Annotated in this window: 50 protein-coding genes and 1 pseudogene (2 of these 51 cut by a window edge); 29 read left to right on the top strand and 22 right to left on the bottom strand. The window is 71.4% G+C overall.

All coding sequences use genetic code 11. From position 1 onward, the window contains the following. From OG917_RS09755 to OG917_RS09730, 6 genes and pseudogenes are all read left to right on the top strand, one after another. A protein-coding gene (locus OG917_RS09755) for an acyl-CoA dehydrogenase family protein (protein WP_328317169.1) crosses the window boundary here: on the top strand, window positions 1-844 show its 3' end. Its footprint begins 1,037 nt before the window's first position; only the last 844 of its 1,881 coding nucleotides appear in the window; its start codon lies off the left edge, out of view; the stop codon is at window positions 842-844. 264 nt (window positions 845-1,108) lie between these two features. Next, window positions 1,109-1,390, top strand: coding sequence for an acyl carrier protein (locus OG917_RS09750; RefSeq protein WP_328317168.1), 282 nt, complete (start codon window positions 1,109-1,111; stop codon window positions 1,388-1,390). Then, entirely contained in the window at window positions 1,387-2,613 is a 1,227-nt protein-coding gene (locus tag OG917_RS09745) for a beta-ketoacyl-[acyl-carrier-protein] synthase family protein (RefSeq protein WP_328317167.1), read from the top strand. The genes OG917_RS09750 and OG917_RS09745 overlap by 4 nt, the downstream gene beginning before the upstream one ends. A gap of 70 nt (window positions 2,614-2,683) precedes the next feature. Next, window positions 2,684-2,884, top strand: a pseudogene (locus tag OG917_RS09740) (alpha/beta hydrolase); the annotation flags it as partial. A 92-nt stretch (window positions 2,885-2,976) separates the two neighbouring features. Next, window positions 2,977-4,023 (top strand): small ribosomal subunit Rsm22 family protein, encoded by a 1,047-nt coding sequence (locus OG917_RS09735; RefSeq protein WP_328317166.1) that lies wholly within the window; start codon window positions 2,977-2,979, stop codon window positions 4,021-4,023. Between the two features lie 303 nt (window positions 4,024-4,326). Further along, window positions 4,327-6,138 (top strand): CASTOR/POLLUX-related putative ion channel, encoded by a 1,812-nt coding sequence (locus OG917_RS09730; RefSeq protein ID WP_328317165.1) that lies wholly within the window; start codon window positions 4,327-4,329, stop codon window positions 6,136-6,138. A 158-nt stretch (window positions 6,139-6,296) separates the two neighbouring features. On the opposite strand, the gene ddaH is transcribed toward OG917_RS09730, so the two are convergent. Continuing rightward, window positions 6,297-7,193: a dimethylargininase gene (gene ddaH, locus OG917_RS09725; RefSeq protein ID WP_443059067.1), complete on the bottom strand. Its 897-nt coding sequence runs from the start codon at window positions 7,191-7,193 to the stop codon at window positions 6,297-6,299. 135 nt (window positions 7,194-7,328) lie between these two features. On the opposite strand from ddaH, the gene OG917_RS09720 reads away from it, so the two are divergent. Beyond that, window positions 7,329-8,027 (top strand): TetR/AcrR family transcriptional regulator, encoded by a 699-nt coding sequence (locus tag OG917_RS09720; protein WP_328317163.1) that lies wholly within the window; start codon window positions 7,329-7,331, stop codon window positions 8,025-8,027. 98 nt (window positions 8,028-8,125) lie between these two features. Next, window positions 8,126-8,854, top strand: a complete 729-nt coding sequence (locus tag OG917_RS09715) for a bifunctional DNA primase/polymerase (RefSeq protein ID WP_328317162.1) — start codon at window positions 8,126-8,128, stop codon at window positions 8,852-8,854. An 82-nt stretch (window positions 8,855-8,936) separates the two neighbouring features. Here the strand turns inward: OG917_RS09715 and OG917_RS09710 are convergent, their stop codons facing one another. The 4 genes from OG917_RS09710 to efeO all read right to left on the bottom strand — a co-directional run bounded on the left by OG917_RS09710 (window position 8,937) and on the right by efeO (window position 13,284). After that, window positions 8,937-9,905, bottom strand: coding sequence for a hypothetical protein (locus OG917_RS09710; RefSeq protein ID WP_328321763.1), 969 nt, complete (start codon window positions 9,903-9,905; stop codon window positions 8,937-8,939). Beyond that, window positions 9,793-10,761 (bottom strand): iron uptake transporter permease EfeU, encoded by a 969-nt coding sequence (efeU, locus tag OG917_RS09705; protein WP_328317161.1) that lies wholly within the window; start codon window positions 10,759-10,761, stop codon window positions 9,793-9,795. Before efeU ends, OG917_RS09710 begins: the two co-directional genes overlap by 113 nt. A 72-nt stretch (window positions 10,762-10,833) precedes the next feature. After that, complete coding sequence (gene efeB, locus OG917_RS09700; protein ID WP_443058932.1) at window positions 10,834-12,141, bottom strand: iron uptake transporter deferrochelatase/peroxidase subunit; 1,308 nt, start codon at window positions 12,139-12,141, stop codon at window positions 10,834-10,836. Beyond that, window positions 12,142-13,284: an iron uptake system protein EfeO gene (gene efeO, locus OG917_RS09695; protein ID WP_328317159.1), complete on the bottom strand. Its 1,143-nt coding sequence runs from the start codon at window positions 13,282-13,284 to the stop codon at window positions 12,142-12,144. A 305-nt stretch (window positions 13,285-13,589) separates the two neighbouring features. Here efeO and OG917_RS09690 point away from each other — a divergent pair, with 305 nt between their 5' ends. The 3 genes from OG917_RS09690 (at window position 13,590) to OG917_RS09680 (ending at window position 16,253) form a co-directional block, all read left to right on the top strand. After that, complete coding sequence (locus tag OG917_RS09690; RefSeq protein WP_328317158.1) at window positions 13,590-14,255, top strand: PhzF family phenazine biosynthesis protein; 666 nt, start codon at window positions 13,590-13,592, stop codon at window positions 14,253-14,255. A gap of 147 nt (window positions 14,256-14,402) precedes the next feature. Then, complete coding sequence (locus OG917_RS09685; RefSeq protein ID WP_328317157.1) at window positions 14,403-15,143, top strand: urease accessory protein UreF; 741 nt, start codon at window positions 14,403-14,405, stop codon at window positions 15,141-15,143. Between the two features lie 141 nt (window positions 15,144-15,284). Continuing rightward, window positions 15,285-16,253, top strand: a complete 969-nt coding sequence (locus tag OG917_RS09680) for an urease accessory protein UreD (protein WP_328317156.1) — start codon at window positions 15,285-15,287, stop codon at window positions 16,251-16,253. 54 nt (window positions 16,254-16,307) lie between these two features. Here OG917_RS09680 and OG917_RS09675 read toward each other — a convergent pair whose 3' ends face one another. Continuing rightward, a complete protein-coding gene (locus OG917_RS09675; protein WP_328317155.1) occupies window positions 16,308-16,958 on the bottom strand; it encodes a biliverdin-producing heme oxygenase in 651 nt (216 codons plus the stop codon). A 127-nt stretch (window positions 16,959-17,085) separates the two neighbouring features. Next, complete coding sequence (gene map, locus OG917_RS09670) at window positions 17,086-17,943, bottom strand: type I methionyl aminopeptidase (RefSeq protein WP_328317154.1); 858 nt, start codon at window positions 17,941-17,943, stop codon at window positions 17,086-17,088. Between the two features lie 30 nt (window positions 17,944-17,973). Between map and OG917_RS09665 the strand changes: the two genes are divergently transcribed. Next, on the top strand, window positions 17,974-18,204 hold the full coding sequence (locus OG917_RS09665; RefSeq protein WP_328317153.1) for a hypothetical protein: 231 nt from the start codon (window positions 17,974-17,976) through the stop codon (window positions 18,202-18,204). 28 nt (window positions 18,205-18,232) lie between these two features. Here OG917_RS09665 and OG917_RS09660 read toward each other — a convergent pair whose 3' ends face one another. Both OG917_RS09660 and OG917_RS09655 read right to left on the bottom strand, forming a co-directional pair. Continuing rightward, window positions 18,233-19,528, bottom strand: a complete 1,296-nt coding sequence (locus tag OG917_RS09660) for an MFS transporter (protein ID WP_328317152.1) — start codon at window positions 19,526-19,528, stop codon at window positions 18,233-18,235. Window positions 19,529-19,571: 43 nt separating this feature from the next. Next, window positions 19,572-20,174, bottom strand: a complete 603-nt coding sequence (locus OG917_RS09655; RefSeq protein WP_328317151.1) for a hypothetical protein — start codon at window positions 20,172-20,174, stop codon at window positions 19,572-19,574. 93 nt (window positions 20,175-20,267) lie between these two features. Here OG917_RS09655 and npdG point away from each other — a divergent pair, with 93 nt between their 5' ends. Beyond that, a complete protein-coding gene (gene npdG / locus OG917_RS09650) occupies window positions 20,268-20,972 on the top strand; it encodes an NADPH-dependent F420 reductase (RefSeq protein WP_328317150.1) in 705 nt (234 codons plus the stop codon). 13 nt (window positions 20,973-20,985) lie between these two features. After that, a complete protein-coding gene (locus tag OG917_RS09645) occupies window positions 20,986-21,228 on the top strand; it encodes a hypothetical protein (protein WP_443059066.1) in 243 nt (80 codons plus the stop codon). A 44-nt stretch (window positions 21,229-21,272) separates the two neighbouring features. Here the strand turns inward: OG917_RS09645 and OG917_RS09640 are convergent, their stop codons facing one another. Next, window positions 21,273-22,076, bottom strand: coding sequence for a site-2 protease family protein (locus tag OG917_RS09640; RefSeq protein WP_328317148.1), 804 nt, complete (start codon window positions 22,074-22,076; stop codon window positions 21,273-21,275). A gap of 185 nt (window positions 22,077-22,261) precedes the next feature. Here OG917_RS09640 and OG917_RS09635 point away from each other — a divergent pair, with 185 nt between their 5' ends. Beyond that, window positions 22,262-25,591: an AfsR/SARP family transcriptional regulator gene (locus tag OG917_RS09635; RefSeq protein WP_328317147.1), complete on the top strand. Its 3,330-nt coding sequence runs from the start codon at window positions 22,262-22,264 to the stop codon at window positions 25,589-25,591. A 36-nt stretch (window positions 25,592-25,627) separates the two neighbouring features. Here OG917_RS09635 and OG917_RS09630 read toward each other — a convergent pair whose 3' ends face one another. The 3 genes from OG917_RS09630 to panB form a co-directional block, all read right to left on the bottom strand. Further along, on the bottom strand, window positions 25,628-26,467 hold the full coding sequence (locus OG917_RS09630; protein ID WP_328317146.1) for an ABC transporter permease: 840 nt from the start codon (window positions 26,465-26,467) through the stop codon (window positions 25,628-25,630). Then, window positions 26,464-27,492 (bottom strand): ATP-binding cassette domain-containing protein, encoded by a 1,029-nt coding sequence (locus tag OG917_RS09625; RefSeq protein ID WP_328317145.1) that lies wholly within the window; start codon window positions 27,490-27,492, stop codon window positions 26,464-26,466. The genes OG917_RS09630 and OG917_RS09625 overlap by 4 nt, the downstream gene beginning before the upstream one ends. Window positions 27,493-27,618: 126 nt before the next feature. Next, a complete protein-coding gene (panB, locus tag OG917_RS09620) occupies window positions 27,619-28,533 on the bottom strand; it encodes a 3-methyl-2-oxobutanoate hydroxymethyltransferase (RefSeq protein WP_328317144.1) in 915 nt (304 codons plus the stop codon). 173 nt (window positions 28,534-28,706) lie between these two features. Between panB and OG917_RS09615 the strand changes: the two genes are divergently transcribed. The 4 genes from OG917_RS09615 (at window position 28,707) to OG917_RS09600 (ending at window position 33,619) form a co-directional block, all read left to right on the top strand. After that, window positions 28,707-30,317: an MFS transporter gene (locus OG917_RS09615; protein ID WP_328317143.1), complete on the top strand. Its 1,611-nt coding sequence runs from the start codon at window positions 28,707-28,709 to the stop codon at window positions 30,315-30,317. A gap of 25 nt (window positions 30,318-30,342) precedes the next feature. Further along, on the top strand, window positions 30,343-30,978 hold the full coding sequence (locus tag OG917_RS09610; protein ID WP_328317142.1) for a TetR/AcrR family transcriptional regulator: 636 nt from the start codon (window positions 30,343-30,345) through the stop codon (window positions 30,976-30,978). Window positions 30,979-31,131: 153 nt separating this feature from the next. Then, window positions 31,132-32,160, top strand: coding sequence for an endonuclease/exonuclease/phosphatase family protein (locus tag OG917_RS09605; protein WP_328317141.1), 1,029 nt, complete (start codon window positions 31,132-31,134; stop codon window positions 32,158-32,160). Between the two features lie 235 nt (window positions 32,161-32,395). Further along, entirely contained in the window at window positions 32,396-33,619 is a 1,224-nt protein-coding gene (locus tag OG917_RS09600) for an MFS transporter (RefSeq protein WP_328317140.1), read from the top strand. On the opposite strand, the gene OG917_RS09595 is transcribed toward OG917_RS09600, so the two are convergent. The 4 genes from OG917_RS09595 to OG917_RS09580 form a co-directional block, all read right to left on the bottom strand. Beyond that, window positions 33,591-35,342, bottom strand: a complete 1,752-nt coding sequence (locus tag OG917_RS09595) for an NAD+ synthase (protein ID WP_328317139.1) — start codon at window positions 35,340-35,342, stop codon at window positions 33,591-33,593. The genes OG917_RS09600 and OG917_RS09595 overlap by 29 nt on opposite strands. A 179-nt stretch (window positions 35,343-35,521) precedes the next feature. Next, window positions 35,522-37,474, bottom strand: a complete 1,953-nt coding sequence (locus OG917_RS09590; protein ID WP_328317138.1) for a S53 family peptidase — start codon at window positions 37,472-37,474, stop codon at window positions 35,522-35,524. A gap of 108 nt (window positions 37,475-37,582) precedes the next feature. Next, a complete protein-coding gene (locus OG917_RS09585; protein ID WP_443059065.1) occupies window positions 37,583-38,221 on the bottom strand; it encodes a DUF305 domain-containing protein in 639 nt (212 codons plus the stop codon). 17 nt (window positions 38,222-38,238) lie between these two features. Continuing rightward, a complete protein-coding gene (locus OG917_RS09580; RefSeq protein WP_328317136.1) occupies window positions 38,239-38,916 on the bottom strand; it encodes a DUF3105 domain-containing protein in 678 nt (225 codons plus the stop codon). Between the two features lie 273 nt (window positions 38,917-39,189). Here OG917_RS09580 and OG917_RS09575 point away from each other — a divergent pair, with 273 nt between their 5' ends. From OG917_RS09575 to OG917_RS09565, 3 genes are all read left to right on the top strand, one after another. Then, window positions 39,190-40,551, top strand: a complete 1,362-nt coding sequence (locus tag OG917_RS09575; protein WP_328317135.1) for a glutamine synthetase family protein — start codon at window positions 39,190-39,192, stop codon at window positions 40,549-40,551. Between the two features lie 265 nt (window positions 40,552-40,816). Then, window positions 40,817-41,572, top strand: a complete 756-nt coding sequence (locus OG917_RS09570; RefSeq protein ID WP_328317134.1) for a DUF3472 domain-containing protein — start codon at window positions 40,817-40,819, stop codon at window positions 41,570-41,572. A gap of 284 nt (window positions 41,573-41,856) precedes the next feature. Continuing rightward, on the top strand, window positions 41,857-44,844 hold the full coding sequence (locus OG917_RS09565) for a bifunctional [glutamine synthetase] adenylyltransferase/[glutamine synthetase]-adenylyl-L-tyrosine phosphorylase (protein ID WP_328317133.1): 2,988 nt from the start codon (window positions 41,857-41,859) through the stop codon (window positions 44,842-44,844). Window positions 44,845-44,978: 134 nt separating this feature from the next. Here OG917_RS09565 and OG917_RS09560 read toward each other — a convergent pair whose 3' ends face one another. From OG917_RS09560 to OG917_RS09550, 3 genes are all read right to left on the bottom strand, one after another. Continuing rightward, window positions 44,979-45,884, bottom strand: a complete 906-nt coding sequence (locus tag OG917_RS09560; protein WP_328317132.1) for a phosphatase PAP2 family protein — start codon at window positions 45,882-45,884, stop codon at window positions 44,979-44,981. Window positions 45,885-45,952: 68 nt separating this feature from the next. Further along, window positions 45,953-47,014: a LacI family DNA-binding transcriptional regulator gene (locus OG917_RS09555; protein WP_328317131.1), complete on the bottom strand. Its 1,062-nt coding sequence runs from the start codon at window positions 47,012-47,014 to the stop codon at window positions 45,953-45,955. Between the two features lie 25 nt (window positions 47,015-47,039). After that, the gene (locus OG917_RS09550) at window positions 47,040-48,641 is read right to left on the bottom strand and encodes a glycoside hydrolase family 13 protein (RefSeq protein WP_328317130.1); all 1,602 of its coding nucleotides are present in this window, start codon (window positions 48,639-48,641) and stop codon (window positions 47,040-47,042) included. A 291-nt stretch (window positions 48,642-48,932) separates the two neighbouring features. Between OG917_RS09550 and OG917_RS09545 the strand changes: the two genes are divergently transcribed. The 7 genes from OG917_RS09545 (at window position 48,933) to OG917_RS09515 (ending at window position 56,155) form a co-directional block, all read left to right on the top strand. Beyond that, on the top strand, window positions 48,933-50,204 hold the full coding sequence (locus tag OG917_RS09545) for an extracellular solute-binding protein (protein ID WP_328317129.1): 1,272 nt from the start codon (window positions 48,933-48,935) through the stop codon (window positions 50,202-50,204). Between the two features lie 79 nt (window positions 50,205-50,283). Continuing rightward, on the top strand, window positions 50,284-51,264 hold the full coding sequence (locus OG917_RS09540; RefSeq protein WP_328317128.1) for a carbohydrate ABC transporter permease: 981 nt from the start codon (window positions 50,284-50,286) through the stop codon (window positions 51,262-51,264). A gap of 32 nt (window positions 51,265-51,296) precedes the next feature. Beyond that, window positions 51,297-52,205: a sugar ABC transporter permease gene (locus OG917_RS09535; protein WP_328317127.1), complete on the top strand. Its 909-nt coding sequence runs from the start codon at window positions 51,297-51,299 to the stop codon at window positions 52,203-52,205. A gap of 63 nt (window positions 52,206-52,268) precedes the next feature. Continuing rightward, window positions 52,269-53,930, top strand: coding sequence for a glycoside hydrolase family 13 protein (locus tag OG917_RS09530; protein WP_328317126.1), 1,662 nt, complete (start codon window positions 52,269-52,271; stop codon window positions 53,928-53,930). After that, complete coding sequence (locus OG917_RS09525) at window positions 53,915-54,949, top strand: LacI family DNA-binding transcriptional regulator (protein ID WP_443059064.1); 1,035 nt, start codon at window positions 53,915-53,917, stop codon at window positions 54,947-54,949. The genes OG917_RS09530 and OG917_RS09525 overlap by 16 nt, the downstream gene beginning before the upstream one ends. A gap of 134 nt (window positions 54,950-55,083) precedes the next feature. Further along, window positions 55,084-55,431 carry a 5-carboxymethyl-2-hydroxymuconate Delta-isomerase gene (locus tag OG917_RS09520; protein ID WP_328317124.1) on the top strand — a complete coding sequence of 116 codons (348 nt, stop codon included), beginning with the start codon at window positions 55,084-55,086 and terminating at the stop codon, window positions 55,429-55,431. A 43-nt stretch (window positions 55,432-55,474) separates the two neighbouring features. Continuing rightward, window positions 55,475-56,155, top strand: coding sequence for a DUF4230 domain-containing protein (locus OG917_RS09515; RefSeq protein ID WP_328317123.1), 681 nt, complete (start codon window positions 55,475-55,477; stop codon window positions 56,153-56,155). Between the two features lie 30 nt (window positions 56,156-56,185). Here the strand turns inward: OG917_RS09515 and OG917_RS09510 are convergent, their stop codons facing one another. Then, entirely contained in the window at window positions 56,186-56,911 is a 726-nt protein-coding gene (locus OG917_RS09510) for a TetR/AcrR family transcriptional regulator (protein WP_328317122.1), read from the bottom strand. Between the two features lie 101 nt (window positions 56,912-57,012). Next, window positions 57,013-57,041 carry the 3' portion of a GH92 family glycosyl hydrolase gene (locus OG917_RS09505; RefSeq protein WP_328321761.1) on the bottom strand. The gene runs 3,253 nt beyond the window's last position, so 29 of the gene's 3,282 nt are visible here — the last part of the coding sequence; the start codon falls outside the window, past its right edge; the stop codon is at window positions 57,013-57,015.

The following is a 57,041-nucleotide window of genomic DNA, read 5'->3' as shown; positions in this document are numbered from 1 at the left end:
GGCAACGGCGTACGCGATGACCCTGCTGCACCGCACCGTCCTGCGCACCTGGGCGGAGCACGACGGGACGGACCGGGCGGAGGCCGAGCGGCTGGTCGCCCTCGCCAAGGCCTGGCTCACCTGGGAGGGGCGCGCCGTCCTCACCGAGTGCCGTGAACGGTGCGGCGCCCAGGGGCTGTTGGAGAACAACGGGCTGGCCGCGCTGGTGACCGGGATCGAGGGCGCGATCACCGCGGAGGGCGACAACCTCGCCATCCACGCCAAGGCCGCGGCCGGGATGGTGGCGGCCTGGTGGCCGCCGCGCCCGCCCGCGCGGCCGGCCGGCCGCGAACTGACCGACCCCGCGTTCCTCAGGGAGCTGCTCGCCGCCGTCGAGTGCGTCGAACTCGACCGGGCCCGGGCCGCGATGGGCGAGGCCCCGCCGGGGGACGCGCTCGGCCGGTGGAACGCGGGGGCGTCGGCCGCGCTGCGCGCAGCCACCGCCCATATCCAGCTGCGGGCCGCCGAGGCGGTGGCCCGGGCCGCGGACGCCCTGCCGCCGGACTCCGCCGCCGGAGAGCTGCTGCACACGCTGGGCCGGCTGTTCGCCCTGGAGCGGATCGCGCCGCACATCGGTGACTTGCTGAACGAGGGCTTCGCCGAGGGGCGTCATGTCGGCGCGCTCCCGGCCGAGGTGGACCGGCTGGCCGCCCGGGTCGCGGGGGAGGCGCAGCTGCTGGCCGGCGCTTTCGACCTGCCGGACGAGTGGCTGGCCGACGTGCCCCTCGCCGGTGCCGGGTACGCCGCGGCGTACGACGACCCCGGGGGGCCCTGGCACCGTACGGCCGGGGAGGTGCGGCGGTGAACCGGCTCCTGCTCCGCACGGTACTGATCGCGTACTGGGGCACGGTCCATGTGCTGTCCGGCCTCCGCTGCCAGGGACCGGGGGCCGGAACGGTGTGCGGAGCGGCGTCCGGAACGGGTTCAGGAGGGACGGCCGGTACGGCGTCAGAGGGGTGAAAAAACCTTCCGTCACTGCGTAACCGGGGGATCGCTCAGCCGTTGGACCGACGTCTCACGCGATGCGATTCATCCATTTTCAGCCCGCTTTGTATGAATGGGGAATATCATGTCCGAACTGCACCCGATCCTTGTCGACGTCCTGACCCACACCTTCAAGGTCCCCGCCGCCGACCTCCGTCCCGAGGTGACCATGGACGACTTGGAGATGGACTCCCTCGCCGTCGCGGAGCTCGGCGTCATCGTCCAGGAGACCCTCGATGTCGAAGCCGATGCGGACTTCGCCTACCGGGGGGCGACGCTGGGCCGGATCAGCGAGTTCCTGACCGCGTCCACCGCGTCCACCGCGTCCACCGCGTCCACCGCGTCCGCCGGGGCCGGTCCCCGATGACCCTGCCTCCCGTCGCCGTCACCGGCCTGGGCATGATCACCCCGGCGGGCAACGACACGGAGTCCACCTGGCGAGGCGTGTGCACGGGCCGCTCCATGGCCCGCACGATTCCCGAACTGGACGACTGCGACATCGACTTCGCCTGCCAGGTCACCGGAATCGACCTGGCGGACGCCGTCGGCGGCCGGGCCGTCTACCGCATGGGGCGCTACGTCAGGCTCGCGGTACTCGCCGCCGAGCAGGCCGTCGCCGACGCCGGACTCTCCGCGGCCGGCTGGGACGGAGCCCGGGTCGCCGTCGTCATCGGGACCAGCAGCGCGGGCTCCTCCGGCCTGTACGAGCAGTCCGTCGCCCTGGAGAGGCGGGGCCCCAAGGCGATCTCCCCCCTGGGCGCCCTGCTCACCGTCCCCAACATGGCCGCCGCCGAGGTCGCCATCCGGCTGCGGACCACCGGGCCGAGCATGGCGCCCTGCACGGCCTGCTCCTCCGGCGCCACCGCGCTCTCGGTCGCCCGCGATCTGCTGGTCACCGACCAGTGCGACATCGCCGTGGCGGGTGCCACCGAAGCGATCATCGACCGGCTGGCGCTGACCGGATTCGCGCGGTCGGGGGCCGGTGCGCTGCGCGCCGGGGAGGAACCCCCGGCCATCAGCCGTCCGTTCGCCGCCGACCGGCGGGGGCTCGTGATGGGCGAGGGCGCCGCCGTCATGGTCCTGGAGCGCGAGGCCGACGCGCTGGCCCGGAACGTCGCCCCGCGCGCCCTGCTGGCCGGTACCGGTGCCACCACCGACGCGTACCACCCGACCAGCCCCCGGCCCGACGGCACCGTCGCCGAGGCCGCGGTGAACACCGCGCTGCGCGACGCCGGATGGCGTGCGGCGGACGTCGACCACGTCAACGCCCACGGCACCTCCACCGTGCTCAACGACGCCACCGAGGCCGGGCTGATCGCCCATGCCTACCCGCACCGGCCCCCGGTGACCGCACCCAAGGGTGTGCTCGGTCACTGCATGGGCGCGGCGGGTGCCATCGAGGCGGGGCTGACCGTCCTGACCCTCCAGCACGGACTCGTACCGCCGGTCGCCAACCTGACCGCACCGGCACCCGGGTTCGACATCGACTGCGTGACCAAGCAGCCCCGCCGGGTGCGGGTGGAGCGCGCGGTCAGCCACTCCTTCGGATTCGGCGGGCACAACGCGGTGCTCGCCTTCCAGCGGGCCTGACGGATCCGGCACCCCGGAATCCGCAGCCTGTCCCCGGTGCCGGCCCGCGACAGCGCGGGCCGGCACCGTGCGTTCCGCCGCGAACGAGGTCCCGGTCGTGGCTGCCCTCCACCACGACGACATGTACGTGGACCGGGAGCACTCCCCCGCCACCGCGCGCTGCGTCCGCGGACTGCGCACCTGGGTCACCGGCGCCTGCGCGCACGACGGGGTACGCGCGGACGCCGCCGATACGGACCGGCTGCTCGCCATGGCCGACGGCGCGATCTGAACCGGCCCGGCCGGAAGGGACTCCGCCGCCAGGCCCCGGGCGGGGCGGAGGCTCCGGCCCGGACGTCCCCGGGCAGGACCTAGACTCCTCCGGTGAACGACTCCCTCCCCACCGCCGAAGCCCTGCGCGCCGCCCTCGCCGGGCTTCTCGACGGACTGCCGCCCAAACAGGCCACCGCGGCCGTCGAGCGGCTGATCGCCAACTACCGCGGGATCACCCCCACCGGCACCCCGCTCCTGCGCGACCGCTCGGACGTCGCCGCGTACGCCGCTTACCGGATGCCCGCCACGTTCGAGGCCGTGCGGTCGGCGCTCGACGCCTTCCGTACCGCGGTGCCGGGATGGGTGCCCGCCCGGCACACCGACATCGGCGGGGGCACCGGCGCGGCGAGCTGGGCGGTGGCGGGAGCCTGGGACGAACCGGACGGACGCGCGGGGACGGCAGGACCGGACGGGGCGGACGGGGCCGGGATCCGGCGGACCACCGTGCTGGACTGGGCGGAGCCCGCGCTGGTACTCGGCCGTGAACTCGCCGCGCACTCGGGCTCGTCCGCGCTGCGCGCCGCCGACTGGCAGCGCTCTCGTATCGGACCGGGGCTCACTCTGGAGAGCACTGATCTGGTGACGGTCTCCTATGTCCTGGGGGAGCTGACCGAAGCCGGCCGTACCGCCGTGGTGGACGCTGCCGCGCAGGCCGCGCAGGCGGTCGTGGTGGTCGAACCCGGCACCCCGGACGGCTACCTCCGGATCATGGCGGCCCGGGACCGGCTGACCGCGGCCGGACTGCGGACCGCCGCGCCCTGCCCGCACAGCGACGCCTGCCCCATCGAGCGCGGCACCGACTGGTGCCACTTCTCGGCCCGGGTCAGCAGGTCCTCACTGCACCGGCAGGTCAAGGGCGGCTCACTGCCGTACGAGGACGAGAAGTTCAGCTATGTCGCCGCGTTCCGGGGAGAGGTGGCGCCGGCCCCGGCCCGGGTCGTACGCAAACCGCAGATCCGCAAGGGCCTCGTCCAGCTGGAGCTCTGCACGGACGCCCGTGAGCTCGCCGGGGAGAACGTCTCCAAGCGCCACGGCGACCTCTACCGTGCGGCCCGGAACACGGCGTGGGGCGACGCCTGGCCGCCGCCCCACGCCTGAGCGCTGTCCGGCGGATCCTGGTTCCGCCCGGTCCGTCGCCGGGCTTCGGCGGTGCCGCCGGGGCGTGCGTCTCCTCCCGGCGCCCGCGGGGTTCTCCGGTGCGCTCCTGCCGCGTGCCGGTGAGCACGCGCGGCCGGAACCCGGCACGTCACATGATCCGCCGGGCAGGCCTTAGCACGCCGGCGGGTGCACTCCGGCCGCATCGCGCGGTTCGCATCCTTTCGAGTCACGGTGGTGGCGGCGCCCGGCCGCGGGGGTAGGACCGATCCGTCGCTCCGGGCGGGGCGGACGGGGGGTGTGCGGATGCGCGGACGTACAGGAGGACGGATCCGTACCCGTCTGCGGTACTGGTTCGACAACTTCCTGGCCCGCAGCACCCTCACCCTGGTGGCCTGCCTCACCCTCGCCTGTCTGGCCCTCGTCATTCCGGCGAGCGTGGCCCAGGTGCTGGTCGGCAGGCCCGTGCCCGCCACGTTCGCGGGGCAGGCGGCGGCGGTGTGGACCACGGTCGGCGCCACGCTGCGGATCGGGGGAGCGGTCGGGGCGCCGTCCTTCGTCGTGCTGTCCGTACTGCTCGCCCTGGTGAGCCTGCTCTTCGTCTCCACGCTCGTCAGCGTGATCACCACCGGCATGAACGACAAGATCCTTGAGCTGCGGCTCGGGCGTTCGACGATCGTGGAGCAGCGGCACACCGTGGTCCTCGGCTGGTCCGACCAGGTGTTCCCGGTGATCTCCGAGCTGGTGACGGCCAACGCCCACCGGCGCAGAGCCACCGTGGCCCTGCTGGCCCCGCGGGACAAGGTACAGATGGAGGAGGAGATCACCACGAAGGTGGGTGCCACCGGGACCACGCGTGTGGTCTGCCGCAGCGGATCGCCCACCGACCCCGCCGTCCTGGCCCGGGTCAGCCCGCACACGGCCGCCGCTGTCATCGTCCTGTCGCCCGGCGACCACGAGGGCGACCGGACGGTGGTGAGGACGCTGCTGGCGCTCGGCACCGTCGTCGGCGACGCCGCGACCACCGTCGTCGCCGCCGTGCGCGACCCCTGCCATCACACGGCCGCGGTGCTCGCGGCGGGTCCGGGCGGCCGGGTCCTGGACATCGACGCCATCACCGCCCGGCTCCTCGCCCAGTGTTCGCGGCAGCCCGGACTGTCTCTCGTGCACCAGGAGTTGCTGGACTTCGCGGGCAGCGAGTTCCATACCGTCCAGGAGCCCGCGCTCACCGGCCGGACCTACGGCGATGCGCTGCTGTCGTACGCGCGCTCCTGCGTGGTCGGTCTGCTGCGCCCCGACGGACGGACCGCGCTCAACCCGCCCGCTACCACGGTGATCACCGCGGGGGACCGCATCGTCCTGATCACGGAGGACGACACCACCGCTGTCGTGTCGGGCGAACCGTTCCCGTTCGACGAGAACGCGATCGCCGTGCCCGTACCGCGCGAGACCGGGCCGGCGCGGATGCTGCTCATGGGGTGGAACCGCAGGGCCCCGCTGATCATCGATCAGCTCGCCCGGTACGTGGGGCCGGACTCGCGCCTCGACCTCGTGACCGGCGGACCGTGGGCCTCGCACGACCTGGACGTCCTGGCCTACGACAGTGTGATCGTGCTGGGCTCGGAGGCGACGGGGGACGTCAGTACCGCGGACTCCGACTACCACGTCCTGGAGACCTTGCTGCATCTGCGGGCCGCCGAGCAGGCCGCGGGGCGGTCACTGCACGTGGCCGCCGAACTGTCCGACGACCGCAACCGGTTGATCGCCCCCATGAGCCCGGGCGCCGATTTCGTCGTCAGCGGCCGGCTCATCAGCCTCCTGATGACACAGATCAGCGAGAACCCCCGTATCGCGGCGCTGTTCGAGGAGTTGTTCACCGCCGGCGGCAACAGGATCCACCTCGGCCCGGCCGCCGACTACGTCGCGCTGGGCCACGAGGTCGCCTTCGCCGACGTCGTGGCCTCCGGACGCCGCCATGACCGATCCGTCATCGGCTACCGGCTCCACGCGGGATCGGGTACCGGCCCCGGGTTCGGGGTCCGGGTCAACCCCGACAAGGACGAACGCGTGCTCTTCGGCGACGCCGACACCGTCATCGCGATCATGCGGGACCTCTAGGTCCTGCCAGGCCCTCCCCAGGTCCTGCCGGGTCCTGGGGAGGGCCGCAGAGCCGCGTCCGGCCGACGGCGTCGCGGACACCCCAGGACCTGCCAGGACCCGCGGTCAAGGAGAGAGCTGCCCCCAGGACCGACGGGCCAGCGACCTGGCTCCAGGACCTACGGACGCAGCTCCTGGGTACAGCACTTGACGCTGCCGCCGCCCTTGAGCAGCTCACTCAGGTCCATGCCGAGCGGTTCGAAGCCGCGGGCCCTGAGCGGTGCGAACAGGCCGACGGCGGCCTGGGGCAGCAGCACATGGCGGCCGTCGCTCACCGCGTTCAGCCCCAGCGCCGCGGCGTCCTCCGGAGCCGCGATCAGCGCGTCGGGGAAGAGCGCGGCCAGGACGGACCGGCTGCCGGGGGAGAACGCGTCCGGGTAGTACATGATCTCGCCCGCCACGTCGTCCAGGACGCACAGAGCCGTATCGAGGTGGTAGTAGCGCGGGTCGACCAGATCGAGGCCGATCACCGGGCGGCCGAAGAACTCCTGGGCCTCGGCGTGCGAGAGCGGGCTGGAGCGGAAGCCCCGCCCGGCCAGGATGTACGAGTCGGTGACGGCGAAGTCGCCCTCCCCCTCGTTGACGTGGACGGGCCGGTGGATCCCGGTGAAGCCGTGCGCCCGGAACCACTCCAGATGCGCGTCGGCCTCCCCGGAGCGCTCCGGGTGGGCGAAGCGGGCGCCGAGCACGCGCCCGTCGACGACCGTCGCCCCGTTGGCCGCGAAGACCATGTCGGGCAGGCCGGGCCCGGGGTCCAGGATCTCGACCGTATGGCCGAGGGCACGGTAGCGGTCGCGCAGGTCCTCCCACTGGGCGAGGGTCAGCGGCAGGTCGACCGGTTTCGAAGGGTCCATCCACGGGTTGATGGAGTACGTCACCCTGAAGTGTGCCGGTGGGCACATCAGATAGCGCCGGGGTCTGGCGTCACGAGGCAATGAGGGCTCCTCACGGCGGACATGGGCTGCGGGTGTGCAGCCGGCTGCTGCCCATGGTCCGCCTTGCGGGCCCGGGGCGATGTGCACCGATCGGGTGGTTCACGCACCGTGTCCGGCCCCGGTCCGCCGGGCACGCGCGCCGGCGGTGCGGAAGCGGCACATCACGCGGATACCGAGACGATACGTACCGGATCCGCCGATGTTAGATTCCCCTCCATGGCCGACTCCCCGACCCCCGCAGCGAAGCCGCCCGCAGCACCACCGCCCGGCGCGGCACAGCCCGGCGCAGACCGGCCCGGGACCTCCAGGGCGCCGGACGCCGGCCGCCGCAGCGAACGCTCGCGCCGGGCCATCCTCGACGCCGCGCTCGCCCTGGTCGGAGAGGCCGGCTACAACAAGCTGACCATCGAGGCCATCGCCGCCCGCGCCGGAGTGGGGAAACAGACCATCTACCGCTGGTGGCCGTCGAAGGCGGCCGTACTCCTCGACGCCTCCCTGGCCCTCGCGGGGGACGCCGGTGGCGAGGGCGCGTGGTCCGGCTTCCCCGACACCGGGGACATCGCGGCCGACCTCAAGCATGTGTTGCGGCTCACTGTCGACCAGTTCAACGACGAGAAGTACGAGGCCCCGACCCGTGCCCTGACCGCAGCCGGCTGCACCGATCCGGAACTCGGCAGGCGCTTCACCCGTGAGTTGCTCGAACCGGCACTCGGGCTGTACGAGGAGCGGCTGCGGGCCGCCGTCACAGCCGGGCAGATCGGTCCTGACGTGGACGTCCGGATCGCCGTGGAGATGCTGGTCGGGCCGCTCACGCACCGCTGGCTCCAGCGCACCGCTCCGCTCACCCACGCCTTCGCCGACACCTGTGTGGACCAGGTACTCCGCGGGATCGGCGCCCGGCCGGACAGTGGCTGAACCACCCCGGCCGGTAAGTGTGGTCACCCGGGGCGCAGGATGGTGGCAGCATGGAGGGTCCGTGGAGCATGAGCGGAAGCGGCGAGGTGAGGGGATAGATGGGAACGGAGTTCGGCCGAGACCGTGGCCCGGCGAGCAGGATGACCCAGTGGTTGCGCCGCCGCCCGAAACAGACCCCCGACGACAACCTCGACCGCGAGAAGCTCTTCGTCGCGGCAGCCGACGCGGGGCTGCCACTCTCGCCCGCTGCCCACCCCGTCGGATACCGGTGTTCCTGTGACCGCGTGGGCTGTCCCACTCCGGCCAGGCATCCCCTCTCCTTCGCCTGGCAGACGCAGTCCACGACCGACCGCGCGCAGGTCGAGCGCTGGGTCCGCAACCAGCCCGACGCCAACTTCATCACCGCGACCGGCATGGTCCTCGACGTCCTCGACGTGCCGCTCGACGCGGGGCGCAGCGCACTGGAGCGGCTGCTCGCCGACGGGATCCAGGTGGGGCCCGTCGCACAGTCGGGCACCGACCGGATGCTCTTCTTCACCGCCACCCGGGGTACCCCCGAGGACGAGGACGAGTGGTGGCCGTGCGAGCTGGACTGCCACCCCGAGACGATGGATGAGCACCCGGGGCTGCGCTGGCACTGCCGCGGCAGCTATGTGCTCGTCCCGCCCGCCAGGCTCCCCGGTGGCGCGAGTGTGGACTGGGTCCGCGGACTCGAAAACCCGCTGCCCGATCCGCTGACCCTGCTGGAGACGCTCACCGACGCCTGCGCCCGCCATGCCGACGGCGACCAGGACGCACACGCGGTGGCCTGGCCCCTCGGCCGCTGAACCGGGTCCCGGTCTCCCGGCCGCCGGGCCGGTCTCAGCCCCGGCCGCCGTAGCGGGCCCCGGTGCGGACCGGCCCCGGGTCTCACGACCCCTTCGCCGCCGTCAGACCGGCCTGCCGGTTGAGGATGGTCACCTGTCCCTCGGCCGGGACCAGCGCGACCTGGCTGGAGACGCGCTCCTTGGTGATGGTGCTCCGCGCGTCACCGGTCATCAGCGCCCGTACATCCGCGGGCACCGTCAGGTGCAGCCCTTTCGCGGCCGTCTGCTGCTCGTAGTGCCGGGTGGAGAAGAAGACGAGCGCCCCGCCGCCCCTGACCGCAAGCCCCAGCGGCCGGTAGTCGCCGTCGGTGAGGGAGCGGTCCACGTACTGCGTGGAGAGCCCGGCCAGATTGGCGCTCTTCTCCCGTGCCCGACGCCAGACCGTGGTGTCGTTGCCGGGGGCGAAGTGGTCCGGGCTCCCGCTCTTCAGATACGCGGCGTACTCGCCGCTGAGCTTCTGCGGGGCCACCGCCAGCGAGGCGTCGGCCGGTTCGGCGGGCCGGGCCCAGCCGTCCTTGCCGGTGACGAAGTCGGGGACCGCCGACGGGCGCAGCACCGACAGATAGGCGGCCTTCCACGGTTGGCCGGCCGCATCCTTGACGAACACCACCAGCCAGCGGGTGTCCAGGTTGCCGGTGTCCTGGTCCCGGTTGGAGTCGGTGTCGGCGACGAACCACCGCGGCCAGCCGGCCTTCTCCGGGATGACGAACTTCGCGTCGGTGAGCCTCAGGTCCGTGTGCTGGGCGTTCCCGGCCGGGGTGGTGACGTGCCGCGCCTTCAGCCCCGCCTGGTTGATGGCTCCGAGCGGACCGGTGACCCGGCCCTCGTCGAGAGCCGGGTCGTACGCCTTGTCCGCCTTGTTGTACGCGACGGTGAAGGCGGCGAGCGCCCGCGCCGCCTCAGCCTTCGTCGCTGACGGTACGACTTCCAGCTCGCCGTGCACCGTCATGCACCCGCTCGCCGTCAGCGACAGCGCCGCCGTCGTCGCGAGACCCGCTGTCAGCCGCCCCAGCCTGCCCATGAGTTGCCTTCTGCTCCTGCGATCCCGCTGCCTTCGAGGACGTGGTGAACCCTACCGGGGCGAAGAAGAACGCGAGCGTGGGGACCAGATACAGCACCCATACCGTTGCCTGGAGCACCGTCGGGTCCGGCTGGAAGTTGAACACGCCCTTCAGGAGCGTCCCGTACCAGCTGTCCGGCGGGATGGCCGAGCTGATGTCGAACGCCAGGCTCTGCAGACCGGGGATGAAATCGGCCTCCTGCAGATCATGGACGCCGTACGCCAGCACACCCGCTGCCACGATCACCAGCATCCCGCCGGTCCAGGTGAAGAACTTCGACAGATTGATGCGGACCGCGCCCCGGTAGAAGAGCCACCCGAGCACCACGGCGCTGAGGATGCCGAGCAGCGCGCCGATCATCGGCCCCTGGGCGCCGTCGGTCGAGGTGTGCACCGAGGACCAGATGAACAGGGCCGTCTCCAGCCCCTCCCGGCCCACGGCCAGGAACGCCGTCGCGACCAGCGCGCCCGTGCCCATCTGCAGCGCGGTGTCGAGCTTCCCCTGGAGTTCGGCCTTCAGATGCCGTGCGGTACGCCGCATCCAGAAGACCATCCAGGTCACCAGAGCCACGGCGACGATCGACAGCGAACCGCCGAGCGCCTCCTGGGCCTTGAACGTCAGCTCCTGCGAACCGAATTCGAGCGCGAAGCCGAAAGCGAGCGCCACCAGGACCGCGGTGGAGATCCCGGTCCACACCGGGCGCAGCGCGTCGCGCCGCCCGGTCTTGACCAGATAGGCGATGAGGATGCACACGACCAGGCTCGCTTCGAGCCCCTCGCGCAGACCGATCAGATAGTTGCCGAACACGTCGGGTCCTTTCTGGTTGCAAGAACCGGGTTACGAGCACGACGGACTGTCCGGGCGGGGCGGACAGCGCGGTCAGGCGAACAGCGCACGGCCCCACCAGTCGCTCTTGTCGCGGACACCAGGCGGGACGGCGAAGTGCGCCGAACCCACGTGCTGGATGTACTCGTTGAGCGCGTCGTGGCGGGCCAGGCCGCGCTGGAGCGGGATGAACCCCTGCCGGGTGTCCTTCTGGTACGCCAGGAAGAACAGCCCCGCGTCCAGCCGCCCCAGGCCGTCCGTGCCGTCGGTGAAGGAGTAGCCGCGGCGCAGGATCCGGATCCCGTGGTTGCTGTCCGGATGGGCGAGACGTACGTGCGATGTCGGCAGCATCGCCTTGAGGAACGGCTCGTCGCGTTCCTTGGCCTTGCCGACCGGTGCGCCCTCGCCCTTGTCGCGGCCGAAGACGTCCTCCTGCTCCTGGAGCGATGCGCGGTCCCAGGTCTCGATGTGCATCCGGATGCGGCGGGCCACCAGATAGGAACCACCGGTCATCCAGGCGGCCCCGCCCTTCTCGGCGGCCCACACGTGCTGCTTCAGCGCGGCCGTGTCGGTGCCCGGGATGTTCCGGGTGCCGTCCTTGAAGCCCATCATGTTGCGCGGTGTCTGCGCGTCGGGAGTGGTCGACGACGTCTTGCCGAAACCGAGCTGCGACCAGCGGATCGCGATCTTCCCGAAGCCGATCCTGGCCAGATTGCGGATCGCGTGGACCGCGACCTGTGGATCGTCCGCGCACGCCTGGATGCACAGGTCCCCGCCGCTGCGCGTCGCTTCGAGGTTGTCGCCGGGGAACTCCGGCAGATCGACCAGCGCTTCGGGGCGCCTGCCCTCCAGGCCGAACCGGCCCTTCTCGAAGAGCTTCGGGCCGAAGCCGACGGTCAGCGTCAGCCGGGAGGGCTTCAGGCCGAGAGCCTCGCCGGTGTCGTCCGGCGGGGCCTCGGCGAGACCGCCGTACGCCCCGTCGCCCACGGTGTGCCCCTGGGTCATCAGGGCGGCCGCCGCGGTCCAGTCCTTGAGCAACTGGATCAGCTCGGCCCGGTCGCCGGTCGTCACGTCGAACGACGCGAAGTGCAGCCGGTCCTGGACGGCGGTGGCGATACCGGCCTGGTGTGCGCCGTGGAACGGCACGGCCGCGCCGGACTCCGCCACCGGGGCGGTGCTGTCGCCCGGGCGCAGCGCTGCCACCGCACCGCCCGCCGCCACCGCGCCGATGGCGAGCCCCGCTCCGCCCCAGCCGATGAGTGAACGCCGGGACGGGGAGGGGGTGTGGGTCTCGTCCGCCATGAGGGCCTCCTGCGTCTGCTCGCCGGCCGGCTGTCCGGCCGTCCGCTCCGTACCGGGCATCTACTTGGTGACCACGGCCGCTGCGAGCTTCGACAGCGGCTCCGCCAGGGCGTTGACGGCGTCCGACAGCTTCTTGCGGTCCGCCTGGGAGACTTTGTCGTACGGAGTGAAATCGTACGAGGTCTTGTCCTTGCGGTAGTGGTCGAGCAGTGAGTTCAGGGCGGTGAACTGCTGGTCCAGCTCCTTGGTCAGCGCCGGCTGGTTCTTCGACGCGACCGGCTTCAGCAGCTCGTACGCCTGCTGCGCGCCCTCGACGTTCGCCTTGAAGTCGACCAGGTCGGTGTGGCTGTAGCGGTCCTCCTCACCGGTGATCTTCCCGGTGGCGACCTCGTCGAGCAGCTCCTTGGCGCCGTTGGCCATCGAGGTCGGGGTGATCGCGGCCGTGCCCACGCGCTTCTGCCAGTCGGTGAGGTCGGTGTCCAGCTCGGTCGCGAGGGACTTCTCGGTGGCGCCGGTCTTCTTGTCCTGCCAGAGCGACTTCTCCAGGCGGTGCCAGCCGGTCCACTTCTGGCCCTTCTCCAGGCCGTCCGCGCGGGTGTCGGTCTTCGGGTCGATGTCGCCGAAGGACTCGGCGACCGGCTCGGTGCGCTCCCAGCCGATACGCGAGGGGGCGTACGCCTTCTTTGCCGCTTCCAGGTCGCCCTTGCGGATGGCGTCGGTGAAGACCTTCACCTTGGGCAGCGTCTCGTCGGCCTGGTCCTGGGCGTACTTGCGGTACGCGGCGACCGCGGCGTCCAGCTTCGGGTCGCGCTTCACGGCGTTGCCGCCGGTGACGGTGACCTTCTGGCGGATGCCGTTGCCCTTCATACCGGGCTTGCAGGCGATCTCGTACGACCCGGCCTTCACCTCGGCGGTCAGGCTCTGCTTGAGGCCCGGGCCTATGTTCTCGCGCTCCGCGACGATGCGGTCGTCGGGGAAGAGGAGATAGACCTCGGTGACCTTGGAGCCCTTGTTCTCCAGTGCGAACTGGACGTGACCGGCCGGGAACCGGGTGGTGGACACCTTGCAGGCGGAGTCGCTCGCGGTGACGGAGACGACGCCGTCACCGCCCTTGGCATCGCTCTTCTCGGCACAGCCCGTGACGGCGGTCAGAGCGGCCACGGCCGTGACGGCGGTGACGACGGAGAGTCGGACGGGTCGCATACGGGCTCCACGCTGGGTGAATGGTCGAGTGAGGCAGCCCTAACTTAACCGAGGCTTACCTGACTCATACCCCCTCGTGTCGTGATTCAGATCTCATTCCGGGGGGAGCGGTCACGGCTCCGTCACGTCTCAGTCATGCCTAGGTCAAGCGGCTCCCGAAGGCGGCCTTTCCGGGACCGCCGGGGGTGCCGCGGCGCCGCACGCACGCACGCCCGCCCGGGAAGCCCGCGGCCCGCCCCGGCGGCCGGCAGGCCGGGCCCGCCGCGGGGCCCGGCCGCGGACAGGCGCGGTGCTTGAATACCCGCGTGAACGAGATCGACGTACTCAGTGTCTTCTGCGGGCCCGACGGCCGGCACGGTGAGCGGCTCGGTGTCGTGCGCGAGGGCGCCCCGTTCCCCGGCCCGGCGGCCAGAACGGCCCGCGCCGCCGAACTCGGCTTCGGCCGGACGGTGTTCGTCGACGATCCCGAGCGCGGGAGGCTCGGCGTGCACGCCCCGGGCCCGCAGCCGGACTTCGCAGGGCACCCGCTGGTCGGAACCGCGTGGCTGCTGGACGTCGAGGTGCTCGAACTGGAGGCGGGCGACGTCATCACCCGCCAGGATGGCGAGTTCACCTGGATCACCGCCCCCGCGCGGTGGGCGCCGCGGCAGGAGCTCGGACGGCTGGCGAGCCCGGCGGACGTCGACGCCCTGGCGTGCCCGCCGCCGGGGGCTGCGCCGCTGTACGTCTGGGCCTGGGAGGACGAGGCCGCGGGCCGGGTCAGGGCCCGGGGATTCCCCCGCGCCAGGACAGCCGGCGCTGCGGGCGCGGCGGAGATGGAGGACGAGGCGAGCGGCTCCGGCGCCCTGCGGCTCACCGCAGCCCTGGGCCGGGCCCTCAATATCACCCAGGGCCGCGGCTCGCAGCTGCTTACCGCGCCCGCACCGGACGGCATGATCGAGCTGGGCGGCCGGGTGCGCTTCGCGCAGTGACCCCGCCCCGGGCGGTCCGGGCGCCGCTCACTCCATCGGGCCGCCTGGGGTGGCACGTCCGCCGGGCTCTCGTAGCGTCGGAAGCGCGGCCTTCGCCGTGCCCGACTCCACTCAGTGATCCGCCCGAACTGCCGAAACGAGGCACCCATGGTCGGCCAGCCGGTGTACCTGTACGGGGATGACCCACCGGTCGTTCCGGCCCCGCAGGCGCCCCTGCTGGTCAGTCTGCAACTCATGGACGCCGCGTTCCCGGGCGACGGGTGCAGCCCCGCCTACGAGTGGGACTGCCTGGTCAGGCAGGACCGGATGGGGTCCGCAGGACCGGGACCCCTGCTGCACGCGCTGTTGCGCCACGGCGTCGGCCCCTCCGACGCGACGGCGCTCGCCCTCGCCCACCACGCCGCCGCGCAGCGCTGCTGGGGTGAGGTCGCCGAGATCGACGAACGGCTGCACGCCGCCAAGCTCGGCCGGGAGCAGCGAGCCGCCGCGACCCGGACCGGCCGGCGGATGCTCGGACTGGCCCGCTCGGTCTTCCCCTGCGACGCCGTCGAGGAGTTCGCCGCTCTGGTCGCGCGGGGGGAGGCACCCGGCAACCGCGCGGTGGTCTCCGCCGTCGTCCAGGCCGGTATGGGCGTACCCCGCCAACAGGCGGTGTCCGCCGAGCTGTTCGCCTTCTGCGCCGCCTTCGCCGCCGCGGCCCGGCGGACGGGGGCCGTCGGCGACCACGGCGCCGCGCAGCTGCTGCTGCGCGGGGCCGCCCCGGTCATCGAGGAGGTCACGGCGGACGCACTCCGCCGTGAACTGGCCGATCTGGGCGGCTGCGTGCCCGCGGCCGAGACCCCGTGGGGGCGCCACGGCCGTGCCGGAGCACAGACGCCGGCCGGCTGAGCGGGCGCGCGCGTACGACCTGCCGGCCCACCGGCCGTCAGAGACCGGAAGGGATCACCATGAACGCCAGAGTGCCGAACGCGGTCCGCCGCTGCGCCGAACTCCCTCTGCCGGGCGGCCTGAACGGGGCGGTGGTCTGACATGGCACTCGTCACGGACGAGCCACCCGAGGCGTCGGGGACGGGACGGCCGCCGGGGGAGTCGCGGCTCGCCGCCGCACACCACACGCCGGGCCGGGTGCCCCCCGAAGTCACCGGCCACGCCCCGGACGGCGCCGGTGGCTCGGGGGCCGGACCTTCCACCCGGGTCGGTCTGGTGGAGATGGGGTTCGAGCGGCTGAGCGGTCGCACCGAGCTCGTCCGCCGGTACAGCAGGATGCCGCTGCGGATCGGCAGGCCGCAGTACCAGGACCCGCTGCGCCCGCAGATGGCCTTCGTCCGGCTCGCCCCCGTCGCGGACGGCATCGTCGAGGCGGACCGCCAGCGCGTCGACGTCTGCTGCGGCGCCGAGACGGAGGTGCACCTCGGGACGGGGGCCGTGACTCTGGTCCGTCCGATGGACCACGGTCATGCCACCCGGCTGGTCCATCTCGCGGCCGGGCCCGACGCGTATCTGGAGTATCTGCCGGAGCCGCTGTGCCCGTCCCCGGGCGCCCGGTTCTACCAGCGCACCGTGATCACCGCGGACCCCACTGCCACCGTCGTCATCGGCGAGACGCTGGCGGCGGGGGAGGCGGGCCCCGGTGACGGCGCCCTCCGGCTGGACCTGGAGGTGCGGCGCCCCGGCGGCGCACTGCTCGCCCTCGACGCGGTGCGCCTGGGCCGCGACCGGCACGGTGCGCCAGGGCCCGCCGCGCTGGCCGGGCACACCCGGACGGCCTCGCTCCATGTCGTGACCGGCCGCGCTCCCGCGACCGAGGTGGCCGACGCGCTGCATGCCGCTCTCGACGGCCTGGGGGTGCGGTACGGCGTCAGTGTGCTGCCGCACGACTGCGGGGCGTGGCTGCGGGTGCTGGGCGATGACGAGGCGGCCGTGGCGTCCGCCCGGCGCGCGGGCTGGGACGCCGCTCGCAGGCTGCTCACCGGCTCACGCGCCCCGGTGCTTGGCTGATCACCCGTCCGGGTCCCGGCCGGGCCCGCCCAGGGCCCGGCCCTCCCCGGGATGTCAGGCGCTGAGCGGCGTGAACTCCCGGCTCAGCGCGTGGAAGATCTCCGTGTTGAGTGCGAACGCGTGCTTGCACTCGTCCACGATCCGCCGCTTCTCCAGGTCGTCCGCGTCCACCGCGTCCAGCAGCTCCCGGTAACCACGCTTGAACGCGGCAGGGTTGGGGATCTCCTCGAACACGTAGAACCGCACACCGTCGCCCTTGCGTGCGAAGCCCCAGGTCTTCTCCGCCACGTCGCGGACGATCTGACCGCCGGACAGGTCCCCGAGGTAGCGGGTGTAGTGGTGGGCGACATAGCCGCCGGGCCAGGTGCGCGCGCAGTGCGTCACCCGCTCCGCGTAGGCGGTGGTGGCGGGCAGCGGTGTCAGGCCCGTGCGCCAGCCGGGCCCGCGCAGATACGCCAGGTCCTGCTCCAGCGCCGCTGTGCGCATCAGCTCGGGCAGGACGAAGGGGCCGGCCACGGCGTCCCCGGCCAGCGCCCCGGCGTTCTCTTCCAGCGCCCGGTAGACGAACCACAGTTGCTCGGTGTAGCGGGCGTAGGCGTCCACCCCGAGCCGGCCGCTCAGCATGTCGCTCATGAACGTCGAGGAGTTGGCCTGGTCGTGCCGTTCGTGCGAGGCGGTGCGGATGAGCGTCGAAAAGGCGTCCATGGCGGACCTCCGGAGCCGGGGGCGGGAACCTGGGTCGATCCTCCATGCTTAGGCTTACCTAAGTCAATGGGTTCCCGACGACGTGTCGGGAACACGCGTACCCGTCCCGGCCCCCTGTCAATCCGGGTCAGGGCAGCGTCAGGATCTCCGCCCCGGTCTCCGTCACCACGAGCGTGTGCTCGAACTGCGCGGTCCGCCTGCGGTCCTTGGTCACCACCGTCCAGCCGTCCTCCCACATGTCGTACTCGTGCGTGCCGAGGGTGAGCATCGGCTCGATCGTGAACGTCATACCGGGCCGGATCAGCTCCGTGGCGTACGGGCTGTCGTAATGCGGGACGATCAGCCCGGAGTGGAACGACGTACTGATGCCGTGCCCGGTGAAGTCCTTGACCACGCCGTATCCGAAGCGCTTGGCGTACGACTCGATGACCCGCCCGATGACATTGATCTGGCGGCCCGGCCGCACGGCCTTGATGGCCCGGTCGAGCGACTCCCGGGTCCGCTCCACCAGGAGCCGCGACTCCTCGTCGACGTCCCCGCAGAGGTAGGTGGCGTTGTTGTCCCCGTGCACCCCGTTGATGTACGCGGTGACGTCGAGGTTCACGATGTCGCCGTCCCGGACCACCGTGGAGTCCGGGATCCCGTGGCAGATGACTTCGTTGACGGAGGTGCAGAGCGACTTCTTGAAGCCGCGGTAGCCGAGGGTCGACGGGTAGGCGCCGTGGTCGCACATGAAGTCATGGGCGACCCGGTCGAGTTCGTCCGTCGTCACACCGGGCACGATGTGCTTGGCGGCCTCCGCCATCGCCTGTGCGGCGATTCGGCCCGCGACGCGCATACGCTCGACGGTGTCGGCGTCCTGGACGTCCGGACCGGTGTACGGCGTCGGCGCGGGCTTGCCCACGTACTCGGGACGCCGGATGTTTCCGGGTACGGAACGGGTGGGAGAGAGCTCCCCTGGTACGAGCAGTGACTGGCCAGACATGCCAGCGAGTGTATGAGAGAGGAGCCGACCATGGCTTTGTTCAAGAAGCGCGCGGCCGCGAAGCCGGGCGAGTGGTACTACTGCATTCAGCACAAAAAGGTCGAAGAGGGGCCCGAGTGCCCGGCCAAGGACCGCTTCGGGCCGTACGCCACCCGCGAGGAGGCGACCCACGCCATGGAGACGGCGGCCGAGCGCAATCTGGAGTGGGAGACCGACCCCAAGTGGCACGACAAGAACGCCCCGGAGGACAGGGAGGGCTGACCGGCAGGGCGCTGCCGCTCCTGCCTGATCAGACAGCCGCCGCAGCCGCCGCCGCCTCCTTGCGGGCGCGGCGCAGCTGCGCGTCGGTGTCCGTGTCCGCGTCGTACGTCACCAGCTTCGGCAGCACCGCGGCGAGTACGCCCACCGACGCGACGCACGCCAGCCCGCCGCTCCATATCGCCGTCCGGGTCCCGGTCCAGCCGGCCAGCGTCCCCGACCTGACCTGACCCAGCTGCGGCCCGATGCTGTACGAGAGCACCTCGATGCCCGCGAGCCGCCCGCGCAGCTCATCCGGGATGGTCTGGTTCCAGATGGTGGAGCGGCCGAGGCCGCTGAGCATGTCGCCCGCGCCCGCGAACGCCAGGCAGAGCAGCACCAGCCAGACGTTGGTGCACCAGCCCGCCGCGGTGATCGCCAGACCCCAGCCCGCCGCCCCGAAGACCACGAAGAGCCCGTGCCGCCTGACCCGTGACGTCCAGCCGCTGGTCAGACTGAGCAGTACGGATCCCACCGAACCCGCCGCGTACATCAGGCCGAGGGCCCAGGTGGCGTGCAGGTCGTCGGCGAGGAAGGGGAAGACCGTGTTCGGGTAGGCGAAGAACATCGCGGCCAGGTCGATCGCGTACGTCCCCAGCAGCACCGGCCGGCTCCAGGCGTACCGGGCGCCCTCGGCGATCCCGCGCAGCGACGGCCGTTCGGCATCGTGCGAAGGGGGTGCGGGCGACAGCCGGGTGCACATGGCGACCGAGACGGTGAAACCCAGCACCGTGACGCCGTACGCGGTCGGGTAGCCGGCGTACGCCACCACCACGCCCGCCAGCGCCGGGCCCGCGATCGCACCGGTCTGCCAGCGCAGGGCGTTCAGCGAGGCGGCAGCGGTGAGCTGGTCGTGCGGCACGATCCGGGCCAGCAGTGAGTCGAGCGCGGGCCGCTGGAGCCCGGCGAGGGCCGAGACCCCGGCGGCCACGACATACAGCGGCCAGAGCATCGGGGCCGGGATCAGCGCGTTGACCAGCAGCGTCACGGCCAGCAGCCCCAGCCCCGCCTCGGTGGCCAGGATGACCTTGCGCCGGTCGGCCGCGTCGGCAAGCGCGCCGCCGTACAGGCCGAAGACGACCAGCGGCACCAGTTCGACCGCGCCCATCGCGCCCACGGCGGCCGGCGAGCCGGTGAGGTCCTTGATCTGGAGCGGCAGGGCGATCAGCGCCATGGAGCTGCCGAAGAAGGCGATCAGACCCTGGATCCAGAGCAGCCGGAACTCGCGGGACGAGCGCCAGGGGGTGAGGTCGGGAAGGATCGCGCCGAGCCGCGTGCGAGGAGCCACAAGGGGTCATGTTCGGCCGCCCCGCACCCGGCCCGCAAGTGGATTACCAGCGGCCCGGCGGCGGAGCGGTCAGCTGGTCGGCGAGGCGTGACAGCCGGTCGCGCAGCCGCCGTCCGCCGCGCCGCGCGGGCAGGGTGTTCTCCCCGGCGGCGGCGCTGACCAGGTGCTGCACGGTGTCGAGATCCACCTCGTCGGAGTCCGTCACGGTGAGTGCCTCGTGCGCGAGACCGCGCACATCGGGGTCCCCGCCGCCCAGCGCCAGTACCGTGGCTCCCGCCCGCCGAGCCCCGTGCACCCGCTCCAGGAGGGCCTCGCCCGGCAGCCCCGGCGCGACGACGAGCAGCGTCTCGCCCCGCCCGGCCGCCTCGATCCGCCCGAGGCCCACCGAGAGATGCGCGGGTTCGCCGCACCCGACCCGGTGCCGTACCAGCGTGGGCGCCAGCTCGGGCAGCCCCGACCAGGCGGCCTCGTCGACGAGGTGGGCCGCCAGGTGCCACGGCTCGTACCCCGCGGTCCCCACCAGGAGCAGCCCCCCGCCGTGCGGCACCACGGACGACCGGAGCACGGTCGCGAACCGGCGGGCGGCGCGCGGCCACTCGGTCCCGGCGAGCACGTCCCGGAGGAGTGCGACACGTACGGCGTCCATGTCCGGCATCCTGCCGCACCCGGCCGCCCGGCGTGGGCCGTTGGCCGCTCCTCATCCGTACGGGGGCCGGGTACCAGCGAGTAGGGTCGGGGCATGACTTCCACCGACAGTGCACAGCAGCCGGCTGCCCGGGATCCCTGGGACCTCCCCGACGTCTCCGACCTGGTCGTCGGCGTCCTCGGCGGGACCGGTGACCAGGGGCGCGGCCTCGCCTACCGGCTGGCCAGGGCGGGCCAGCGGGTGATCGTCGGATCGCGCGCCGAGGAGCGGGCACAGGCCGCGGCCGGAGAGCTCGGACACGGTGTCGAGGGCGCCGGGAACGCCGAGTGCGCCCGCCGCAGTGACGTCGTGATCGTGGCCGTGCCCTGGGACGGGCACGCCAAGACGCTGGAGTCACTGCGCGCGGAGCTGACCGGCAAGCTCGTCGTCGACTGCGTCAACCCGCTCGGCTTCGACAAGAAGGGCGCGTACGCCCTGAAGCCGGAGGAGGGCAGCGCTGCCGAGCAGGCCGCCGCCCTGCTGCCGGAGGCCCGGGTGACCGCGGCCTTCCACCATCTGTCGGCCGTCCTGCTCCAGGACCCGGAGATCGCCGAGATCGACACCGATGTGATGGTGCTGGGCGAGGAGCGCGCCGATGTGGAGATCGTGCAGGCGCTCGCCGGGCGGATCGCCGGGATGCGCGGGGTCTTCGCCGGGCGGCTGCGCAACGCCCACCAGGTCGAGTCGCTGGTCGCCAATCTGATCTCGGTCAACCGCCGCTACAAGGCCCACGCGGGCCTGCGCGTCACCGACGTGTGAGCCCGGCCGGGGCATAGGGGACACTGGGGGGCGAACGTTTTGCCCCCGGACAGGAGCCGCCCCCATGCCCCGCCTCGCTCTGTACGCCCTCGTCGTCTGCGCTCTCGCCGTGGCAGCGGCCGTGGTCTCCTTCGTCCAGGGCAGCTTCATCGGCATCGTCTGGATCCTGCTGGCGGGCCTGTCGTCGAACATGGCCTGGTTCTACCTGCGCCGCAGCCGCGCCGCGAAGGCGGCAGCCGTGCCCGCCGACCGCTGACCGGCCGCACCGGGACGGGGCCCGCCCGCCGGGAGTGCCCGCAGTTACCCGGCCGGGCAGAAGAACGCGTCGGGCTTGCCGTACCAGAAGCGGTAGAAGTTCTGCCCGCAGTACCTGTCCTGGCTGCTGACCCCGACACCGCGCAGGATCGTGTCGATCAGGTCGAAGAACGCGTGGTTCACCGACGGGATCCACAGCAGCGCGAAGACGGCGAGCATCCCCACCTGCCCGAAGGGCTCGACCTGGCGGCGGATGCTGTACGGCAGCCAGGGCTCGACCACGCCGTAGCCGTCGAGACCGGGCACCGGCAGGAAGTTCAGGATCGCCGCGGTGAACTGGAGCAGCGCGATGAAGCCCAGCGCGTAGCGGAACAGCGCCGGTACGCCGTCCAGTGCGTGCAGCCAGAACGGCGCCGTGCAGACGAACGCGAACAGGACGTTCGTCAGCGGCCCCGCCGCCGAGATCAGACTGTGCCGCCAGCGGCCCCTGATGCGGTTCCGCTCGATGAAGACCGCGCCGCCGGGCAGCCCGATCCCGCCCAGCACCAGGAAGACCAGCGGCAGCACGATGGAGAGCAACGCGTGCGTGTACTTCATCGGATTGAGGGTGAGATAGCCCTTCGCGCCGACCGAGATGTCACCGCTGTGCAGCGCGCTGCGGGCGTGCGCGTACTCGTGCAGGCAGAGCGACACCACCCACGCGGACGTCACGAAGAGGAACAGCGAGAACCCGGGCACCTTCGCGAAGTCGGCCCACACGGCCCAGCCGGTGACCGCCATGACGGCCACGATCCCCAGGAAGACCGGGCTGATCCGCCGTTCGCTGTGGCGGGTGGAGGCGGTGGTCATGGACGGAGCTCCTGAGACGTGGGGGCCGGGCGTCGTGAGCCCCGACCGTACAGGTGACACGCGGCAGACGTCTCGCGGTCGGGCAGGGGTACCGGGCAAGGTGGACGGATGACGGTATGGCAGGCGGTCCACGCGGACCGGGAGACCGGTCGGCTGACGTGCGCGCGGTAACGGACAATGGGCCCGTGCGCTACCGGATCCTCTCCACCACGCAGGCGCTCCGCCCCGACGGCACGGCCGTCGCCATCGGCGGGGCGCGGCTGCGTGCCCTGCTCACCGTGCTGGCGCTGCGCGCCGGGCGGACCGTCCCCGCCGCCGTCCTGGTCGCCGAGGTCTGGGACGGCGAACCGCCCGCCGACGCCACCGGCGCGCTCCAGGCGCTCGTGGCCCGCCTGCGGCGCGCCCTCGGGCACGCGGCTGTCGTCTCCGTGGACGGCGGATACCGGCTGTGCGCCGATCCGGACGATGTCGACCTGTACCGGTTCGAGCGGCTCGCGGGCGAGGGCGCGCGGGCCCTGGAGGAAGGGGACCCGGTCAAGGCCGCGGGTCTCCTCGACGACGCGCTGGCGCTGTGGCGGGGCATGGTCCTCGCCGACCTCCCCGACCGTACGGCGCCCGCGGCCCGCTGGGAGGCCCGCAGGCTGGAGGCGCGCCGGACCGCGCTCACCGCCGCACTCGCGCTCGGCCGCGCCGAGGCGACGCTCCCGGAGCTGGCCGCGCTCTGCGGCGACCACCCCATCGACGAACCGCTCCAGGCCCTCCGGATCCGGGCGCTGCGGGACGCGGGCCGCACGGCGGAGGCGCTCGCGGCGTACGAGGAGGTGCGGCGCGGCCTCGTCGAGCTCCTCGGCGCCGACCCCGGTCCCGAACTGCGCGCGCTGTACGTCCAGTTGCTGGCGCCCGCCGAGGACGCCGGAGGCCGGAAGGGGGAGGTCTCCCCGGCCGGCGGCTCCGCGGCTCCGCCGCAGGCCCCGGGCGGTGCCTCCGGGCGTGGACCGGGCAACCTGCGGGCCCGGCTGACCAGCTTCGTCGGGCGCGAGAGCGATATCGACGCCCTGAGCGGCGACCTCGCCGCTGCCCGTCTCGTCACGCTGCTCGGCCCCGGCGGGGCCGGGAAGACCCGGCTCTCGCAGGAGGTGGCGGAGGCCGCCGCAGGCGCCTGGCCCGACGGGGTGTGGCTGGTCGAACTGGCCCCGGTGGACGACCCGGAGACCGTGCCCGAAGCGGTCCTCGGTGCACTCGGCGCACGCCAGACCGTGCTGCGGGGCGCCGGCGCCGAGGAGATACGGGCCGCCGACCGGCACGCGGACGACCCCCTCGCCCGGCTGACCGAGCACTGTGCGGGGCGCCGGATGCTGCTCCTGCTCGACAACTGCGAGCACGTCGTCGCGGCAGCAGCCACCCTCGCCGGTGAACTGCTCGCCCACTGCCCCGGGTTGACGATCCTCGCCACCAGCAGGGAGCCGCTCGGGGTGCCCGGCGAAGTCGTACGCCCGCTGGAGCCGCTGCCCCAGCCGTCCGCGCTGCGGCTTTTCGCCGAGCGGGGGAGGGCCGTCAGACCGGGCTTCCGGACCGACGACGACCCGGCGGCCGCCGGCGAGATCTGCCGCCGCCTCGACGGACTGCCGCTCGCCATCGAACTCGCCGCGGCCCGGCTGCGGATGCTCTCGCCGCGCCAGATCGCCGACCGCCTCGACGACCGGTTCCGGCTGCTGACCGGCGGCGCCCGGACCACCCTGCCGCGCCAGCAGACCCTGCGCGCGGTCGTCGACTGGTCCTGGGACCTGCTGGACGAGCCGGAGCGCACCGTACTGCGCAGGCTCTCCGTCTTCGCCGGGGGCTGCGGGCTCACTGCGGTGGAGGCGGTGTGCGGGGCCGACGCACTGGACGTACTGGGCTCGCTGGTCGACAAGTCCCTGGTGGTGGCGGTCCCTTCGGGTGAGGGCGAGATGCGCTACCGGCTCCTCGAAACCGTCGGCGAGTACGCGGCCGAGCGGCTGGACGAGGCGGGGGACCGCTCCGACGCGGAACACCGTCATCTGGTGCACTACCGGGAGCTGGCCCGGCTGACCGACCCCGAGCTGCGTGGCCACGGGCAGCTCGCGGCGATCGACCTGCTCGTGCGCGAGTACGAGAACGTGCGCACCGCACTGCGCCGGGCGGTCGCCGCGGGAGACGAGCAGGAGGCGCTGATCCTGGTGCACGCTCTCGCCTGGTTCTGGCAGATGCGCGATCTGCGCAGCGACGCACGGCACTGGTCCCAGGCGACCGCGGAGATGGGCGCCGACCCGTTCGAGCCGCCGGTGGCGAAGGCCCCGCCGCTGTACGCGCGGTGCACGGACGCCCCGCCTCCGATGAGCCCCGAACTGCTCGAAGAGGCGCGGCGCGGGGTGCGGCTGATCCACCTGTCCTCCGCCGACCACGACTTCGACGACTGGACCACACCGGCCAACCAGGAGCGCCTCGGCCGGGTGGTGGCGGCCTACGGACCGGGGCTGCCCCAGACCTGCCGGTCCCCGGCCTCGCTCTGGTTCTTCGCGATCATGCTCACCGGCGCCCCGGGTGACCTGCGGGAGGTGCTCGACGAGACGGTGCGGGCCTGCCGGGACTTCGGATACGAGTGGGAGCTGGCATCCGCCCTGCAGATGCGGGCCAACATCCTGGCCAACCGGGGCGACTGGGCGGGCGACGCGACCAGGGACGCCGAGGAGGCCCTGGAGATCTTCATCCGGCTCGGCGACGCCTGGGGCGCCGCCGAGGCGCTCTCGGCGCGCGGCGAGGCGCGCGAGCGCCGAGGTGACTTCCTGCCCGCCGGTGAGGACTACCGGATGGCGTTCGGCTACGCCGAGCGGCTGGGTGCCCGGACCCAGGTCGCGGTGTTGCGGTCCCGGTACGCCGGGGTGCTGATGGAAGCCGGCCGGGGCGAAGAGGGCGAGGCGATCCTGCGGCAGATCCTGGCGGAGGAGAACGGGCCCGACGTCGGTCACGAGGTCTGGCCGATGGCCCGGATGTTCCTCGCCACCTGGCTGGGCCGCTCCGGCCGTACGGCCGAGGCGCGGGTCGAACTCGGCCTGCTGCAGGAGAAGTTCAGGGCGGGCCCGCTCGCTGTCTTCGATGGCATCCTGCTCGGTCTGACGGCCTGGGTGGACATCGAGGAGGGCCTGTACGCGGAGGGCCGTGCGAAGGCGTGGCAGGCGCTGCGCAGGACCCATGACCCGCTGTCGCAGATGGTGGCCCCGCAGATGCCCGCCACCCATCTGGTGACGTACGCGTGGGCGCTGGCGGCTCCCGGCGTACCGGAGGCCGCCCGGGACGCGGTGAGACTGCTGGCCGCGTCCGACAGGCAGCTGCCGCCGGGCCACTTCAGCGCGGCCATGGAGCGCGCCAACCGGGAGAAGGCCGAGTCGGCCGCCCGCGCTGTCCTCGGGGACAGCGACTACGACAGCGCGTACGCCGAGGGCGGCGGCCTCACCCCGGAGGAGGCCACCGCCCTGGTGGAGCGACGCGAACGCTGAACGGGACCGCCGGGCCTGCCGGACCCGGCAGCCCGGTCAGGTCTTCTTGCGGAACTTCCGGATCGCCAGCGGAGCCGTGAGCGCGGTGATCGCCACCGACCAGCCGAGCGTCATCAGTACGGAGTGGGCGACGGGGCCGCCGTTCACCAGGCTCCGTGCCGCGTCCGCGAGGTTGGAGAGCGGGTTGTAGTCGGTGAACGCCTGGAGCCAGCCGGGCATCGTGGTGGGCGGGGCGAAGATCGACGAGCCGAACTGCAGCGGCATCAGGACCAGCATGGCCATCCCCTGGACGGCCTGCACCGTCTTCATGGTCAGTCCGAGCAGAATGAAGATCCACATCAGCGAGGCGCCGAACACCAGCGAGAGGCCGATCGCCGCGAAGAGCGAGAGCACCGACGTGTGGATGGTGAGACCCAGGATGAAGCCCACGGTCAGGAGGATCGTGATGGCGACCAGCATCCGGCCGATCTCCACGACGATCTTCGCGATGAGGACGGACGACCGGGCGATGGGCATACTGCGGAACCGGTCCATCACCCCCTTCTTGAAGTCCTCGTTGACCCCGGTGCCGACGGCCATGGCGATGTTCATGCCCATCATCGCCATCAGGCCCGGCACGACGTAGTCGACGTACTGCGTCTGGTTGCCCTTGCCCGCGATGGCGCCGCCGAAGACGAACACGAACAGCAGGGTGAAGACGATCGGCATCAGCAGGACGTCGAACATCGACTCCGGATCGGCCTTGATCTGCAGCGCGTTGCGGCGGGCCAGCGCTCCGATGTGCCGGAGGTTGCCCCGCAGCCCGATCCGCCCCTCGGCGGCCGCGGCCGCGGGCGGCACCGTGGGTGCCTGCTTCTCGATCGTTGCGGTGCTCATACCGCGGCCTCCTGAACCTGGGCTGTGACTGCGCCGGACCCGTCCTGGACCGTGGGCTTCTGACCGGTGATGGCCAGGAACACCTCGTCCAGGCTGGGCAGATGGGTGCCGATGTCGGCGATACCGAAGCCGCGCGAGGCCAGCAGGCCGACCACCGCGGTCAGCTGCTCGTCGCTGAGGATCGGTACGTTGAGCAGGCCCTCGTCGGGCACCGCCTGCGAGCCCGCGACGCCGTCGAGACCGGCCTCGGCCAGGGCACGGGCCATGGCCGGCAGCTGTCCGGGGTCGCTCGGCCGGATCTGGAGGGTACGGCCGCCGACCTTCGCCTTGAGCTCGTTCACCTTGCCGTTGGCGATGACCTTGCCCTTGTCGATGACCGCCAGCTCGTTGGCGAGCTGCTCGGCCTCCTCCATGTACTGGGTGGTGATGAGCACCGTCGCCCCCTCCGCGACCATCCTCTGCACCTCGTCCCAGACCTCGTTGCGGGTACGGGGGTCGAGACCGGTCGTCGGCTCGTCGAGGAAGAGCACCGACGGTCTGCCGATCATCGAAGCGGCCAGGTCGAGCCTGCGGCGCATCCCGCCCGAGTAGTTCATCGCGGCCTTCTTGGCCGCCTCGGTCAGCGAGAACCGCTCAAGGAGCTCGTCCGCGCGGCTCCTGGCGTCCTTGCGGGGCAGGTCGAGGAGCCTGCCGATCATGTAGAGGTTCTCCCAGCCGGAGAGCTTCTCGTCGACCGAGGCGTACTGCCCGGTGAGACCGATGACCCGGCGCAGCTGGCGGGGCTGGGACAGGACGTCGTAGCCCGCCACGACGGCACTGCCCGAGTCGGGCTGCAGCAGGGTGGAGAGGACCCGTACGAGGGTGGTCTTGCCGGCGCCGTTGGGCCCGAGCACACCGAGGACGGTGCCCTCCCGGACATCCAGGTCCACGCCGTCCAGGGCCTTGGTCTCCCCGTAATGCTTCACCAGCCCCCGCACCTGTACGGCGGGTCCGCCGTTCCCGGGGTTCTTGTCGATTCGCGTCATGCCGACTATCAGACCAGCCGCCACTGACAAGTCACCGACAGAATGCCGACAGCCCGCCGATGGGGGATGTCGGCGGGCCGTCGGGCCGTGCGGCAGTGGCCTGGGGGAGCCGGCCGGGGCCGGGACTCAGTGGAAGGTGTGCTGCTCCTGGGGGAACGTCCCGCCGACGACCTCGTCGGCGAACTCCTTCGCCGCGTCGCCGAGCGTCCGGCGGAGGTCCGCGTACTGCTTGGTGAAGCGCGGCACCTTGCCGCCCGTCAGACCGACCATGTCGGTGTAGACGAGCACCTGGGCGTCGCACTCGGGCCCGGCGCCGATACCGACGGTGGGGATGTGCAGGATGCGTGTGACCTCGGCGGCCAGCTCCGCGGGTACCAGCTCCAGGACGACCGCGAACGCGCCCGCGTCCTGTACGGCCTTGGCGTCGCGCAGCAGCTGCTGCGCCGCCTCCTCGCCGCGGCCCTGAACCCGGTAGCCCATCGAGTTGACGGACTGCGGGGTCAGCCCGATGTGCCCCATGACGGGGATGCCGGACTCCACCAGCAGCTGGATCTGCTGGTGCGAGCGCTCGCCGCCCTCCAGCTTCACGGCGCCCACGCCCGCGTCCTTGACCAGGCGCATGGCGCTGCGCAGCGCCTGGACCGGGCCTTCCTGGTAGGTACCGAAGGGCAGATCGGCGACGATCAGGGCGCGTGAGGTGCCCCGCACGACGGCGGCGGAGAGCATCGTCATCTCGTCGAGGGTGACCGGGACCGTGGTGTCGTACCCGAGGTGGCAGTTGCCCATCGAGTCACCGACGAGCATCACCGGGATACCCGCCTCGTCGAAGACGGAGGCCGTCATCGCGTCGTACGCGGTGAGCATGGGCCACTTCTCGCCGCGCTCCTTGGCCCCGCCGATGTCATGGACGGTGATGCGCCTGCTGCTGCGCCCGCCGTACAGCGCCTTGCTGCTGTCGGCAGGCGTCCCGGCGGATGGGGACCGCCCGGCTGTGGGGGCACCGGCTGCGGGGGTGTCGTGAGGGTTCAACGCGCGCGTCATCGCAACGCTCCTGTTCGTCATCTCGAGGCGCCCTGACGGCGTCCCCGGACCGCCTCCATGGTCGCACTGCACCGCCACCGCGCGGAAGTGGGCTCCGCGTCCGCGCTGGGATGCCGGGTAAAATCTTTTCGATACGAGACGGTGCCGTATCGAAATTGCTCTACGGTGTCCGCATGACCAACTCCACGGGGCCCGTCGCGGCGCCCCGCATACCCGAATCCGTGCACCGGCGCCGGTGGGCGATCCTGGCCGCGCTGATGCTGAGCCTGCTGATCGTGGTGCTCGACAACTCCATCCTCAATGTGGCGGTCAAGACGATCGCGGCCCCCGCGCCCAGCGGGCTCGGCGCCACCCAGAGCCAGCTCGAATGGGCGATCAACGCCTACACGCTGGTCTTCGCGGGGCTGCTCTTCACCGCGGGCCTCCTCGGCGACCGCATCGGCCGCAAGAAGGTCCTGCTCTTCGGGCTCGCGGTCTTCGGGATCGGCTCGGTGCTCGCCGCCATCTCCTCCTCGCCCGCCGAACTCATCGCGTTCCGGGCCGTGATGGGCCTCGGCGGGGCCTTCGTGATGCCCGCCACCCTCGCCGTCCTGATGAACGTCTTCGAGCGCGATGAGCAGCCCAAGGCCATCGGCATCTGGGCGGGCGGCGTCGGTCTCGCCATCGCCATCGGCCCCATCACCGGCGGCGTGCTCCTCGAACACTTCTGGTGGGGCTCGGTGTTCCTGGTCAACGTCCCGGTGGTGGTCGTCGCGCTGATCGCGATGGTGCTGCTGGTCCCCGACTCCAGGGACCCCAGCCCCGGCCACACCGACCCGGTGGGCGTGAGTCTCTCCGTCGTCGGTCTGGTCCTGCTGGTGTACGGGATCATCCGCGGCGGCGAACTGGCCGACTTCACGGCGCCGTCCGTGCTGCTGACCACGCTCGGTGGCGTCGCCGTGCTGATCGGCTTCGTGGTGTACGAGAAGCGCAGCAGTCACCCGGCGATCGACGTCACCTACTTCAAGAACCCGGCGTTCTCGGCGGCGGTCGCCGCCATCGCGCTGGTGTTCTTCGCGCTGATGGGCGTCACCTTCTTCTCCGCGTTCTACATGCAGAGCGTTCGCGGCTACAGCGCGCTGGAATCCGGCGTCCTGCTGCTCCCGCTGGCCGCGGCCCAGATGATCTTCTCGCCGCGGGCCAGGCTCGTCGTCGAGCGGTTCGGCGCCCGCGCGGTCTGCACGTCCGGCATGGTGCTGGTCGCCGCCGGGCTCGGCTGCTTCGCGTTCTTCGGGACCGGTACGCCCATCTGGGTGATGGAGGTCGTCTTCTTCGTCATGGGCACGGGAATGGCGCACATCATGCCGCCCGTCACCGTCTCGATCATGCAGTCGCTGCCCCGCGAGAAGGCCGGTTCCGGTTCGGCGATCAACAACACCTTCCGGCAGGTGGGCGGGGCGCTCGGGGTCGCCGTCCTGGGGTCGGTGCTCTCCGCCTCGTACCGGGGCGACATCGAGGGACACCTCGGCGCGGTCCCGCCCGGCGCGCGCAAGGCGGCGGGGGAGTCGATCGAGGCCACCCTGGGCATCGCCGAGAAGCTCGGTCCCGCCGGACGGGTCCTGGCGAGCCAGGCCGATACGGCGTTCCTGCACGCCATGCATGTGACGGCCCTCGGCTCGGCCGGGGTCGCGCTGCTCGGCGCCGTCGTGGTGGTGGCCTTCCTGCCCGGCCGTCCGGAGAGCGGTGGCGCGCCCGGAGGGGCGGCGGAGGCGGCGCCCGCGTCGGCGACAATCGGTACGGACTGAACGGACAGTGAGAGGCGGAGCGGGCGTGCCCCCGACGGAACAGCAGAACAGGCCGTCCGAGCAGCGGCGCGGTCGGCCGCGCTCGGAGGCGGTCGAACGGTCGATCGTCGAGGCCGTCGTGAAGCTGCTGGAGGAGGGCGCCTCGCTCACCGAGGTGTCGATCGAGCGCGTCGCCCGCACGGCGGGGGTCGGCAAGGCGACCATCTACCGCCGCTGGAAGGGCAAGGAAGAGCTCTTCATCGATGTGCTCAAGGACATCGAGCCCGCCGGCCCTGAGCTGCCGGGCACATCGGTGCGCGACGATCTGATCGCGATGCTCGAATCGCTGCGCCTGCGGGGCCTCGCCAAGCGCTCGTCGGCGCTGCTGTACAACGTCTTCGCCCAGATGCAGCACTATCCCGAGCTCTGGCGCGCCTACCACGACACGGTCGTCGAGGCCCGGCGCCGGACGGGCGCGGAGATCGTGCGCCGGGGGATCGCGGCCGGCGAGATCCGCTCCGACCTGGCGCCGGACCTGGTCAACGACCTCTTCGTGGGGCCGATGCTGCTGCGCACCGTGCTCCGCCCCGACGCACCCCTCGACGACGACCTCGCCGCACGGGTGGTGGACGCGCTCCTGGAGGGGCTCGCACCGCGTCCGGGCCGGGACCTGGACGGCTGAGCTCTGCGTGTTGCGTCACAGCCGGAACTCCGTACGGTACTTGCCACGTCCTCGTGACAGTACGGCCGTGTCAGCACGGCGCGGAAAGTGCCGGAGCATCGCCTAGGGTCAAGGGCGGTACGGCGTGCACGGCAAGGCAGCGAGGGCAACGGTATGGCGCAGGCGCACTTCACGGACGCGGAACACGGCAGCGCGGAGCCCGGGCGTCCCGAATCCGGCGACAGGCGCCTCTTCGGCGGGCACTGGCGGGGCGACCGCGGGATCTGGCGCCGCGGCATCGTCCTCGCCTGTTTCGCCGTACTGCTCACGCTGACGATGCTCTTCCACTCCCGGATCCCCAACACCGTCGGCAACCTCGGCAGCCTCACCGAGACGTTCCTGCCGTGGTTCGGCGTGGTCGGCATCCCGGTCCTGCTCGTCCTCGCCCTGCTGCGCCGCTCGGCCACGGCGCTGGTCGTCCTGCTGCTGCCCGTCATCGTCTGGCTGAACACCTTCGGCGGGCTGATCAGCGACAAGTCGGCGTCCGGCGGCGATCTGGTGGTCGCCACCCACAACGTGAACGCGGCCAACCCCGACCCGGTGGGCACAGCCAGGAAGGTCGCGGCGTCCGGCGCCGACGTAGTCGCCCTGGAGGAACTGGCCGCGGGCAAGGTCTCGGCCTACACGACCGCTCTCGCCTCCGCCTACCCGTACCACGCGGTGGAGGGCACGGTCGGGCTCTGGAGCAAGTACCCGATGAGCGACACCCGGCCCGTCAACATAAGGCTCGGCTGGGTGCGCGCGATGCGGTCCACGATCGCCACCCCGAAGGGCAAGGCCGCCGTGTACGTCGCCCACTTGCCCTCGGTGCGCGTGAAGCTCGATGCCGGGTTCACCGCCTCGCAGCGCGACGAGAGCGCGGACGCGCTGGGTGCGGCCATCAGGAAGGAGCCGCTGCACGACGTGGTGCTCCTCGGCGACCTCAACGGGACGATGAACGACCGTTCGCTGAACGCCGTGACCGCGCAGATGCGCTCCACCCAGGGCGCCGCGGGCAACGGCTTCGGCTTCAGCTGGCCGGCGCGCTTCCCGATGGCGCGGATCGACCAGATCATGGTCAAGGGCGCCGATCCGGTCTCCTCCTGGACGCTGCCCGATACCGGCAGCGACCATCTGCCGATCGCGGCCCGCATCAGGCTCTGAACCACCCCGGCCGCCCGGGGCCGGGCAGCCGGCACGGGCCGGTCACGGGGCCGCGAGAGCGTGAGTCCGGGAACAACGGGCTGCCGGAAGAGATACGCGTCACGTAACGGCGCGTTCACCTGCCGGAACAACGGAGCGGCGAGACTTTGTTCAGCAGGAGAACTTAAGCTGGTTCCTCTGTGCACCGCCGCACCGTCCCCCGCGTTCCCGCTCTCGTAAGAGAAGGTCTTCCTCCATGCCCCTGGCCCTGCTCGCGCTGGCCATCTCCGCGTTCGGCATCGGCACCACCGAGTTCGTGATGATGGGCCTGCTCCCCAACGTCGCCGACAACCTGGGCACCTCAGTGCCCACCGCGGGTTACCTCGTCTCCGCCTACGCGATCGGCGTCGTGGTCGGCGCTCCGCTGCTCACCGCGCTCGGCTCCCGCATCCCGCGCAAGCGGATGCTGCTGCTCCTGATGGCCCTGTTCACCGTCGGCAACCTGGCATCCGCCTTCGCGCCCGGCTTCGGCTGGCTGCTCGCCGGGCGCGTGCTCGCCGGGCTGCCGCACGGCGCCTTCTTCGGTGTCGGCGCGGTCGTCGCCTCGGGGCTGGTCGAGGAGGGCAGGCGCGGACGCGCCGTCGCCACCATGTTCCTCGGCCTGACCATCGCCAACATCGTCGGCGTACCCGCAGCGACCCTGCTCGGGCAGCACCTCGGGTGGCGCGCCACGTTCGTCGTGGTCGGCGTGATCGGGCTGGTGGCGCTGGCCGCGCTGGCCAGGCTCGTCCCGTACGTCCCCGTCGACGCGCGGCAGGGGCTGCGCCACGAGATGCGCGCCCTCGGCAACCGCCAGGTGCTCCTCGGGCTGCTCACCGCGGTCTTCGGCTTCGCCGGGGTCTTCGCCGTCTACAGCTACCTCGCCTCGATCACCACCGAGGTCATGGGCTTCTCCGAGTCCTCGGTGACCCTGGTGCTCGCGCTCTTCGGCATCGGGATGACGCTGGGCGCGCTGGCCGCGGGGCCACTGAGCGACCGCGCGCTGCGCCCCACGGTGTACGGCTCACTGGGCGCGCTCGCCCTCGTACTGGTCGCGTTCGACTTCACGGTCCACGTGAAGTGGGCCGCGCTGGTCAGCGTGGTGCTCCTGGGCGCGGTCGGTTTCATGACCACGACCCCGCTGCAGATGCTGGTGATGCAGAAGGCCAGCTCGGCGCCGACGCTGGCTTCGGCCTCCAACCACTCCGCGTTCAACCTGGCGAACGCCGGTGGCGCCTGGCTCGGCGGGGTCGCCATCTCGGCGGGCTGGGGCTGGATGTCACCGACGCTGGTGGGCGCCGGGCTCGCCGTGATCGGCCTCGCCATCGCGGTGACCGCGGGGCTGCTCGACCGCGGTACGCCGAAGGAGGCCTCCCGCGTGATCGCGGAAGGCCCCCGTACGGAGCGTGCGCTCAGCTCTTCTCGCGCCAGCGGTTCGTGATCGGCAGCCGCCGGTCCTTGCCGAACCCCTTCGCGGAGATCTTGGTGCCCGGCGGGTACTGGCGCCGCTTGTACTCCGCGGTGTCCACCATCCGGAGCGTCTTCGCCACCAGCTCCGGGTCGAACCCGGCCGCGACGATGGAGTCGAGGCCCTGGTCGGCGTCGACGTACCGCGCCAGGATCGCGTCGAGCACCTCGTAGTCCGGCAGCGAGTCGGTGTCGACCTGTCCGGGACGCAGCTCGGCGCTGGGCGGCTTGGAGATCGAGTTCTCCGGGATCGGCGGGGTCTGGCCCCGCTCGGCCGCCGCCCGGTTGCGCCACTCGGCGAGCCGGAAGACGGAGGTCTTGTAGACGTCCTTGATCGGCCCGTAGGCGCCGACCGAGTCGCCGTACAGGGTCGAGTACCCGACGGCCAGCTCGGACTTGTTGCCCGGCGCGAGCACGATCTGGCCCTCCTGGTTGGAGATGGCCATCAGGGTGGTGCCGCGCAGCCGCGACTGGAGGTTCTCCTCGGCCAGGCCGGTGAGCGAGAGCGACTCCATGTACGCGTCGAACATCGGCGCGATCTCCACGGTCCGGTAGTTGAGCCCGGTACGCCGGGCCAGCTCGGCCGCGTCGCCGCGTGAGTGGTCCGAGGAGTACTTGGACGGCATCGAGACGCCGTACACGTTCTTCGCGCCGAGCGCGTCACAGGCGATGGCCGCCACGAGCGCGGAGTCGATACCGCCGGAGAGCCCGATGAGCACCGAGGAGAAGCCGTTCTTCGCGGCGTACGCCCGCAGGCCCACGACCAGCGCGGTGTAGAGCTCCTCGTCGTCGTCCAGCCGGTCCGCGTAGCCGCCGGGCAGCTCGGCCTCGTACGCCGGGACCGGCTCGGTGGAGAGCGTGACGTGCTCGATGCGCAGACCGTCGGCGACCACGCCGGAGGGGACCTTGCCCGCGGCCGGCAGCTCCAGGTCGACCACCACACAGCCCTCGGTGAACTGCGGCGCCCGTGCGACGACTTCACCGTCCTTGTCGACCACGATCGAGTCGCCGTCGTAGACCAGCTCGTCCTGGCCGCCGGTCATCGCGACGTACGCGGTGGTGCAGCCGGCCTCCCGGGCCCGCTTGCGGACCAGCTCAAGACGCTGGTCGTCCTTCTTCAGCTCGTAGGGCGAGGCGTTGATCGAGAGCAGCAGCCCGGCCCCCGCGGACCGCGTCGCGGGCACCCGGCCGCCGTCCTGCCAGAGGTCCTCGCAGATCGCGAGCGCGACGTCGACACCGCGCACCCGGATCACGGGGAGGGTCTCGCCCGGGACGAAGTAGCGGAACTCGTCGAAGACGCCGTAGTTCGGCAGGTGGTGTTTGGAGAAGGTGAGCGCGACCTCCCCGCGGTGCAGCACGGCCCCGGCGTCCCGCGGGGCGCCGGCGGGCTGCCCGTAGCGGGGCTGGGCCTGCTCCGTGCGGTCGAGGTAGCCGACGACGACGGGCACGTCCCCGAACCCTTCGGAGTCGAGCCGGGCGGCGAGCGCCCGCAGTGCGGCCCGGGAGGCGTCGACGAAGGACGACCGCAGGGCCAGGTCCTCGACGGGGTAACCGGTCAGCATCATCTCGGGGAACGCCACCAGATGGGCGCCCTGCTCGATGGAGCGCCGGGTCCAGTGGACGACGGCCTCGGCGTTGCCGGCGAGGTCACCGACGGTCGAGTCGATCTGATTCAGTGCGAGGCGTAGTTGAGGCACGGGGCCAGTCTAATCGTCTCTCTGACGCGATGTCCTGTCGGGAGGATGCGCGGTATGTCACTGCGAAGCCGCCCCGCCCCCACCCGCGATACGGGTTCCAGGGAGCGGGGCGGCGGATGCGGTCACTGCGTGCGACCACGGGTGAGCGCAGTGCGGACGGCAGAGCCGGCCGGCAGTGGTCAGCGCCGGGCGTAGGAGCTGATGTAGCTCCGGCCCGGGCTGCCGACACCGGTCACGTCGTCGTAGCCGACGGTGGCGACCAGCGAGGCGTCCGCGCCGAGCGTCCGCAGCGAGGTCAGCAGACCGCCACTCGCGTCCACGCTGTTGGCGAAGTCCACCCGGACGACCGACTGGGTGTGGCCCGCGCCCAGCGGGTGGTCGGTGACGTCGTGGTACGCCGACGTGCCGTAGCGGGAGTAGATCGACGGGTTGGCGAACCCGATCGGCACCCCGTGCTGCGACTGCTGTGCCAGCGCCTGGACACCCGCGATGACCGGAGCCGCCAGCGAGGTGCCGCCGATGCGGTACTCGCTGTACTGCTGCGAACCGTCGGGGAAGGTCTGCGTCTGCCCCACCAAAAAACCGGTGTTGGGGTCGGCGACCGCCGAGATGTCGGGAACGGTACGCATCGGGGTCTTGCCGTTGAACTTGGCGAGCTTCCCGGGCACCACGCCGCGCTGGTAGAACGGCTGCGCCACGGTCTTGCTGGTGCCGCCGCCCGCGCCGCCGGTGTACGCGCCGGGGAAGGCCGTCCAGGTCTTGCTGTCGTCGGAGAGGGTCGACTTCAGGGTGCCCCAGCCGGTCTCCCACTGGTACTTGTCGCCCTTGCCGACGGCGAGCGAGGTACCGCCGACCGCCGTCACCCAGGCGGAGTTGGCCGGGGTGTCGACCTGCTTCGTACCGGTGTTGGCGACCTCGTCGCCGTTGTCGCCGGAGGAGAAGTAGAAGCCGATGCCCTCGACGGCGCCCAGCTGGAACACCTGGTCGTAGGCCGCGGCCGAGGCCGGTGTCTGGGTGCCCTCGATGTCGCCCCACGAGTTGGAGACGATGTCGGCGAGGTGGTTGTCGACGACCTTGCCCAGCGAGTCGAGCAGCGCGTCGTCGTTGCAGGAAGCGGCGCCGACGTACACGATGTCCGACTTGGGCGCCACCGCGTGCACGGCCTGGACGTCGAGGGTCTCCTCGCCGTACCAGCCGGCCGCGCCGCACTCGTCGATGTCGGTGTAGTCGCTCGGCAGCACCTGGGAGAGCTGGCCCTTGGCGTACTTGCTGTCGCCGTTGCGCTGGGCGTACTTGGCCGAGTCCTCGGCGATGGTCGGCGAGGCGTAGGCGTCGGTGATGGCCACCGTGACGCCCTTGCCGGTCTTGTCGCCCGCACCGTAGACGGACCGCAGCTGCTTGCCCGTGTAGCCCTTGATCGCGTAGGGGGCCTTCCCGCCGTACGCGCTCGGCAGCTTCTTGTTGACCTTCGAGCCGTAGTACGACGACATCGGTCCGGCGTTCTTGAAGACGGCGCTCGGCGGCGGCAGCGTCGTCGTGTCGTGCTTGACCACGTGCGGGGCGTTGTCGAGGCCCACGACCGTCAGCACCGCACCCTGGAGCGAAGCAGGCGCGGAGGCCGTCGCCGTCGGGGCCCGGTAGGTCTTGGTGCCCTTGCGGTAGTTGTGCAGCTGGGTCGAGAACGCCTTCTCGGCCGCGCTGACGTCGCCGCTGACCGAGACGTAGTGCTCGTTCGACCCGGTGACCTTCAGGCCCGCCGACTTCAGCCAGGCCGTGACCTGCTTGACCTGCGCGGGTGTCGAGCCGAAGCGGGTCTTGGCCTGCTTCGCGCTCAGGTACTTGCCGTAGGAGGCGGACTGCGGGTCCGACACCTCCTTCGCGTACGCCGCCAGGCCCTGGGCGTCGCGCCCGGCCAGATAGACACGTGCGTTCACCCGGCCCGAGTCGGCGCTGGCTCCGCGGTCGGCGGAGGCCTTGGCCCACAGCGGCTTGGTGCCCTGGATCGCGTGGCGGCTGCCCGTACCGGAGTCGGCGTTGGCGCTGGGTATGGACAGAGCCAGCGCGCCGGCGAGCAGTGGCAGTGTCGCTGCCACGCTCAGCCCGGCGCGCATTTTCGAGCGGCTGGATCTCATGGAACCCCCTGATTGCGGTTCGTCGCAGGTACGCGTGTACGCCACACCCTGCCCGATGAACTGCTCACGCCAGGGGCATGCAATGACCAAGAAGAGCTCAAGGAACGGTCATGAATGGTCAGTTGATCCGGTTGCTGGCGAAGCGCCCCTTTCCTTCAGCAGATCGGCCATGAGCTGCACCTCCGACTGCTGGGCGGCCACCATCCCCTGCGCCAGCTTCTTCTCCGTGCCGACCCTGCAGAGCTGCACACAGCCCTCCGCCATGTGGATACCACCCTTGTGATGGGCCGTCATCAGCTGCAGATAGAGGATCTCCGCCTTCTTGCCGCTCAGCTTTCGCAGGGTGTCGAGCTGGGCCGTGGTGGCCATACCGGGCATCAACGCCCCGTCGGCCGAGGGCTCCTGGCCCATCCCCATCCACTGCATCGGCTCCCGGGCGGCGTCGCTCACCGGCAGCCCCCAGAGATTCAGCCAGCCGGTCATCATGCCGCGCTGATTGGCCTGGGTGTTGGCGATGTCGTAGGCGAGACGGCGCACATCGGTGTTCTTCGTGCGGTCCCGCACGATGAACGACATCTCCACGGCCTGCTGGTGGTGGACCGACATGTCACGGGCGAAGCCGGCGTCCGCCGAGCCCTCCGTGGGGGTGTGCGCGGCCGGGGCGGCCGGGCTGTCGTCGCCGGTGGTGAACGCCATGGTCGCGGCGGCCACGCAGAGCAGCACGAGGACGGCGGCGGCCACGGCCATCAGCCGGGTGCTCCGGGTCACTGGCCGGCCAGCCCGCCCGTGCACGCCGCGCCCGGTTCCGGGGTCTGCGGGCCCTGCACGTACTTGGTGAAGAACTGGTTGACCCTCGGGTCGTCGGCGCTGTCCACCGTCACCTGCTTGCCCCAGGCGCTGAGCATGATCGTGCCCGGCTGACCGGGGTACGGGCTCATCAGCGAGTACGGGGTCCTGGCCACCTTGGCGCCGAGCTTCTTCACATCGGCCGCCGGGGCCTTGTCCGTGTAGGTGACCCAGACCGACCCGTGCTCCAGGGAGTGCACGGCGTTCATGTCCGGGAGCGGCTTGGTGTAGACGTTCCCGTTGCAGTCCATCCAGACCTGGTTGTGGTTGCCGCCCACCGGCGGTGTCATCGGGTAGTGCACCTTCGTGGTGACATGGGTGCGGCCGAGCTTCTTGATGTCCCAGTCCCTCTCACCCTTGATGGGGCCGGCCGTCGTGCCGCCGCCGGACTTGCCGTCCGACGCGGCGCTGTCGGACTTCGAGCCGGACGAGCTGTTGCTGACGAGATACGTGCCGAAGCCGGCCAGACCCACCACGGCGACCGCCGCCACGGTGATCACGGCGATACGGACACGGCGCTCGCGCGACTTCTCGGCGCGGCGCATCTCCTCTATACGGGTCTTGCGATCGTTCTTCGAGCCCTGCGTCGAAGCCATCGATGAGTCCTCAAGTCCTTGTGGGGTACGGACGGGCCGGGGGCTCAGATCGTAATGGCGGGGCATGCGGCACGGCAGAGGGGTGGCCGACCCTGGCACGTTCGCGACCGACACGTGACTCACAATGGATTCTGCGGTACACCCGAGCGGGGTGAGATGTTCGGACGAAGGTTCGCAACATGCCGGAAATGGTGTGGTGGGATGCTCATGAGCCCCGGTGTCTCCGGAGGCGTGGGAGCAGGTGGCTGACCAGCAAGGATAGGTAGGAACGGTATGGATAAGCAGCAGGAATTCGTGCTCCGTACGCTGGAGGAGCGCGACATCCGCTTCGTGCGTCTGTGGTTCACCGACGTCCTCGGGTTCCTGAAGTCGGTCGCCGTGGCACCCGCCGAGCTGGAGCAGGCCTTCGACGAGGGCATCGGCTTCGACGGATCGGCCATCGAGGGCTTCGCGCGGGTCTACGAGTCCGACATGATCGCCAAGCCGGACCCCAGCACCTTCCAGATCCTGCCCTGGCGTGCGGAGGCCCCCGGGACCGCGCGGATGTTCTGCGACATCCTGATGCCGGACGGCTCGCCGTCCTTCGCCGACCCCCGCTATGTGCTGAAGCGGATCCTCGCCAAGACCTCCGACCTGGGTTTCACCTTCTACACCCACCCGGAGATCGAGTTCTACCTCCTGAAGGACAAGCCGCTCGACGGGACCCGCCCCACCCCCGCCGACAACTCCGGCTACTTCGACCACACTCCGCAGAACGTCGGCATGGACTTCCGCCGCCAGGCGATCACCATGCTCGAATCCATGGGCATCTCCGTCGAGTTCAGCCACCACGAGGGCGCGCCCGGCCAGCAGGAGATCGATCTGCGGTACGCCGACGCGCTGTCGACGGCGGACAACATCATGACCTTCCGGCTGGTCATGAAGCAGGTCGCGCTGGAGCAGGGGGTACAGGCCACCTTCATGCCGAAGCCGTTCAGTGAGTACCCCGGTTCGGGCATGCACACCCACCTGTCCCTCTTCGAGGGCGACCGCAACGCCTTCTACGAGTCCGGCTCCGAGTACCAGCTCTCCAAGGTGGGACGGTCCTTCATCGCGGGCCTGCTCACGCACGCCGCCGAGATCTCCGCGGTCACCAACCAGTGGGTCAACTCGTACAAGCGCATCTGGGGCGGCTCGGCACGCAGCGCGGGAGCGGGCGGCGAGGCACCCTCGTACATCTGCTGGGGGCACAACAACCGCTCGGCGCTGATCCGCGTCCCGATGTACAAGCCGGGCAAGACCGGATCGGCGCGGGTCGAGGTCCGCTCCATCGACTCCGGGGCCAACCCCTATCTGACCTACGCGCTGCTGCTCGCGGCCGGGCTCAAGGGCGTCGAGGAGAACTACGAGCTCCCCGCCGGCGCCGACGACGACGTCTGGGCGCTCACCGACTCGGAGCGGCGCGCGATGGGAATCGAGCCGCTGCCGCAGAACCTGGGCGAGGCGATCGAGCTGATGGAGCGCAGCGAGCTGGTCGCCGAGACGCTCGGTGAGCACGTCTTCGACTTCTTCCTCCGCAACAAGAAGCAGGAGTGGGAGGAGTACCGCTCCGAGGTCACCGCCTTCGAGCTGCGGAAGAACCTGCCGGTGCTGTAGCGCCTGTCGCAGTGCCACGTGGAGAGGCCCGCCCGGCCGTTCGACCGGGCGGGCCTCGCGGCTTTTCCGGCGTTGCCGGAGTCCGGCCGAGTGGCTCTTGGACTTTGCGGTGCGGCTCTTGTCTTTTCGTCACCAGCCGTTGACGCAGCGGCAGTTGATGCGTGAACGTGCTTGTCCGGTGCCCCCGGCGAGCAGAACCGCTCACCGGGGTCGCACGGCCACGTGAACGCCATCAGTGCACTCCACCCCCACTCAGGAGACACACATGCGGATGCGGCACCTGCTCACCACGGGAACACTGGCCACGGCGGCGGGCGCCGCCGTGCTGCTCATGGGGACCGCGGCCCCCGTACAGGCCGCCGGCACCGGGCAGACGCCCGGTACGTACGCCTACTGGAGTGCGCCTTCCGACGTCACATCGGTCTCGATCCCGATGACGCTCCAGCACTCGCCGGGCAACTACAACGCCTACTGGTCGACCCAGTTCGACTTCGCGGGCAGCGGGGCCTCCGGGTACATGGGGTTCCAGACCCACCAGGACGGCGGGGGGATGTTCCTCGTCTCGATCTGGAACGGTACGGAGGCCACCGCGGGCGGCTCCGGCACCTACTGCCAGGACTTCGACGAGAGCGGCACCGGCAAGACCTGCCGTCTCGACCAGCGCCCGGTCGAGGGGCACCAGTACGCGATGGAGGCGGCGCAGCAGTCCGGCTCCTCCTGGAAGTACTCCATCGCCGACAAGACGGCGGGGACCACCACGGTCCTCGGGACCATCAAGATCGACGGTGACCATCCGATGGCCGGGTCCAGCTTCAACAGCTGGACCGAGTACTTCGACTGGAACAACCCCGCAACGGTCTGCGCCGACGCCAAATACTCCAAGCTGTTGTTCGGCATCCCCACCACCAGCGCCGGCAAGGGCACCTTCAACTCGTCGAGCCTCAGCGACACCTGCCAGTCCATCGCCAAGGTGACCCTGGGCAGCTCGGGGGCTACGGAGGAGAACGGCATCGGGCAGTAGCGGGCCACCCCCGGCTGCCCCCGGAGTGCCCCCGGGGCAGCCGGCTCCCGCTCCGGCGGCCGGCTGCCCTGCCCCTCCATTCCCTGCCCTTCCGACCTTCCGTCCCCTGCTCCGCGCCCCTGCCCTCCCGCCCGCCCGCCCCCGTCCGCCCTCCCGCCGGGTCGCGCGAGCCCCGCCGGGCGAGACGCGGCAGCGCCACCGCAGCCCGCTGCGACTACGCTCGGAACCGGACTTCGATCAACCGGTGTTCCGATCAGCAGGGGCACGTGACAGGAGGCGGCAGCATGAGCGCGCCGGGACGCAGGGGCAGTACCTTCACCCGGCTGCTCCGCCACGGTTTTACGGACCCCTCGGCGGCGGAGCGGCTGCTCGGCGCCCCCGAGCTCGCCTCCGTACGCGACGATTCGGTCCTGCTCGACGCGCTCGGCGCCACCGCCGACCCGGACCTCGCCCTGATCGGTCTCGTGCGCATGGCCGAGTCCCAGGAGTCCGACGAGCGGCAGTCGCTGCTCGACACGCTGATCGCGGCCAAGCCGCTGCGCGACCGGCTGCTGGGTGTCCTGGGGGCGTCCGAGGCGCTCGGCGACCATCTGGCACGGCACCCGCACGACTGGCACGCCCTCGTCACCTACGAGACGGCAGACCTGCATCCGGGCGTTGCCGAGTTCGAGCAGGGGCTCGCCGAGGCGAACGACGCGGTGACCCTGCGGATCGCCTACCGGCGGTGCCTGCTGGCCATCGCGGCCCGGGACGTCTGCGGCACCACCGATGTCAGGGAGGCCGCCGCCGAACTGGCCGACCTGGCCACCGCCACCCTGCGCGCCGCCCTGCGGATCGCGTCGGCCGAGGCGCCTGAGGACGCGGCGCTCTGCCGGCTCGCGGTCGTCGCGATGGGCAAATGCGGCGGTCACGAGCTCAACTACGTCTCCGACGTGGACGTCATCTTCGTCGCCGAGCCCGCCGGGGGCGCCGACGAGACCGGAGCGATGCAGGCCGCCACCCGGCTCGCCGCGCTGCTGATGCGGATCTGCTCCGACACCAACATCGAGGGCACCATCTGGCCCGTCGACGCGAATCTGCGGCCCGAGGGACGGAACGGACCGCTGGTCCGTACGCTCTCCAGCCATCTCGCGTACTACGAGCGCTGGGCCAAGACCTGGGAGTTCCAGGCCCTTCTCAAGGCCCGCGCGGTCGCCGGTGACCAGGCGCTCGGCACGGAGTACACCGAAGCGGTCGGACCGCTGGTGTGGCAGGCGTCGGAGCGGGAGAACTTCGTCGCGGACGCCCAGAAGATGCGCCGGAGGGTCATCGACAACATCCCTCCGGCACTGGTCGACCGGGAGCTGAAACTCGGGCCGGGCGGCCTGCGCGACGTGGAGTTCGCCGTGCAGCTGCTCCAGCTCGTGCACGGCCGCAACGACGCGACCCTGCGCAGCGGCAACACCCTGGAGGCCCTGGACGCGCTGGCGGCCGGCGGCTATGTGGGCAGGACCGACGCGGCCCAGCTCGATGCCGCCTACCGCTTCCTGCGGACCATGGAGCACCGGATCCAGCTGTACCGGCTCCGGCGCACCCACCTGGTCCCGGACGACCCGGCCGACCTGCGCAGGCTCGGCCGCTCGCTGGGGCTGCGCACCGACCCCGTCGTCGAGCTCACCAAGGCGTGGAAGCGTCACGCGACGGTCGTCAGGCGGCTGCACGAGAAGCTCTTCTACCGACCGCTCCTCGACGCCGTCGCCCAGCTGGCGCCCGGCGAGATCAGGCTGAGCCCCAGGGCGGCGGGACAGCGCCTCGAAGCCCTCGGCTACGCGGACCCGGTCGGCGCCCTGCGGCATCTCGAAGCGCTGTCCTCGGGGGTCTCCCGGAAAGCCGCCATCCAGCGCACCCTGCTGCCGGTGCTGCTCGGCTGGTTCGCGGACTCGGCCGACCCGGACGCCGGGCTGCTCGGATTCCGCAAGGTCTCCGACGCCCTCGGCAAGACGCCCTGGTACCTGCGGCTGCTGCGGGACGAGGGCGCCGCGGCCGAGAACCTCGCCCGGGTCCTCTCGGCCGGCAGGCTCGCCCCCGACCTGCTGCTGCGTGCCCCGGAGGCGGTCGCGCTGCTCGGCGCGCGCGGCGGGCTCGAACCGCGCGGCCGGGAGATCCTGGAGCAGGAGGTCCTCTCGGCCGTCGGCCGCGCCGAGACCCCCGAGGGCGCCGTCACGTCCGCGCGCGGGGTCCGCCGCCGCGAGCTGTTCCGTACCGCCGCAGCCGACCTCATCGGCTCGTACGGCACCGAGGAGAACCCGGCGGAGTCCGACCCCGGCGCGCTGGTCGACCGGGTCGGCAACGCCGTCACGGATCTGAACGCCGCCACCATCGCGGGCGCGCTGCGGGCTGCCGTACGGGCACAGTGGGGCGACACCCTGCCCACCCGCTTCGCTGTCATCGGCATGGGCCGCTTCGGCGGCCACGAGCTGAGCTACGGCTCGGACGCCGATGTGCTCTTCCTGCACGAGCCGCGGGACGGTGTGGACGACCAGGAGGCGGCCCGGGCCGCCAACGCCGTCGTCGCCGAGATGCGCAGGCTCCTGCAGCTGCCGACCGCCGACCCGCCGCTGCTGATCGACGCGGACCTGCGGCCCGAGGGCAAGAGCGGACCGATGGTGCGGACGCTGGCCTCCTACGCCGCGTACTACCGGCGCTGGTCGGGTGTCTGGGAGAGCCAGGCCCTGCTCCGGGCCGAGCCTATGGCGGGCGATCCCGCACTCGGCCGCAGCTTCATCGAGCTCATCGACCCGCTGCGCTACCCCGACGAGGGGATCGGTGAGGACGCCGTACGCGAGATCCGCAGGCTCAAGGCGCGGATGGAGTCCGAGCGGATGCCGCGCGGGGCCGACCCGACGCTCCACGCGAAGCTGGGCAGGGGCGGGCTCAGCGACGTGGAGTGGACCGTCCAGCTGCTGCAGATGCGGCACGGCTGGGAGGTCCCGGGGCTGCGGACCACGCGGACCCGGACCGCGCTGGCCGCCGCCCACTCCGCGGAGCTGCTCTCCACCGAGGACGCCCAGACGCTGGACGAGGCGTGGGTGCTGGCCTCACGGGTGCGCAACGCGGTGATGCTGGTGCGGGGGAGGGCCGGCGACACGTTCCCGTCCGACGGGCGCGAGCTGGCCGCCATGGCGCGCTACCTCGGCTACGAGACGGGGCACGTCGGCGACATGCTGGACGACTACCGGCGGGCGACGCGGCGGGCACGCGGAGTCATGGAGGAGCGCTTCTACGGCGCGTAGCGGGACGGCTGCCGGGTGAGGGGGAGCGCGCTCCTCTGAGGCTCCTCTGAGGGGGCGCAGCCCCGGCCGCCCGGTCCCCAGGCACCCGCACAGGCCCGTCAGGGGCCTCAGCGGCCTCAGGGGCCTCAGCGGCCTCAGCGCTCGGAGGGGACCGATTTCGCGTGGACCGGCTTCAGGGTGCCGTGGATGCCGGGGGTGAAGGTGCCGCCCGCCCTGACCTTCTCCGGGACCCGTGGCAGCCGGTGCGGCAGCGCCCCGTACCAGGCGTACGAGAGTCCCGCCCCGAAGGCCAGGCAGAGCATCCCGCCGACCGCGTCGAGCCAGAAGTGGTTGGCCGTCGAGACGATCACCAGCAGGGTCACCGCCGGGTACAGCAGTCCCAGGATCCGCACCCAGGGGGCGGAGGCCAGCGCGAAGATGATCAGGCCGCACCAGAGGGACCACCCGATGTGCATCGAGGGCATCGCCGCGTACTGGTTCGACATGTTCTTGAGGTTGCCCGAGGCCATCGAGCCCCAGGTCTGGTGTACCAGCACGGTGTCGATGAAGTGGCTGTTGTTCATGAGCCGGGGTGGCGCCAGCGGGAAGAGGTAGTAACCGGCCAGCGCCACCGCGGTCGTCGCGAAGAGCGCCAGACGGGCCGCCGCATAGCGCCCCGGATGGAAGTGGAACAGCCAGATCAGGACGCTGATGGTCATGATGAAGTGCAGTGTCGCGTAGTAGTAGTTCATCGACACGATCAGCCATGTCACCGTGTTGACGGCGTGGTTGATGTTCTGCTCGACCGAGATACCGAGAAGGTGCTCGGCGCTCCAGATCCAGTCCGCGTTGCGCAGCGCCTCCGACTTCTGTTCCGGCACCGCGTTGCGGATGAGGGAGTAACCCCAGTAACTCACCGCGATCAGCAGTACTTCGAACCAGATACGGGGGCGGCGGGGCGCACGCAGACGCCCGATGACTGAGATGTGAGGCTCCTTGGCCACGACGGGTGACGCGGTGGCCGGATGGCCGTCCAGTGTCTTCACGGTCGTTTCACCCATAGGGGAAGAGTCTGCCAGAAACTCGGCTTTCCACAGATCATCCCCCGGGACGGCCGGGACCGCACCCGCTACGCCTTGTTGACGTCCCCGGCCCGGGATACCGGGCCGGGCGCGGATCCCGGCCCGGACGCGGTGGAACCACGGACTACCAGCTCGGTCATAAAGACGAATTCGCTGTGCGGTGCGGGGGTGCCGCCGACCTCTTCGAGGAGTGCGCGGACGGCTGCCTGGCCCATGGCGGTGACCGGCTGCCTGATCGTGGTCAGCGGGGGGTCCGTGAACGCTATGAGCGGGGAGTCGTCGTAGCCGACCACCGAGATGTCGCGCGGGACGTCGAGCCCCAGCTGCCGGGCGGCCCGGATGGCACCGAGTGCCATCATGTCGCTGGCGCAGATCACCGCCGTGCAGCCCGCCGTGATGAGCTCGGACGCCGCTGCCTGGCCGCCCTCCAGCGTGTACAGCGAGTGCTGGATCAGCTTCTCGCTCCCGGCGGCCGAAAGACCGAACGTGGCCTTCATCTCCGCCTGGAAGCCCTCCGTCTTGCGCAGGACGGGCACGAAGCGGCGCGGGCCGAGCGCGAGACCGATCCGGCTGTGGCCGAGCGACGCGAGGTGGGTGACGGCCAGCCGCATCGCCGCACGGTCGTCGGGCGAGATGAAGGGTGCCTGCACCTTCGGCGAGAAGCCGTTGACCAGGACGTACGGGACACCCTGGGCGCGCAGCCGCTCGTAGCGCCGCATGTCGGCCGTGGTGTCCGCGTGCAGACCGGACACGAAGATGATGCCCGCGACCCCGCGCTCCACCAGCATCTCGGTGAGCTCGTCCTCGGTGGAGCCGCCGGGCGTCTGGGTGGCCAGGACCGGGGTGTACCCCTGGCGGGTCAGCGCCTGGCCGATGACCTGGGCCAGCGCCGGGAAGATCGGGTTCTCCAGCTCGGGTGTGATCAGGCCGACCAGTCCGGCGCTGCGCTGCCGCAGCCGGACCGGACGTTCGTAACCGAGGACGTCGAGTGCGGCGAGTACGGACTCGCGGGTGGCCGCGGCTACCCCCGGCTTGCCGTTGAGGACCCGGCTGACCGTCGCTTCGCTGACCCCCGCCTGGGTTGCGATGTCGGCAAGCCGTGCGGTCATGGGAATGGACTGTACCGGGCGGGTGTCAGATTGCCCACCAGGTGCAGGAATCGCCGGGAATGCGCACCGATTCACCGGAGATGTCCGGGGCGGCCGAGGAGAGCAGCAGCCGTCCCGGCGCGGGCAGTTCGACGGGGCGGGGGAGGGTGTTCACCGTGCAGACGAAACCCGGCCGGGAGAAGGCGAGGACGCCCTCGGGCCCGTCGAGCCAGTGCATCGGGCCGTCGCCCAGGCCGGCGAGCCGGCGCCGGAGCGCGAGCGCTGTGCGGTACAGCTCCAGCGTCGAGCCGGGGTCGCCGGTCTGCTCGGCCACGGAGTGCTTCCCCCAGGACTCCGGCTGCGGCAGCCACCCCGGGCCGGGCCCGAAGCCGTACGAGGGGCCGTCCCCGGTCCAGGGGATCGGCACCCGGCAGCCGTCCCTGAGCCCCTCCTGCCCGGCGCTGCGGAAGAACGACGGGTCCTCGCGCAACTCGTCGGGGAGGTCGGTGACCTCGGGCAGTCCCAGCTCCTCACCCTGGTAGAGGTAGACGGAGCCGGGCAGCGCCAGCATCAGCAGCGCGGCGGCCCGGGCCCGGCGCAGTCCGGCCGCCCCGCCGCCGTACCGCGTCACATGCCGTACGACATCGTGGTTGGAGAGGACCCAGGTGGTGGGCGCCCCCACCGAGGCGGTCGCCGCCAGCGACTCGTCCACCACCGCGCGCATCGCCGCCCCGTCCCACGGGCACCGCAGGAACTGGAAGTTGAAGGCCTGGTGGAGTTCGTCGGGGCGGACGTACAGCGCGAGACGCCCGGCGGAGGGGGCCCATGCCTCGGCGACACCGATGCGCTCCCCGGCGTAGGAGTCGAGCAGGGTGCGCCAGGCGCGGTGGATCTCGTGCACCCCGTCCTGGTCGAAGAAGGGGAGGGTCTGGGAGCCGATCATCTGCACCTGCTCGGCGGTGCCGATGTCGGGCAGCCCGGCCGCCTTGACCATGCCGTGTGCCACATCGACGCGGAACCCGTCCACGCCGCGCCCGCCGAGCTCCAGCCAGAAGCGCAGGATCGCCTCGAACTCCGCGCGCACCTCCGGGTTCTCCCAGTTGAGGTCGGGCTGTTCCGGGGCGAAGAGGTGGAGGTACCAGGAGCCGTCGGCGACCCGCGTCCAGGCCGGGCCGCCGAACACCGACTGCCAGTCGTTGGGCGGAAGTTCGCCGTCGGCGCCCCGGCCGGGGCGGAAGTGGTAGCGGGCCCGGCCGCCGCCCGCCAGTGCCTCCCTGAACCACACATGCCGGTCCGACGTGTGGTTGGGGACGACGTCCACGATCACCCGCAGCCCCAGCCCGTGTGCGGTGCGCAGCAGCGACTCGGCGTCGGCCAGCGTCCCGAACAGCGGGTCCACGACCCGGTAGTCGGCGACGTCGTAGCCGCCGTCCGCCTGCGGCGACCCGTAGAAGGGGGTGAGCCAGACCGCGTCGGCGCCCAGCTCCGCGAGGTACGGCAGCCGCCCCTCGATGCCCCGCAGATCTCCGATGCCGTCACCGTCGCTGTCCGCGAAGGACCGCACGTACACCTGGTAGATGACAGCGTCCCGCCACCACCGGGTGCCGGTCCCGGCCGCGGTGGTGGCGCCGGTGAGCTGCTGCGTCATGGGTGATCCCTTTCGGAAGGCCTGCAACGTACGGGAACAACGCCGGTGCACGCTGAAAGTAACAGTCTTGCAAGCCCTTGCGGGGGCGGACACCGGCCGGGAAACCGGGTCCGAAGGGCCAGTAAGGCCCGTTTGGCAAGGGTCATCACGGCAACCGTGCGGACACGTCACGGTAACGAAGACGGCTTCTTGCAGAAATTCTTCGCAAGGTCTTTCGGTCTTCTTTCATCCTTGTTACGTTCCTCGACGACCCGGAGCCGTGATGGAGCGGCACCCCTCGAAGGAGTTCACATGCGACGTGGCATAGCGGCCACCGCCCTGGTTGCGACCCTGGCGCTCGCGGCGACGGCTTGCGGCGGCGACAGCGGCAGTGGCAAGGCGGACGGTCCCACCACCATCACCTGGTGGGACACCTCGAACGCCACGAACGAGGCCCCGACCTACCGTGCGCTGGTCAAGGAGTTCGAAGCGGCGAACAAGGGCGTCAAGGTCACCTACGTCAACGTCCCCTTCGACCAGGCGCAGAACAAGTTCGACACCGCCGCCGGGGCCAAGGGCGCCCCGGACGTGCTGCGCTCCGAGGTCGGCTGGACCCCCGCCTTCGCCAAGAAGGGCTACTTCCTTCCGCTCGACGGCACCGAAGCCCTCAAGGACAAGGCGCAGTTCGAGCCCAACCTGCTGAAGCAGGCGCAGTTCGACGGCAAGACCTACGGAGTCCCGCTGGTCACCGACACCCTCGCCTTCGTCTACAACAAGGCGATCTTCGCCAAGGCGGGCATCACCAAGGCCCCCGCCACCTGGGGCGAGCTGAAGAGCGACGCCGCCGCCGTCAAGTCGAAGGCGAAGGTCGACGGCTACTGGGCCAGCACCGCCGGCTACTACGCCCAGCCCTTCCTGTACGGCGAGGGCACCGACACGGTCGACCTCGCGCACAAGAAGGTCACCATCGCGGGCGCCCCGGCGGTCAAGGGCCTGGAGACCTGGAAGGGCCTCTTCAGCGGCCCCGGACTGCACAAGCCGGACACCACCGCCGACGCCTACGCCCACCAGCAGGACGCCTTCGTCAACGGCAAGGTCGCCTCGATCATCCAGGGACCCTGGGAGATCACGAACTTCTACAAGGGCTCGGCCTTCAAGGACAAGAAGAACCTGGGCATCGCCACCGTCCCGGCCGGCTCCGCAGGCAAGGCGGGCGCCCCGACCGGCGGCCACAACCTCGCCGTCTACGCGGGCTCGGACAAGGCCCACCAGGCCGCTTCGCTGAAGTTCCTGAACTTCATGACATCGGCGAAGAGCCAGGAGCAGATCGCGCTCAAGAACTCCACGCTGCCGACCCGCTCCGACGCCTACACCCCCGGGGTCACGGCCGACCCCGGCATCGCCGGTTTCCAGAAGGTGCTCAGCGCCTCGCAGCCGCGGCCCGAACTGCCCGAGTACAGCTCGCTCTGGGGCCCGATGGACACCGAGCTGCCCAAGGTCGCCGACGGCAGGGAGTCGCTCCAGGACGGCGTCAAGGCCCTGGACGAGGCCATGGCCAAGCTGGTCCCCGACTTCACCAAGTGATCCGCCGGCCGCCGGGCCCGCGCACCGCGCGGACCCGGCGGCCGACCGTCGAGCCGAACTCCCCTGAAAAGGTGTCAAGATGACCGTTGCCGTCGCCGGCGCGGGCCCCGGGCGTCGTGGGCCGGCGCAGCGCCTCAAGCACTCCTGGCAGAAGCACTGGTACGCCTACGCGATGGCCGCCCCGGTCGTCGTCGTCCTCGGTGTGCTGGTGGGCTATCCGCTGGTCCAGGGCCTCTACCTCACCCTGACCGACGCGAACAGCCTCAACTCGGCCCGCACCATCGGCGTCAACCACATCGACGCCACCTACAAGTTCATCGGGCTGCACAACTACGCGGACATCCTCTGGGGGCCGACGGCCTGGGACCGCTTCTGGTCCCACTTCCTCTGGACCATCGTCTGGACCGCCGCCTGCGTGACGCTGCACTACTGCATCGGCCTCGGCCTCGCCCTGCTGCTCAACCAGAAGCTGCGCGGCCGGACCTTCTACCGCATGCTCCTGATCCTGCCCTGGGCCGTGCCGACGTTCGTCACCGTCTTCTCCTGGCGGATCATGCTCGGCGACTCCGGCATCGTGAACTCGCTGCTCGGCAGCCTCCATCTGCCCCAGCCCGCCTGGCTGGAGGAGCCGCACTTCCAGCAGCTCGCCGCGATCCTCGTCAACACCTGGTGCGGCGTGCCGTTCATGATGGTGTCGCTGCTCGGCGGCCTCCAGTCGATCTCCGCGGACCTGTACGAGGCCGCCGAGATGGACGGGGCCGGCCCCTGGCAGCGCTTCCTCCACGTCACCCTGCCCGGGCTGCGCTCGGTGAGCTCCACCGTCGTCCTGCTGGGCATCATCTGGACGTTCAACCAGTTCGCCATCATCTTCCTGCTGTTCGGCAACGGCGCACCGGACGCCCAGATCCTCGTCACCTGGGCCTACCGCCTCGGCTTCGGCCAGCAGCCCAGGGACTACGCCCAGTCCGCCGCTTACGGCGTGCTGCTGCTCTCCATCCTGATCGTCTTCACCTCCTTCTACCGGCGCTGGCTGGCCCGTAGCGAGAAGGCCAACAGCTGAGACCGGGCCGGAAACAAGAAGGCAGGATCCCGATGACGACCCTCACCACAGAGACCGCCCCCGCGGAGCCGGCGGCGCCCGCCGCACGGCGGCCGGACCGCACGGCCCGCCGCGACCGGCCGAGCCGCAGGGCCACCGTGCTCTCCCACACGGCGCTGAGCATCGCCAGTCTCATCGCGCTCTTCCCGATCGCGTGGCTGGCCTACCTCTCCCTCGGCCCCGACAAGAGCGACTACCTGCACCCGGGCCGGATCTGGTCCAAGGTCTCGTTCTCCAACTACTCGTTCGTCCTGGAGCACACCCGCTTCTTCACCTGGCTCGGCAACACCGCCCTGATCGCCGTCGTGACCAGCGTCATCGGCGTATTCATGGCCGCCACCGCCGGCTACGCGGTCTCGCGGATGAGGTTCCCCGGCCACAAGAAGCTGATGTGGCTCCTGCTGGTCACCCAGATGTTCCCGGTCGCCGTCCTCATGGTCCCGATGTACGTGATCCTCGCGGACCTCGGCCTCATCGACACCTTCGGCGCCCTGATCCTCGTGTACTGCTCCACCGCAGTGCCGTACTGCGCCTGGATGCTCAAGGGGTACTTCGACACCATCCCGTACGAGATCGACGAGGCGGGACGCGTCGACGGGCTGAGCCCCTTCGGCACCTTCTGGCGGCTCATCCTGCCGCTCGCCAGGCCCGGTCTCGCGGTGGCCGCCTTCTACACCTGCCTGACCGCCTGGGGCGAGGTCGCCTTCGCGTCGACCTTCATGCTCGACGACAGCAAGTACACCCTCGCGGTGGGCCTGTCCAGCTTCGTCAGCGAGCACGACGCCCAGTGGAACTACATGGCGGCCACCGCCGTCCTCATCGCCATCCCCGTCTCCGTCATTTTCTACCTGGTGCAGAAACACCTGGTCACTGGCTTGACGGCGGGCGGGACCAAGGGCTGAGCCCCGCACCGCCTCCCGTACGCCCCATGAACGCCCCACGCGTCCGACACATCCAGGGAAGACATGACTCAGCACTCCGCCGCCCCTGCCGACCACGCCGCCGCCCCGTCGGCCGCTGCCCGCACCGGCTGGTGGCGGGACGCGGTGATCTACCAGGTCTATCCGCGCAGCTTCGCCGACAGCAACGGCGACGGCATGGGAGACCTCGAAGGCGTCCGCAGCCGCCTGCCGTACCTGCGCGACCTCGGTGTGGACGCCGTCTGGCTCTCGCCCTTCTACGCCTCCCCGCAGGCCGACGCCGGGTACGACGTCGCCGACTACCGGGCCATCGACCCCATGTTCGGCACGCTCCTGGACGCCGACGCGCTGATCCGCGACGCCCACGGCCTGGGCCTGCGGATCATCGTGGACGTGGTACCCAACCACACGTCCGACCAGTACGAATGGTTCAGGCGCGCCCTCAGCGACGGCCCCTCGTCGCCGCTGCGCGACCGGTACCACTTCCGCGAGGGAAAGGGTGAGAACGGTGAACTCCCGCCCAACGACTGGGAGTCCATCTTCGGTGGTCCCGCCTGGACCAGGGTCGCCGACGGCGCCTGGTACCTCCACCTGTTCGCCCCCGAGCAGCCCGACCTCAACTGGGAGAACCCGGCCGTCGCCGACGAGTTCCGCTCGATCCTGCGGTTCTGGCTCGACATGGGCGTCGACGGATTCCGGATCGACGTCGCCCACGGACTCGTCAAGGCGGCCGGCCTGCCCGACCTCGGCGACGCCGACCAGCTCCGGCTGCTCGGCAACGATGTCATGCCCTTCTTCGACCAGGACGGCGTCCATGAGATCTACCGCTCCTGGCGCACGATCCTCGACGAGTACCCGGGCGAGCGGATAGCCGTCGCCGAGGCCTGGACCCCGACCGTGCAGCGCACCGCCAACTACGTACGCCCCGACGAGCTGCACCAGGCGTTCAACTTCCAGTACCTGGGCACCCACTGGGACGCGGCCGAGCTGCGCGAGGTCATCGACGTCTCGATGGCCGCGATGCGCCCGGTGGGCGCGCCCGCCACCTGGGTGCTCTCCAACCACGACGTGACCCGGCACGCCACCCGCTTCGCCAACCCGCCGGCCGGCACCCAGATCCGCACCCCCGGCGACCGGGACCTCGGCCTGCGGCGGGCCCGCGCGGCGACCCTGCTGATGCTGGCCCTGCCCGGCTCGGCCTACCTCTACCAGGGCGAGGAGCTGGGCCTGCCGGACGTCACCGACCTGCCCGACGAGGTCAGGCAGGACCCGTCCTTCTTCCGCGCGGCCGGGCAGGACGGCTTCCGCGACGGCTGCCGGGTGCCGATCCCGTGGACCGCGGAAGGCTCCTCGTACGGCTTCGGCAGCGGCGGCAGCTGGCTCCCGCAGCCCGCGAGCTGGGGCGCGCTGAGTGCCGAGGCGCAGACCGGTCACCACGGATCCACCCTGGAGCTGTACCGCGGTGCGCTCGCGGCGCGACGGGACCTGCCCGGCCTGGGCGCCGGGGAATCCGTCGAATGGCTGCCCGGCGCCCCGGACGGCGTACTGGCCTTCGCCCGCCCCGGCTTCCGCTGCACGGTGAACACCACGGGCAGCCCCGTACGCCTGCCCGTGCCCGGCCGGCTGGTGCTCGCCAGCACCGAAACCGACGTGAGCGGGGACGAGTTCGAGCTGCCCGCGGACAGCACCGTCTGGTGGTCGGTGTGACCGCACCGCCCCGGCTCGCGCACATCGCCGCGCAGGCCGCCGTCAGCGAGGCCACCGTGAGCCGGGTGCTCAACGGAAAGCCGGGCGTCGCGGACACCACGCGCCAGCGGGTGCTCGCGGCGCTCGACGTCCTCGGCTACGAGCGGCCGGTGCGGCTGCGCCAGCGCAGCGCCGGCCTGATCGGCCTGGTGACCCCCGAGCTGACCAACCCCATCTTCCCGGCCTTCGCCCAGGCCGTGGAGCAGGTGCTGGTGGGATACGGCTACACCCCGGTCCTCTGTACGCAGATGCCGGGCGGCGCCACCGAGGACGAACTGGTCGAGCAGCTGGTGGAGCGCGGGGTGGGCGGCATCGTGTTCCTCTCCGGGCTGCACGCCGACACCTCGGCGGACCCCGCGCGCTACGCCGGTCTCGCCGAGCGCGGGGTGCCGTTCGTCCTGATCAACGGCTACAACGAACGCATCAGCGCACCCTTCGTCTCGCCCGACGACCACGCGGCGGCCCATATGGCCGTACGCCACCTCGCGGACCTCGGACACCGGAGGATCGGCCTGGCGGTCGGGCCGCCCCGCTATGTGCCCTCGCGCCGCAAGCGCGAGGGGTTCATCGAGGCGGTGGCGGCCCGGCTCGGCCAGTCGGCGCAGGAGGCCGAAGCCCTCGTCCAGCACACCCTGTTCAGCGTCGAGGGCGGCCGTGCCGCGGCGGGGGCGCTCTTCGACCAGGGCTGTACGGCCGTGGTCTGCGGCAGCGACATGATGGCGCTGGGCGTCGTCAGGGCGGCCCGTGAACGCGGCCTCGACGTGCCCGACGACGTCTCGGTCGTCGGATTCGACGACTCGCAGTTGATCGCCTTCACGAGTCCACCGCTGACGACCGTCCGCCAGCCGGTCCAGGCGATGGCCGCGGCGGCGGTGGGTGCGCTCCTGGAGGAGATCGGCGGGAATCCGGTCCAGCGCACGGAGTTCGTCTTCCAGCCCGAACTGGTGGTGCGGGGATCGACGGCCCGGCGCACCGGCTGAGCAGCGGCGGGACACTCCCGTGCGGCCTGCCGCACCACCGGCGTGCGAGGCTGGGCGCCGGCAGCGCGCCGCTCCGCCCTGCCCGCAGGTCCGGACGCCGTCCGGACCGGACGTACGCCAGGAGGAACACCGCCATGCCGCAGATCACCGTCGAGTACTCCGAGTCCCTGGAGGACGCCTTCGATCGCAGGGGCTTCGCGCTCGCCCTGCACCCGGTCGTCGTGGAGACGGTCTCCGCCGGGCTCCCCGCCTGCAAGACGCGCTTCGTCAGGGCCGCCGGGTTCGTGGCGGGCGACGGCGCGGCCGACGACGCCGTGGTGCATGTGGAGATCGCGCTGCTGGCCGGCCGTACCGACGAGGCCAAGGCGCGGCTGAGCGAGGCGGTGCTCGACATCGCCCGCCGGTATCTGGCGCCCACACGGAGCACGGTGCACCTCTCCGCCGAGACCCGCGACCTGGACACGTCCTACCGCAAGGGCTGAGCCCTGGCCGAGTGTTCATGGAGTACGGGGGAATCCGGACCCCATGACGCTGACCGAAGCAGAGAGGAAGCAGGAGCCCCGGGCCCCCCGGCGCTCCTGGTGGATCAAAGCGCCGGTCGCCCTGGTCCTGGTGCTCGCGCTGCTGCTGCTCGGCAGCAGGCTCGACCTGCTGCCGGGCCTGGGCGACGTGTTCGGCGAGAAGACCCAGGACCGGTCCGGGCCCGCCCTGCTCAAGTCGATCCAGGACATGAGCAGGTACGAGGCCGCGTCCGGGAACTTCCAGGTCGTCGTCGACCTGGAGAAGGACGCCAAGTTCCTGCCCGACGCGATCCGCGGCTCCCGGATGCTGTACGTCGGCGCGGGCACGGTGGGCTCCTACGTCGACCTCGGCAGGACCGCCAAGAGCGGGGTGACGGTGAACAAGGACCGCACCGTGGCCACCATCCGGCTGCCGCACGCCGTGCTCGCCAAGCCCGCCATCGACCCGGACCGCTCGTACGCGGTCTCCAAGCAGCGCGGACTGCTCGACCGGCTCGGCGACTTCTTCTCGGACAACCCGAACAACGAGCACGCGGTGCAGAAGCTCGCCGCCCAGCACATCGGCGAGGCGGCCAAGGACAGCGGTCTGGTGGCGCGCGCCGAGAAGAACACCACGAGCATGCTCCAGGGGCTGCTGCACTCCCTGGGGTTCAAGCAGGTGACGGTGGTCTACGGGAAGTCCTGACCGGCCCCGGCCGGCCGCTCACCGGCTGGTTCAGACGGTCCGCTGGGCGGGCAGCTCCGCCGCGTGCGGCGGCGCCAGCGCGAGGAGCCGGCCGACCAGATCCCCGAACGGCCCGTCGGCGGGCTCCTCGCTCAGTATCCGCCGCACGACCGCGGCCATCCCGGTGTCGTACGCGGCGCTCACCGCGGCCAGCGCGGCGAAGTCGTGCACCAGCTGCAACTCCAGCTCGGCCCGCGGGATGCTCCGCCCGTCCAGCCAGATCAGCGCCGTCGACTCGGCGAGCGACACCCAGGACCTGACGACCAACTGCAGCCTGATGGGCGGGTCCGGCACACCCAGGTGGGACAGGATCTGCCGGCAGGCGGCGGTCCGGACCTCGTCGATCATGGCGTTGGTGGTGGTCGACCCCACGGCCGGGCCTCCGCGCATCAGCGCGGAGAACCCGGGACCGTGCTCGTCGACGAAGTCGAAGAACCGCTCCATCACCCGAAGCAGCCGCGCCCCCAGCGGCCCGGCGTGCGGCTCGGCGAACCGCTCGGCCAGCTCGTCGGCGGCGCGGCGCAGCGCAGCCTCGTACAGGCTCTGCTTGCCGGGGAAGTAGTGGTAGACGAGCGGCCGGGAGATGCCGGCGGCCGCGGCGATCTCGTCGATGGAGACATCGTCGGGGGAGCGGTGGCTGAACAGGTCGAGGGCGACACTGATCAGCTGCTGCCTGCGCTCTTCGACGCCCATCCTGCGGCGTACCCCGGTCGTCATGGGACCAGGGTACCGACTGCCCGGTGGAGCGGGAACGGCGAACGGGCCGCCGGGGCACGTGAGGTACCGTGCCCCGGCGGCCCGCCGGCAGGCGTCGTACGTCAGGCGGTGGCCACCGCGAAGACGTGCA

Source organism: Streptomyces sp. NBC_00388, assembly GCF_036061255.1.
Classification (GTDB): domain Bacteria; phylum Actinomycetota; class Actinomycetes; order Streptomycetales; family Streptomycetaceae; genus Streptomyces.
This window is presented reverse-complemented; position numbering and strand designations above follow the sequence as displayed.

Excerpts from the sequence above, each read along its gene's own strand:
- efeO (WP_328317159.1), bottom strand. The coding sequence starts at position 13,284 with ATGCGACCCGTCCGACTCTCCGTCGTCACCGCCGTCACGGCCGTGGCC.
- OG917_RS09560 (WP_328317132.1), bottom strand. The coding sequence starts at position 45,884 with ATGGGTGAAACGACCGTGAAGACACTGGACGGCCATCCGGCCACCGCG.
- OG917_RS09655 (WP_328317151.1), bottom strand. The coding sequence starts at position 20,174 with ATGGACGCCGTACGTGTCGCACTCCTCCGGGACGTGCTCGCCGGGACC.
- panB (WP_328317144.1), bottom strand. The coding sequence starts at position 28,533 with ATGACGCGCGCGTTGAACCCTCACGACACCCCCGCAGCCGGTGCCCCC.
- OG917_RS09565 (WP_328317133.1), top strand. The coding sequence starts at position 41,857 with ATGAGCGCGCCGGGACGCAGGGGCAGTACCTTCACCCGGCTGCTCCGC.
- OG917_RS09625 (WP_328317145.1), bottom strand. The coding sequence starts at position 27,492 with ATGACGCGAATCGACAAGAACCCCGGGAACGGCGGACCCGCCGTACAG.
- OG917_RS09615 (WP_328317143.1), top strand. The coding sequence starts at position 28,707 with ATGACCAACTCCACGGGGCCCGTCGCGGCGCCCCGCATACCCGAATCC.
- OG917_RS09715 (WP_328317162.1), top strand. The coding sequence starts at position 8,126 with ATGGGAACGGAGTTCGGCCGAGACCGTGGCCCGGCGAGCAGGATGACC.
- OG917_RS09510 (WP_328317122.1), bottom strand. The coding sequence starts at position 56,911 with ATGACGACCGGGGTACGCCGCAGGATGGGCGTCGAAGAGCGCAGGCAG.
- OG917_RS09520 (WP_328317124.1), top strand. The coding sequence starts at position 55,084 with ATGCCGCAGATCACCGTCGAGTACTCCGAGTCCCTGGAGGACGCCTTC.
- OG917_RS09720 (WP_328317163.1), top strand. The coding sequence starts at position 7,329 with ATGGCCGACTCCCCGACCCCCGCAGCGAAGCCGCCCGCAGCACCACCG.
- OG917_RS09540 (WP_328317128.1), top strand. The coding sequence starts at position 50,284 with ATGACCGTTGCCGTCGCCGGCGCGGGCCCCGGGCGTCGTGGGCCGGCG.
- OG917_RS09580 (WP_328317136.1), bottom strand. The coding sequence starts at position 38,916 with ATGGCTTCGACGCAGGGCTCGAAGAACGATCGCAAGACCCGTATAGAG.
- npdG (WP_328317150.1), top strand. The coding sequence starts at position 20,268 with ATGACTTCCACCGACAGTGCACAGCAGCCGGCTGCCCGGGATCCCTGG.
- OG917_RS09535 (WP_328317127.1), top strand. The coding sequence starts at position 51,297 with ATGACGACCCTCACCACAGAGACCGCCCCCGCGGAGCCGGCGGCGCCC.
- OG917_RS09640 (WP_328317148.1), bottom strand. The coding sequence starts at position 22,076 with ATGACCACCGCCTCCACCCGCCACAGCGAACGGCGGATCAGCCCGGTC.
- OG917_RS09665 (WP_328317153.1), top strand. The coding sequence starts at position 17,974 with ATGGCTTTGTTCAAGAAGCGCGCGGCCGCGAAGCCGGGCGAGTGGTAC.
- OG917_RS09605 (WP_328317141.1), top strand. The coding sequence starts at position 31,132 with ATGGCGCAGGCGCACTTCACGGACGCGGAACACGGCAGCGCGGAGCCC.
- OG917_RS09515 (WP_328317123.1), top strand. The coding sequence starts at position 55,475 with ATGACGCTGACCGAAGCAGAGAGGAAGCAGGAGCCCCGGGCCCCCCGG.
- OG917_RS09745 (WP_328317167.1), top strand. The coding sequence starts at position 1,387 with ATGACCCTGCCTCCCGTCGCCGTCACCGGCCTGGGCATGATCACCCCG.
- OG917_RS09585 (WP_443059065.1), bottom strand. The coding sequence starts at position 38,221 with ATGGCCGTGGCCGCCGCCGTCCTCGTGCTGCTCTGCGTGGCCGCCGCG.
- OG917_RS09530 (WP_328317126.1), top strand. The coding sequence starts at position 52,269 with ATGACTCAGCACTCCGCCGCCCCTGCCGACCACGCCGCCGCCCCGTCG.
- OG917_RS09675 (WP_328317155.1), bottom strand. The coding sequence starts at position 16,958 with ATGGACGCCTTTTCGACGCTCATCCGCACCGCCTCGCACGAACGGCAC.
- OG917_RS09550 (WP_328317130.1), bottom strand. The coding sequence starts at position 48,641 with ATGACGCAGCAGCTCACCGGCGCCACCACCGCGGCCGGGACCGGCACC.
- efeB (WP_443058932.1), bottom strand. The coding sequence starts at position 12,141 with ATGCCCGGTACGGAGCGGACGGCCGGACAGCCGGCCGGCGAGCAGACG.
- OG917_RS09570 (WP_328317134.1), top strand. The coding sequence starts at position 40,817 with ATGCGGATGCGGCACCTGCTCACCACGGGAACACTGGCCACGGCGGCG.
- OG917_RS09575 (WP_328317135.1), top strand. The coding sequence starts at position 39,190 with ATGGATAAGCAGCAGGAATTCGTGCTCCGTACGCTGGAGGAGCGCGAC.
- OG917_RS09545 (WP_328317129.1), top strand. The coding sequence starts at position 48,933 with ATGCGACGTGGCATAGCGGCCACCGCCCTGGTTGCGACCCTGGCGCTC.
- OG917_RS09680 (WP_328317156.1), top strand. The coding sequence starts at position 15,285 with ATGGCACTCGTCACGGACGAGCCACCCGAGGCGTCGGGGACGGGACGG.
- OG917_RS09685 (WP_328317157.1), top strand. The coding sequence starts at position 14,403 with ATGGTCGGCCAGCCGGTGTACCTGTACGGGGATGACCCACCGGTCGTT.
- OG917_RS09600 (WP_328317140.1), top strand. The coding sequence starts at position 32,396 with ATGCCCCTGGCCCTGCTCGCGCTGGCCATCTCCGCGTTCGGCATCGGC.
- OG917_RS09630 (WP_328317146.1), bottom strand. The coding sequence starts at position 26,467 with ATGAGCACCGCAACGATCGAGAAGCAGGCACCCACGGTGCCGCCCGCG.
- map (WP_328317154.1), bottom strand. The coding sequence starts at position 17,943 with ATGTCTGGCCAGTCACTGCTCGTACCAGGGGAGCTCTCTCCCACCCGT.
- OG917_RS09750 (WP_328317168.1), top strand. The coding sequence starts at position 1,109 with ATGTCCGAACTGCACCCGATCCTTGTCGACGTCCTGACCCACACCTTC.
- OG917_RS09730 (WP_328317165.1), top strand. The coding sequence starts at position 4,327 with ATGCGCGGACGTACAGGAGGACGGATCCGTACCCGTCTGCGGTACTGG.
- OG917_RS09590 (WP_328317138.1), bottom strand. The coding sequence starts at position 37,474 with ATGAGATCCAGCCGCTCGAAAATGCGCGCCGGGCTGAGCGTGGCAGCG.
- OG917_RS09555 (WP_328317131.1), bottom strand. The coding sequence starts at position 47,014 with ATGACCGCACGGCTTGCCGACATCGCAACCCAGGCGGGGGTCAGCGAA.